Origin of the sequence: Paenibacillus barcinonensis (assembly GCF_003217495.1) — a bacterium.
Taxonomy (GTDB): Bacteria; Bacillota; Bacilli; order Paenibacillales; family Paenibacillaceae; genus Paenibacillus; species Paenibacillus barcinonensis.
This window is the reverse complement of record NZ_QJSW01000007.1, coordinates 234215-278652: the sequence shown is the minus strand read 5'-3', so window position 1 is coordinate 278652 and position 44438 is coordinate 234215. Positions and strand designations below refer to the sequence as shown.

The 44438-nt window shown below is 48.9% G+C and carries 41 protein-coding genes; 9 read left to right on the top strand and 32 right to left on the bottom strand.

Annotated features, from left to right (window positions below):
• Nucleotides 1-560: 560 nt before the first annotated feature.
• From DFQ00_RS13910 to DFQ00_RS13885, 6 genes are all read right to left on the bottom strand, one after another.
• Nucleotides 561-1658 carry a pectinesterase family protein gene (locus tag DFQ00_RS13910; RefSeq protein ID WP_110897077.1) on the bottom strand — a complete coding sequence of 366 codons (1098 nt, stop codon included), beginning with the start codon at nucleotides 1656-1658 and terminating at the stop codon, nucleotides 561-563.
• Nucleotides 1655-2767, bottom strand: coding sequence for a glycoside hydrolase family 88/105 protein (locus DFQ00_RS13905; protein ID WP_110897076.1), 1113 nt, complete (start codon nucleotides 2765-2767; stop codon nucleotides 1655-1657). Before DFQ00_RS13905 ends, DFQ00_RS13910 begins: the two co-directional genes overlap by 4 nt.
• Before the next feature lie 255 nt (nucleotides 2768-3022).
• Nucleotides 3023-3991 (bottom strand): LacI family DNA-binding transcriptional regulator, encoded by a 969-nt coding sequence (locus DFQ00_RS13900; RefSeq protein WP_167433714.1) that lies wholly within the window; start codon nucleotides 3989-3991, stop codon nucleotides 3023-3025.
• Between the two features lie 39 nt (nucleotides 3992-4030).
• Nucleotides 4031-5626: an extracellular solute-binding protein gene (locus DFQ00_RS13895; protein ID WP_110897074.1), complete on the bottom strand. Its 1596-nt coding sequence runs from the start codon at nucleotides 5624-5626 to the stop codon at nucleotides 4031-4033.
• Nucleotides 5627-5715: 89 nt separating this feature from the next.
• Entirely contained in the window at nucleotides 5716-6597 is an 882-nt protein-coding gene (locus tag DFQ00_RS13890; protein ID WP_110897073.1) for a carbohydrate ABC transporter permease, read from the bottom strand.
• 28 nt (nucleotides 6598-6625) lie between these two features.
• Nucleotides 6626-7531: an ABC transporter permease gene (locus DFQ00_RS13885; RefSeq protein WP_110897097.1), complete on the bottom strand. Its 906-nt coding sequence runs from the start codon at nucleotides 7529-7531 to the stop codon at nucleotides 6626-6628.
• 649 nt (nucleotides 7532-8180) lie between these two features.
• Here DFQ00_RS13885 and DFQ00_RS13880 point away from each other — a divergent pair.
• Nucleotides 8181-9017: an ABC transporter ATP-binding protein gene (locus DFQ00_RS13880; protein ID WP_110897072.1), complete on the top strand. Its 837-nt coding sequence runs from the start codon at nucleotides 8181-8183 to the stop codon at nucleotides 9015-9017.
• 318 nt (nucleotides 9018-9335) lie between these two features.
• Here the strand turns inward: DFQ00_RS13880 and DFQ00_RS13870 are convergent, their stop codons facing one another.
• From DFQ00_RS13870 to DFQ00_RS13850, 6 genes are all read right to left on the bottom strand, one after another.
• Nucleotides 9336-10070, bottom strand: a complete 735-nt coding sequence (locus DFQ00_RS13870) for a class I SAM-dependent DNA methyltransferase (RefSeq protein ID WP_110897070.1) — start codon at nucleotides 10068-10070, stop codon at nucleotides 9336-9338.
• Nucleotides 10071-10303: 233 nt separating this feature from the next.
• A complete protein-coding gene (locus DFQ00_RS13865) occupies nucleotides 10304-11599 on the bottom strand; it encodes a glycosyltransferase family 2 protein (RefSeq protein ID WP_110897069.1) in 1296 nt (431 codons plus the stop codon).
• Complete coding sequence (locus DFQ00_RS29185; RefSeq protein ID WP_167433713.1) at nucleotides 11592-11735, bottom strand: hypothetical protein; 144 nt, start codon at nucleotides 11733-11735, stop codon at nucleotides 11592-11594. The genes DFQ00_RS13865 and DFQ00_RS29185 overlap by 8 nt, the downstream gene beginning before the upstream one ends.
• 18 nt (nucleotides 11736-11753) lie before the next feature.
• Entirely contained in the window at nucleotides 11754-12629 is an 876-nt protein-coding gene (locus DFQ00_RS13860) for a diguanylate cyclase domain-containing protein (RefSeq protein WP_110897068.1), read from the bottom strand.
• Nucleotides 12630-12636: 7 nt separating this feature from the next.
• Nucleotides 12637-13749, bottom strand: a complete 1113-nt coding sequence (locus DFQ00_RS13855; RefSeq protein WP_244213835.1) for a glycosyl hydrolase family 8 — start codon at nucleotides 13747-13749, stop codon at nucleotides 12637-12639.
• An 82-nt stretch (nucleotides 13750-13831) separates the two neighbouring features.
• Nucleotides 13832-14272, bottom strand: a complete 441-nt coding sequence (locus DFQ00_RS13850) for a MarR family winged helix-turn-helix transcriptional regulator (RefSeq protein WP_244213840.1) — start codon at nucleotides 14270-14272, stop codon at nucleotides 13832-13834.
• A 187-nt stretch (nucleotides 14273-14459) separates the two neighbouring features.
• On the opposite strand from DFQ00_RS13850, the gene DFQ00_RS13845 reads away from it, so the two are divergent.
• Nucleotides 14460-14900: a GNAT family N-acetyltransferase gene (locus DFQ00_RS13845; protein ID WP_110897066.1), complete on the top strand. Its 441-nt coding sequence runs from the start codon at nucleotides 14460-14462 to the stop codon at nucleotides 14898-14900.
• A gap of 119 nt (nucleotides 14901-15019) precedes the next feature.
• Here the strand turns inward: DFQ00_RS13845 and rlmN are convergent, their stop codons facing one another.
• The 3 genes from rlmN to greA form a co-directional block, all read right to left on the bottom strand.
• Entirely contained in the window at nucleotides 15020-16141 is a 1122-nt protein-coding gene (rlmN, locus tag DFQ00_RS13840) for a dual-specificity RNA methyltransferase RlmN (protein WP_110897065.1), read from the bottom strand.
• 174 nt (nucleotides 16142-16315) lie between these two features.
• On the bottom strand, nucleotides 16316-17671 hold the full coding sequence (locus tag DFQ00_RS13835; RefSeq protein ID WP_110897064.1) for a sodium-dependent transporter: 1356 nt from the start codon (nucleotides 17669-17671) through the stop codon (nucleotides 16316-16318).
• 272 nt (nucleotides 17672-17943) lie between these two features.
• Nucleotides 17944-18420, bottom strand: a complete 477-nt coding sequence (greA, locus tag DFQ00_RS13830) for a transcription elongation factor GreA (RefSeq protein ID WP_110897063.1) — start codon at nucleotides 18418-18420, stop codon at nucleotides 17944-17946.
• A 252-nt stretch (nucleotides 18421-18672) separates the two neighbouring features.
• On the opposite strand from greA, the gene DFQ00_RS13825 reads away from it, so the two are divergent.
• Nucleotides 18673-19464 (top strand): 4'-phosphopantetheinyl transferase family protein, encoded by a 792-nt coding sequence (locus DFQ00_RS13825; RefSeq protein ID WP_110897062.1) that lies wholly within the window; start codon nucleotides 18673-18675, stop codon nucleotides 19462-19464.
• 299 nt (nucleotides 19465-19763) lie between these two features.
• On the opposite strand, the gene DFQ00_RS13820 is transcribed toward DFQ00_RS13825, so the two are convergent.
• Nucleotides 19764-20510 (bottom strand): Bax inhibitor-1/YccA family protein, encoded by a 747-nt coding sequence (locus tag DFQ00_RS13820; RefSeq protein WP_110897061.1) that lies wholly within the window; start codon nucleotides 20508-20510, stop codon nucleotides 19764-19766.
• 1190 nt (nucleotides 20511-21700) lie between these two features.
• On the opposite strand from DFQ00_RS13820, the gene pdxR reads away from it, so the two are divergent.
• The 3 genes from pdxR (at nucleotide 21701) to DFQ00_RS13805 (ending at nucleotide 24596) form a co-directional block, all read left to right on the top strand.
• Nucleotides 21701-23152 (top strand): MocR-like pyridoxine biosynthesis transcription factor PdxR, encoded by a 1452-nt coding sequence (pdxR, locus tag DFQ00_RS13815; RefSeq protein WP_110897060.1) that lies wholly within the window; start codon nucleotides 21701-21703, stop codon nucleotides 23150-23152.
• Between the two features lie 68 nt (nucleotides 23153-23220).
• A complete protein-coding gene (locus DFQ00_RS13810; protein ID WP_110897059.1) occupies nucleotides 23221-24141 on the top strand; it encodes a D-alanine--D-alanine ligase in 921 nt (306 codons plus the stop codon).
• Nucleotides 24138-24596, top strand: a complete 459-nt coding sequence (locus DFQ00_RS13805) for a GNAT family N-acetyltransferase (protein ID WP_110897058.1) — start codon at nucleotides 24138-24140, stop codon at nucleotides 24594-24596. The genes DFQ00_RS13810 and DFQ00_RS13805 overlap by 4 nt, the downstream gene beginning before the upstream one ends.
• A 199-nt stretch (nucleotides 24597-24795) precedes the next feature.
• Here the strand turns inward: DFQ00_RS13805 and DFQ00_RS13800 are convergent, their stop codons facing one another.
• The 4 genes from DFQ00_RS13800 to DFQ00_RS13790 form a co-directional block, all read right to left on the bottom strand.
• Nucleotides 24796-25017 carry a GNAT family N-acetyltransferase gene (locus tag DFQ00_RS13800; protein WP_110897057.1) on the bottom strand — a complete coding sequence of 74 codons (222 nt, stop codon included), beginning with the start codon at nucleotides 25015-25017 and terminating at the stop codon, nucleotides 24796-24798.
• A 259-nt stretch (nucleotides 25018-25276) separates the two neighbouring features.
• Nucleotides 25277-26761, bottom strand: a complete 1485-nt coding sequence (locus DFQ00_RS13795; RefSeq protein ID WP_146236168.1) for a stalk domain-containing protein — start codon at nucleotides 26759-26761, stop codon at nucleotides 25277-25279.
• A gap of 235 nt (nucleotides 26762-26996) precedes the next feature.
• Nucleotides 26997-27125 (bottom strand): hypothetical protein, encoded by a 129-nt coding sequence (locus tag DFQ00_RS30160; RefSeq protein ID WP_279630410.1) that lies wholly within the window; start codon nucleotides 27123-27125, stop codon nucleotides 26997-26999.
• Between the two features lie 304 nt (nucleotides 27126-27429).
• A complete protein-coding gene (locus tag DFQ00_RS13790) occupies nucleotides 27430-28242 on the bottom strand; it encodes an SDR family NAD(P)-dependent oxidoreductase (RefSeq protein WP_110897055.1) in 813 nt (270 codons plus the stop codon).
• Between the two features lie 190 nt (nucleotides 28243-28432).
• Between DFQ00_RS13790 and DFQ00_RS13785 the strand changes: the two genes are divergently transcribed.
• On the top strand, nucleotides 28433-29092 hold the full coding sequence (locus DFQ00_RS13785) for a TetR/AcrR family transcriptional regulator (protein ID WP_110897054.1): 660 nt from the start codon (nucleotides 28433-28435) through the stop codon (nucleotides 29090-29092).
• Nucleotides 29093-29252: 160 nt separating this feature from the next.
• Here the strand turns inward: DFQ00_RS13785 and DFQ00_RS13780 are convergent, their stop codons facing one another.
• The 4 genes from DFQ00_RS13780 to DFQ00_RS13770 form a co-directional block, all read right to left on the bottom strand.
• Complete coding sequence (locus DFQ00_RS13780; RefSeq protein ID WP_110897053.1) at nucleotides 29253-30305, bottom strand: LLM class flavin-dependent oxidoreductase; 1053 nt, start codon at nucleotides 30303-30305, stop codon at nucleotides 29253-29255.
• A gap of 195 nt (nucleotides 30306-30500) precedes the next feature.
• The gene (locus DFQ00_RS13775) at nucleotides 30501-31316 is read right to left on the bottom strand and encodes a class I SAM-dependent methyltransferase (protein ID WP_425271022.1); all 816 of its coding nucleotides are present in this window, start codon (nucleotides 31314-31316) and stop codon (nucleotides 30501-30503) included.
• Nucleotides 31317-31880: 564 nt separating this feature from the next.
• A complete protein-coding gene (locus tag DFQ00_RS29180; protein ID WP_167433712.1) occupies nucleotides 31881-32018 on the bottom strand; it encodes a hypothetical protein in 138 nt (45 codons plus the stop codon).
• Nucleotides 32019-32213: 195 nt separating this feature from the next.
• Entirely contained in the window at nucleotides 32214-32555 is a 342-nt protein-coding gene (locus tag DFQ00_RS13770; protein ID WP_110897051.1) for a zinc ribbon domain-containing protein YjdM, read from the bottom strand.
• A 311-nt stretch (nucleotides 32556-32866) separates the two neighbouring features.
• On the opposite strand from DFQ00_RS13770, the gene DFQ00_RS13765 reads away from it, so the two are divergent.
• Nucleotides 32867-34018, top strand: coding sequence for a VanZ family protein (locus DFQ00_RS13765; RefSeq protein ID WP_110897050.1), 1152 nt, complete (start codon nucleotides 32867-32869; stop codon nucleotides 34016-34018).
• A 152-nt stretch (nucleotides 34019-34170) separates the two neighbouring features.
• On the opposite strand, the gene DFQ00_RS13760 is transcribed toward DFQ00_RS13765, so the two are convergent.
• The 7 genes from DFQ00_RS13760 to DFQ00_RS13730 form a co-directional block, all read right to left on the bottom strand.
• Nucleotides 34171-35628, bottom strand: coding sequence for a carboxylesterase/lipase family protein (locus tag DFQ00_RS13760; RefSeq protein WP_110897049.1), 1458 nt, complete (start codon nucleotides 35626-35628; stop codon nucleotides 34171-34173).
• Between the two features lie 168 nt (nucleotides 35629-35796).
• Nucleotides 35797-36888 carry a metallophosphoesterase family protein gene (locus DFQ00_RS13755; protein ID WP_110897048.1) on the bottom strand — a complete coding sequence of 364 codons (1092 nt, stop codon included), beginning with the start codon at nucleotides 36886-36888 and terminating at the stop codon, nucleotides 35797-35799.
• Nucleotides 36888-37226, bottom strand: a complete 339-nt coding sequence (locus DFQ00_RS13750) for a DMT family transporter (RefSeq protein WP_110897047.1) — start codon at nucleotides 37224-37226, stop codon at nucleotides 36888-36890. Before DFQ00_RS13750 ends, DFQ00_RS13755 begins: the two co-directional genes overlap by 1 nt.
• Nucleotides 37223-37993 (bottom strand): HAD family hydrolase, encoded by a 771-nt coding sequence (locus tag DFQ00_RS13745; RefSeq protein ID WP_110897046.1) that lies wholly within the window; start codon nucleotides 37991-37993, stop codon nucleotides 37223-37225. The genes DFQ00_RS13750 and DFQ00_RS13745 overlap by 4 nt, the downstream gene beginning before the upstream one ends.
• Before the next feature lie 135 nt (nucleotides 37994-38128).
• Nucleotides 38129-39505, bottom strand: a complete 1377-nt coding sequence (locus tag DFQ00_RS13740; RefSeq protein ID WP_110897045.1) for an ABC transporter substrate-binding protein — start codon at nucleotides 39503-39505, stop codon at nucleotides 38129-38131.
• A 74-nt stretch (nucleotides 39506-39579) separates the two neighbouring features.
• Nucleotides 39580-40449 carry a carbohydrate ABC transporter permease gene (locus DFQ00_RS13735; RefSeq protein WP_110897095.1) on the bottom strand — a complete coding sequence of 290 codons (870 nt, stop codon included), beginning with the start codon at nucleotides 40447-40449 and terminating at the stop codon, nucleotides 39580-39582.
• A 35-nt stretch (nucleotides 40450-40484) separates the two neighbouring features.
• Nucleotides 40485-41360 carry a carbohydrate ABC transporter permease gene (locus DFQ00_RS13730; protein ID WP_110897044.1) on the bottom strand — a complete coding sequence of 292 codons (876 nt, stop codon included), beginning with the start codon at nucleotides 41358-41360 and terminating at the stop codon, nucleotides 40485-40487.
• Nucleotides 41361-41558: 198 nt separating this feature from the next.
• Here DFQ00_RS13730 and DFQ00_RS13725 point away from each other — a divergent pair, with 198 nt between their 5' ends.
• Complete coding sequence (locus tag DFQ00_RS13725) at nucleotides 41559-42128, top strand: GbsR/MarR family transcriptional regulator (protein WP_110897043.1); 570 nt, start codon at nucleotides 41559-41561, stop codon at nucleotides 42126-42128.
• Between the two features lie 86 nt (nucleotides 42129-42214).
• On the opposite strand, the gene DFQ00_RS29175 is transcribed toward DFQ00_RS13725, so the two are convergent.
• The coding region (locus DFQ00_RS29175) for an S-layer homology domain-containing protein (RefSeq protein ID WP_167433711.1) at nucleotides 42215-44438 on the bottom strand (2224 nt) is incomplete at its 5' end.

Below are 44438 nucleotides of genomic sequence, written 5' to 3'. Positions count from 1 at the left end.
CGAATTTTTTTCTTTGGACACATCTAAACCGATGAATTTTGTGGTAGACTGCATAGTGATAGCTCTCCTTTGCTGTGTAGCTCTGAAATGGTGGTCTTGACACTTTCCATTTTAACCTACGATGCTCAGCAATATGTGGGGGCTATCCTTGTTTACGTTCATCATAGCTAGAGAAATACAACGCCTTGTAGTGAGGCGTAATTTGTGATGTGTGATGCGCGACAACCTTATCAACATTGACATTAGCTACTATTGGATGTGATTCGCCGTATCGCTATTGACTGCTTCTCAGCCACCGCCGATATGACCCAATTAAGGCTCATGACCAGTGTTTGGAGCAAATATGACACACCATCCTGAATAACAAGCACTAAAAGACTGTGTCTAAATCCATTTTGGATTCCAGGCACAGTCTTTATTCGCTTTGTGAACAATACTCATTCAAGGAAATTGTTACTATAGATCACTCTGGCCTGCAAAGGAACCGCACTACTCTAGCTCCAGACTCAACTCCAGCTATTACCTCGTCTCCACTCTCTGGTTCCAGCTTCGACTCCAGCTCATTCAAACGGCCTCCAGCCATCCTCCCCGGACAGCACGCGGGATAACGCATACTCCGCTGCTTCTTCATCTGTCAGTATTTTTGACCATGGAGCACGCTCACCTATACGTCCGGCGCCGGGCCCAGCACTTTTGTACTCCGCATAGCGAACCGTAGCTTCAGCATCTGCCTTATCCCAGTTATGCCAGCCCTCCTGCTTCACATGCGCGCCCATCCAGCAGTTCAGGAAACAGACTTTGGCATCGTTCCGCCATGGCCTGCCCAGATACACCGATTGCGGAGGAGCATTGCTGGTCAGATCACAATCCACGAATACATAGCCGTAACGCACATCCTTCGGTGTAGACGCTGCCGTAATCCAGCCATTCACTTGCCCTTCAGCCACCTCCGCATCAGTCAAGCGACTTTTCGTATAAATCTCACAACCCTTAAACACCACCGTAGCCGAGCCAAAAATAAAGTCGATATCGCCTTCGATATAACAATTATCGAAGTACTGCCTTAACTTCCGCCGCTCCGCACCATCACGCGGCCCGCCAAAATAACTTCGGTCCAAGGGCTGCTCCGGCAGCGGACCGGTGAAGATCGTATCCTGATGGCCGATGAAATGACAGCTGCGAAACACTGCACGATCCCCGTCCACGTACACCGCCAGCGCCTGGCCTACATCCTTGCCCGGACCAGCCGAGTTCACAAATGACAGGCCTTCTGCCGTAAAATCATCCGCACCAATAAACGCTGTATAGGAATGGAATGTGTGATACTGCGAGCCGTCCGGGAATCTCTTGAGCGCATGATCATCATACGTGATGATGGTCTGCTCCGCTCCTTCACCGATGAGATGAATACCCGGCTTCTCCAGATGCAGCTTCTCATAATATACGCCTGCCTTCACCCGAATCGGAAGAATGTCATTGCTACTGCTGGCGCTGCCAACACCATCCGTGCCGTTGTCCGGCAGCGCGTCGATTGCGGCCTGAATGCTCGAATAATCTCCTGACCCATCGGAAGCAACGGTGATATAAGCGTCCGAGGCCGATGAACCCCATGCAAAACCCGCCGCCACACCTTCTTCCGCCAATCGCTGGTCCGTCATGGCAATCGCTCCATTTCCAGTGCAGCCAGCAGCAGCGGAGCAACCCCCATAAAGGAATCGCTTACAACCGCTTCGCTCACATAATAACCGTAGGAGCCATCCCGGTCCAGACTCAGCCCTGCCCCGTGGCATATGCCGTTTAACCTTACACCGTCAGCCGTTTCCTCTATTAATCTGGTGGTCAGACCTTGCCAGCCTTTCTCGGCCGCTCCGCGGAAATGTGGCTCCAGATAGCGTAAGCGAACTCCCTTCGCAAGTGCATATACAAACATGCTTGAGCCCGAAGCTTCGAGATAGTTCCCTTTGCGGAAGCCCTGATCCAGCACCTGGAACCATAATCCGCTATCCTGCTCCTGTACTCGAACTAACGCATTACACATGCGCTCGAAGATGCCAATGATTGTGCCGCGCTTCGGATGATTCAGTGGAAAATGCTCCACACTGTCTACAATCGCCATCGCATACCACCCCATCGCCCGGCTCCAGAAATGCGGCGAACATCCGGTCAGAGAATCCGCCCAGATCTGCTCCTTCGATTCATCCCAGCCATGATACAGCAGCCCGGTACGCGGATCACGCGTCTTTTGTTCGACCAGCAAAATCTGATGTGCCACTTCATCCCATAACTCTGGATGCCGGAACGTCTTCGCATATTGAGCAAGGAAGGGTGACGACATATACAGCCCATCCAGCCACATCTGGAATGGATAGATTTTTTTATGCCAGAATCCGCCTTGAGACGTGCGTGGCTGGCCTGCAAGCTGTGCGGCAAGCAGGTGGGCTGCCTCGGCATAGCGCTCATCCTCCGCACCATCCAGTAGTGCAAACAGATTTTTGCCCTGATTAATCTGGTCCAGATTATATTCTTCCAGAGAGTACGTACTGATGGAGCCATTCGGCTGCACATACAGGTCCATATGTCTTTTCATAAAATCAAAATATTCCGGCTTCTTATAGCATTCTCCCGTGCGTGCCATCGCCATCAATGTCATGCCTTCCACATAAGCCCATCGTCCCGAAGGGAACGCATGGAAGCCGTCATCGTCACACTGCTGCATGATCGTAGCTGCAATTCGCTCCGACCAGGATAACTGTGTCTGCACCTGCATCACGGCACCTCCTGTCATCATATTCCGCTTGTAGAATTCACTTACTCAACCGTCTTGTTTGCGTTGACCTGATAAGCCCGCCTTATACCGAATACTGTTGACCAAACACACTGCGACCTGCTCCTTGCCACCTGCAACCAGACAGATGGATCAAACGTTGCCAACTTTTTGCCTTACAGCGACACGCCGAGTCTCATAAGCCACCCTATGCCTTGCTTGCATAACCTGTCCCTAAAATGGTTGAGGTACCACTATTTAATGTCGGCACACCGCCGTTGAATTGCGAAGATTCAGCCTCGGCTGAATGACAACTGGAACCTCGACCTGCTCATCACGGATCAGGGATACGATCAGCTCTGCCGCCTGGACAGCCAGTTCATCCAGCGGCGGGCCGATTGTGGTCAGAGCAACCTCTGCATATTGCATATCGGGCAGATCGTCATAACCGATAATCGAGATATCACGCGGTACGCTATACCCCGCTTCAAGCAACGCCCGGAGAGCCCCCCGCGTCACCAGGTTGTTCAGGCCAATAAACGCGGTAGGAGAATCCGGGCCAAATGTATAATTTCGGATGGCAAAATAACCGTCTTCCCAAGAGGAATGTGCTGGCAGCACATGGTCTTCATTAAAAGCAAGACCCGTGCGCTGCAGAGCTTCCCTGTATCCCTCCAGCTTGACATGTTGCGAATTGCCGATGAATCCAATCCGGCTGTGCCCGAGAGACTTCAGATGCTCCACCGCTTTGAAAAGTCCCTCCTTACGATCAATCTTGATGTAAGGAGAGTTCGGCGCTTCATCTGTACCGAGCACAAAGCACGGCATGTTGAGGGTCGCAAACTTTTTCCAAAACACGTCCCGATTGTCCAGTGCATAATCCCAAAGAATACAACCGTCCACACGCAGCTGGCTGAACACATCCACTCCGTCATCGGCCACTACCAGGATCATCTGATATCCCCGCTTCTTCAGCTCGGTATGCAGACTGCCGGATATGTTGGAGAAGAGCGGGTTACTGAGTTCATCGAGCACAAATCCAATGATGTTGCTTCTGCCGGTGGAGAGCTGCCGGGCCAGCATGTTTTTCCGGTATTGATGTTTCTCCGCTACCGCGAGCACCTTCTGTTTGGTCGCCGGTTTAATCCGGGGATCATCATTCAGCGCCTTGGATACCGTGCTGTAGCTCACCCCCGCCAGTTTGGCTATATCTTTAATGGTAATCAAAATCAATCAACACCTCTCATATGCCTGACAAGCCAATGCCTATTTCTGTGCAGACTTGTAACGATCATACTGTGCCTGTCTGCCAGCAATGACCTGTTCTACATTCATCTTCTTGAGTGTTTCGATATAACTGTCGAACTGATCCAGACTTGCGTCACCGCTAATAAATTTGAAGTTCATCTCTTCCACATATGTGGTGATGTCCGGCATGGACATGCTCTCTACACTTGCCTCATCGGGCAGTGCATACACAAACGGAAACGGTTCACGTACATATTTCTCCAGTTCTTTGTCCAGCTTCGCATGCCAAGGGGCTACGATGGAGTCCGCCGAATCAGTGGACTGGATGTTAGGCAGATTCACCGGGCCGATCCCGAGCTTCTGAATGTACTCGTTGTCCTTGCCTTTATCCGTGAATTTCTTCACGCCATTCTCTTCCGTATACGTGTCATCCTTGATGCCCCATGTGTAATACGTCTGCGCCTCTTCACTAACGGCATAATCGAGGAAGCGGAAGGCAAGCTCCGGATTTTTGCTGTCCTTCGTAATGCCGAAGATGCCGCTGACCGGCGTACGTCCGATGTAAAACTGGTCGCCATGCGGCCCTTTCAATGGCAATATGCCTTTGATGATCGGCTCTTCCGGCTTGTAATCCTTGAACAGCGGGCTGTAGACCATCGACATGTACCAGCTGAAATTAAATGTGGCTCCAGTTACATCCTGCGAAATCCGCGAGGTCACCTGATCACTCGTGGTGCTGGCATAATCAACTCCAAGCAGCCCTTCCTTATACAGTCCGTTCAGATACGTCAGATATTCCTTGTAGGCAGGCTCATAATAGCTGAAATGCACTTTGCCCTGATCATCGGCATAGAACTGGTTGGACAGATCAAGCCCAAAGGCCGGGCCAAACGCCATCGGCACGAATTTGGACTCCATCGACAGCGGAATTTCATCGGCTTTGCCGTTACCGTTCGGGTCCTCCGTTTTGAACTTGCGCAGCATCGCCGTAAATTCATCGAGCGTAGTCGGCTCGTTTAAGCCAAGCTTCTTTAGCCAGCGTTCATTGACCATAAATACAGGCATATAGTTCCGCGTCAGCGTCTGCTGCGGGATATAATACATTTTACCATCTGGTGTCGTTAAACTGGCTTTCACGGAAGGCGACTTTTCATATATTTTTTTCAGATTCACGCCATATTTGTCCACCAGATCATTAATGGGAATGAACAGGCCACTGTTAATGTATTTCATCAACTGATCCTGATCCGGCAGGTATACGATATCCGGCAAGCCTGTGCCCGCAGCAAGTCTCGGGTTCACCGCATCGGCGTAGTTCTGCGGCGGGATCAGATCCCAGTCTACCGTAACACCTGCATTGCTTTCGATTTTCTTCACAATCGCTGCGGTGGACAAGTCCACGTTAGTCGTCCATGCATTGGTTCCGAGAATAGACAGCTTCGCATCCGGCTGATCCGTTACAGGCCCTGCCCCCGTATAATTGAATGCCGGCTCTGCGCTTGCAGGTGTATTCCCCGCATCCGTTCCTGCCCCTGTTCCACTGCTGCATCCCGCCAAGCTCAGTGCAAGTATTGCCGCTATTACCGTTTGTCTTCCTGCCCCTTTGAATCTCATTCTTCATTCCTCCTTGGTATGGACCATTTTGAACTCCCTGAAAAAACTTGCTCCCTCTCTGCCTGACGATGCTGCCTGGGTAACACAATCTATCCTTTCACGGCTCCGAGGGTAATCCCCTTAACGAAGTACCGTTGGATAAACGGGTAAATCATCACAATCGGCAGAATGCTGACTACGATGGATACATAACGAACCTGCAATGTGGATACCGCCAGTGCACCGGAAGTCATCGTACCGCCCATCTTCTGCATAACCTCTGGCGAGGCCATGATCAGCACCCTTCGCAGGAACATCTGGAGGGGCTGCATATCCTGTTTGCCCAGATATAGCAGAGCCGAGAAGAAGTTGTTCCAGTGAAATACAGCGTAGTACAGCGTCAGCACAGCAAGCGTAGGCTTGATGATCGGAACAGCAAGGCGATACAGCATCGTTAACTCATTCGCCCCATCTATGCTAGCGCTTTCAAATATTTCATTCGGGATACCTTCAAAAGCCGAGCGGCAGATCATCACGTTAAACGTAATCACCAGCACGGGCAGCACCATCACCCAGCGGGTATTATACAGTCCGAGCGACGTAATCATCATGTACACCGGGATCAGTCCACCCGAGAAATACATCGTAAAGGCGATAAAAAAGTTCAGCTTGCGCCGCAGGAAAAACTGCTGTCTCGACAACGGAAACGCCGCCAGGCAGGTTGCCACAATGTTCAGCATCGTGCCTACAACGGTGTACCAGACGGTGTTATAGAACGACACCCACAGCTCCTTGTATTGCAGCACCATCTGATATCCTGAAAGTGTGAAGCCAACGGGCCAGAGCACGACTTTTTGCTTGTCGATTGCGTCCACCGAGCTGAAGGAAATGCTGACCACATACAGGAACGGATACAGGGTGACAACAACAGCCAGAATCGTCAGCAGGTAGACAAATACGTAGAACAATCGGTCACTTCTCGATTTTTGCATACAGGCTCTCCTTTAATTCAGTGTGGTTTTACCAGAGTGACATTTTGGTCAGGCGGCGGGTCATGGAATTGGCTGCAAAGACTAGTACAAACGTGATGATGGAGTTGAACAGGCCGACCGCTGTAGCGAAGCCATAGTTCTGACCCTCGATCCCCATGCGGTATACGTAGGTGGACAGCACATCCGCTGTTTCATACGTGGCTCCGTTATAGAGCAGATATACCTTCTCGAAGCCTACACTCATAATGCCGCCAAGCGACAGCAGCAGCAGAATGACAATGGTTGGTTTAATGCTAGGAAGCGTCAGATGCCACAGCTCCTGAAATTTGTTCACACCGTCGATTTTGCCAGAGTCGTACATCTCGGGATCAATACCCATAATGGCTGCGATGTAGATGATGGAGCTAAAGCCGAAGCTCTGCCAGATATCGGAACTGGTGAAGATGGTACGGAACCAGCCGGCGTCCATCATGAAGTTGATTTTGTCCATGCCGAGACTTGCGATGAGGGTGTTCACAATACCGTCTGTTGGTGACAGGAAGTTGATAATCATGCCGGCTACCACGACGGTGGAGATAAAGTGGGGAAGATAAGTTACAGTCTGGGCGAAGCGTTTGAACGTCCGGTTCTTGATCTCTACGATGCAGACTGCGAATATAATGGGGATGGAGAAGCCGAACAGCAGCGGCAGAAAGGCCAGCAAAAAGGTGTTGCGCAGCAGCCGCCAGAAGTAAATCGAGTTCACGAACTGCTCAAACCAGCGCAAGCCCACCCAATCTCCGCTAAACATTCCCTGGCCCGGCATGAAATTGCGAAATGCCAGCAGTACACCAGGCATCGGCAGATACATAAAGATGACGTAATACAGAAAAATGGGCGAGAACATCAGCAGCAAATACTTATCGCGCCGAATCAGACTGAACAGCGTGGACATGCGTTTTTTCAACGTAAACACTCCCCTTCGCTTCGTAATTACAACGTTTGAATTTTTGTTTAAAAATAAAATCCTATCTCTCTTTTTAGAATAAATCTGCTGAGAAAATAGAATTAAAAATCAAGTTATACTTTGTTATTCAAGCATACAATATGTATGTGGATTTATTAGCTCTCAACACACACTATAATTACAACGTTGTAATTTTTACCTAAATGTATACGCTTTCATAAACTTTTTTTCCCATCTTAGCAAAGTCTTCATCGTTTGGCAACAACAAAAATCAGTGATGACCCTCAAAATAATTTTGCAATCCCGGCGCTAAGGGAATGCTCTGAAGACAGATGTAGCTTTGGCAAACACAAAAAAAGGCAAGAACATTCCCTCTGTTCTGCCTGGTATTCCTCCTTCTCCACAAGCGATTGGGCACAGTTGTGTCGCCTCGGTTCACTGATTGATGTGACCCGTATTTCATTCGTCATCCGGCTGTGTTCTTTTTTACCATTAATCGGCGTGTGTGCTGTTTTCTTGCGCAGTGATCAATCTGATAAGGCATAGCGAACCATTGAAACGTCTACAGGATGTTGAATACAATAAGATCAAGACAATGACGAGAGATATCTATCTAATAGGGGGAAAGAATAAGCCAATGATGATTGATGTACAACATGTCACTTGGAAAAGAGGGCCTCTCACGCTGCTGCACGATGTCAGCTGGCGTGTAAACAAAGGCGAACACTGGGCGCTGCTTGGCCTGAACGGCTCCGGCAAAACAACGCTCCTCAACATGATCACCGGCTACCTGTGGCCTACCGAAGGCAGCATCTCGGTGCTCGGCCATGAATACGGCAGTGTAGACCTGAGAGAACTTCGGAAGTCGATTGGCTGGGTAAGCTCCTCCCTGCAGGAGAAGCTGCATGCGGCTGACCGCACGCAATATGTGGTCATCAGCGGCAAACACGCCACGATTGGTCTATATGACAAGCTGGCAGACGAGGACCTGGAACAGGCCATGCATTGGATGCAAACGCTGGGCTGTCAGCATCTGTGGGACCGCGAGTACCGTACTTGTTCTCAAGGAGAGAAGCAGAAGCTTCTCATTGCCCGCGCCCTGATGGCGAATCCGCAGCTGCTTATTCTGGACGAGCCCTGTAATGGACTTGATCTATTCTCCCGAGAACGTCTGCTGCACAGCATCCGAGAACTGACAGAGCGTGCGGATACGCCTTCGCTGATCTATGTCACGCACCATACCGAGGAGATACTGCCTGTATTCCGGCATAGTCTTCTGCTCAGGCGGGGAGAAGTCTTCGGGAGCGGTCTCACTGACGATCTGATGACTCCCAGTGTATTAAGTGATTTCTTCGAAGCACCTGTAGTGGTGGATCGGCATGATGAGCGGGTCTATGTCCGGGCGGCAGCGTCCCAGGACCAGTGCTCATCATCAGGTGGATCTCAGCTGAATAGCGTCTTTGGGAATCGTTAGAATATTTCAAAGACCAAATATGCCGAAATAAGGCTTCTCCTGATCGTTAGCGCTCGTAGTGGCAAACTTCCCCTTGGAGAGGAGCGAAATTTTGCTAATGCGTCTGAATTGATGAGCACAGAAAAGCCTGACAAAGCAGACTATGGGGATAAAAAAATAAACAAAGCCCAAAATCTTATCCACATGTGGATAGTTTTTGGGCTTTTCACTCCTATATGTTGTGTTATCCACGGTTTTCTGTGCAGAACTTCGCCTTAACTGAGTATAACTTACATCTTGCGCTCCACACATCCGCCCTTCCCGGTCTTTCGTATTACTTTAATCCGGTTTACGCGCCGCCAGGAACAGGAATAGCGGGATGTGTTTTCTTCGCTCATAGTTCTCTTCATCACTGAAGTTGGCACGCTGCGGCGCAGATTCACGTAGCTGCTCCACACGGAATCCAGCCTGCTGCAGCGCCATGTAGTAGGATTCAATAGAACGGTGCATTTTCTTCACAGAACCCCCAAGCCACTGCTGCTCCCGATACCCCTCAATGAAATATTGATCCACAACCCAGTTCGTTTCCATGCCAGAGGGCTGAAGCGTTGAAGTAATGACTGGATGTTCTACCGAGAAGACAAACAGGCCGTTCTTTTTCAGCGTACTATATACACTGCGGAACAGGCTGTTCACATCCTCAATGTAATGTATAGCCAATCTTGAAATAACAAGATCATATGTATCCGTCGGATAGCTCCATTCCTCCAGGTAAGAGTGCTCGATTCGGGCATTTAATCCCTTAACCGACTCGCGGGCCGATGTGACCATATTAGTCGAACCCTCCACACCTGTATATGCCAAGCCGTTGTGCCTTACTCCCAACAGCTCTGTGGCAAATCTTGCATCACCGCAGCCGAGGTCTAGCATATTCTTGCCTGCAGCATCCCCGATCAACTCCAGGATAACCGGCTTCTCCAGCGTATCATTGGCATTGTCCTGTCCTTGTCGAAGTTCCATATACGTCTGAAATACAGCATCATTATCATAAAAATCCGAGCCTTTTTCACTCATATTGTACAAACCTCCGTTCGTGCATGAGTTGCCCAATACCATATTATTTTGCTGCCTATTATCTGTAAAAGTATACCAAATATAGCATGCTCCCGCCATAACAAAAAGACCGCTCACGGAATTCGTCCGTAAACAGCCTCTCATCACCTATACTTTTTTATTTATGACTATCTGTTATCGGAGTGCACGATGTAAAGTGTTGAGTTCCGCTCCCTTTTATCCCGTCTTAACGTCTATCCAAAGCGCTCCGTTTTGTACCATTTGCTCTCGCGTTTGCGTATTTTGTCCAACATCAGATTGTAGAATGCGCGAATGGAGATTAGAATGAAGAGCTGCGCATAGGTGAAATACGATACACACGCATAGATAAAATTGCGGGTGTTGCTCTGCCCGATATCCGCTGCCAGCGCAAGGTTAATTTGCAGCACATAGATAAAATACATCAATGCCCATCCAATAACCAGATAGATGTAGGCATCGCCGGCAAACTGGAATGGCGAACGAACCTCCGGTTTGAATATCGCAATGATCATGTACACAAGATTCACTACAAAGATGATATCGGAAACAATGATCGCCAGCATAAACCAAAAGTAACTAACCGCATAGTACAGCACCAGCAATTTATTGCGCCAGCTCGAACGATTAAACAGGTTATGAATGTTATCCAGTACAACCTGATAGTTTCCCTTCGCCCAGCGCTCACGCTGCTTCATGTATACACGCAGCTGCTCCGGCTCCTGCTGGTACGCTTCCGCTTGCGGGGCCAGAGCAACCAGCTGGCCGCGGTTCATAATCTCGAACGAAAGGGCCGTATCCTCGGTAATGGCCGTCACATCCCAGCCGCCAATCTCACGGATGAGCTTGCTTTTGATAATGTAATTCGTGCCTGGGATCGTTCCGAGCTTGAACAGCTCCCACAGACCTGTATGGTAGACACGCTGGGACGTTATAATCTCCAGATTAATGCATTTGGAGAGAAAGTTTTGCCCCCGGTTACGTGCCTTGTTCCTGCCGAATACGACACCGTAGCGTTCAGGGTCTTCCAATGATTTTTGCGCGAGAAACATCAGTGAATTTCGCTCGGGTGCGGCATCTGCATCAAATATGCAGATCCATTCCCCCGTCGCCAGCCCCAGCCCATCATTCAGCGCGCCGGATTTGCCGCCAGTGCCTTTGCGCTCAAGAACAGTAACATTGCGATGCATATAGCTCGTTTGACCAAGAAAGGAATGCAACCGCATCGCCGTATCATCCGTGCAGTTATCCGCAATGACGATAATCTGTACCTTGTCTTCAGGATAATTCAGACGCAGGATGTGCTCCACGGTTGCCACAATGACGATTCCCTCGTTATGAGCCGGTACCATCACCGTGACGGTTGGATAATGATCCATATTTGCCGGGATCTGAATCCCTCTCTTCTCCTGCTTGCGAATAAAACGAATAGCTCCACCCATAATTACGATAGATTCAAATACGGCGATCCAGATACTGAATATCGACAAGATCAGAATGATATCAGCCACTCGTTTTCCTCCGATCATACCTGCGAATCACTCTGGAGCGAAAACGAAGCGTCGCGATGGTTAACATGATGGTAAATACCGCAAAGGTGCAACTGACAGCAATACAGATCGGGATAAACCACGTCATATAATCCATTCGCCGCGCTCCTTCCTGTTAGATATATTCTCCAATCAGATCCGTCTCTGTGTTTCGTTCCAGTGCCGCAAGCACAGCGTCAATATTGTCATACTTGTCGAACTGCTCCTTCTGGAACACAAGCGCCCCGGATTTGATAACCGTTTGCAGTTCGTTCCCCCGCTTGTCGAGCACTTCCAGGTCCATTATATTTTTTTTGATCCGGCGCGTTAGCATCGGTAAATAATCCACATTCACCATCGGGCACAGAATGACAAACCGCCCGCGGTCTACGAAAAATTTGTAGTCCTCATAGCGAATCTGCTTCTGAATGGTCTGAGAAATTTCCAGCAGAAATCGGGCATACCGCGCTGAACCGAGCGACTCCAGCACAAGCGGCAGAAACTCGATCTTAAACATCGCCACGCAAAATCCGTAACAATCCGAATAACGGCGCGCAAGATTGCTCTGCTTGATTAATATGTCTCCAAGGGCTTGCTTATTGCCCAGTGTTGTATCCAGATCAATCTCCGGATTTCGATCCTTCATCTGCTCCAGACGTTCAATGACACGCGCGCTGCGTACCAGCCTTCTCTTAATGACAGCCGCAACAGCCAGATTGGCCGGAATAAGCAGCCACCACGAAAACACAAGGACATTGGCATCTGCAAAGGTTACCAGCCACACAAAATAGATGACCAGATACACAAAGCCAAGCACAACCGACACGCCTACAGGTAGTAACAGCCCCAAAGCGAGTGCTGCAAGTGATGCGGTGCTCAAACCGATATGAAGCAAGGTATAGCTCTGATTCAGATACAGATGCACATACACCAGAAGCTGCTGTACGATGGCAAGGCCAATTAAAATGGCATAGCCCCAGGCAAGACGATAGGTATTGGCTTTATTGTCCATAGGTCTCCTACTTTTTCAGCAAATTATACAATGCCGTTTCTCCTAGAAGTGGAAACAGATTATCGAACAGATGTGTGTTTCCATCAAACACATAACCACCCGGATAACGAGAATCCTGCCCCCGCAACGTAACCATATGCTTGTACAGCTGTTTAGCCCAGGCGTCATCACCTGAACGAACAGCAAGCAGCATCGTGAGGCCATACACCGAGGACGATTCATAGTCCACAGCTGGTGTACGGGTTGTGCGCTCATACTGACCGGGAAGGTGGCCCCGGGTGTCGAACTCTTTTTTCAGAAAAGCAATGAGCTTGTCAGGTCTGCTCCCCGACTCCAGCATATGATTCGCCACAATGAGCTGATCAATCAGATTCACCTTGGCATCGTAGGTATACATCTCGTTTACGACATCAAAGCTCTTCGGATAGAATAGGCCATCATCAGGCATTTTATGCAGTACGCTAACATAGCGCTCATAAGCATTCGCCTCCAGCAGCTGATGATCTTTCATGGCCTTCAGTGCAAGCAGGTCAATATAAACAAGGCTTAACGTATTGGTGGAGTGTCTGCCTGCAAAATCATAAAAATCGACCATGTACCCCCGCTGCTCGGTTCGCTGTGTCAAGGTCCTTGCAAGAGCCGACGCCGTTGCCAGCTTATCTGCTCTGCCTTGCTCCCAGCGGTCAGCCGCTTGCAGCAGCGCTCCCATAATTCGCAGATCGTCGCCAAGTGCATTCGTCGCTACATGAGCTTTGCCCTGTGTATCCAGCTTCCAGGCAATATAGAGATCGGGCCGGATCACATAATACGTCTGGAGCTGGGTGTATGCCTTCTGGAATAAAGGCTCATTATTCATCGCCAAAGCATATTGCATCCACAGCCCAAGCGATTCTGACAGCGCCTCTCTTCCAGCCACGATATCCGCTCTTTCAGACACCGCATCTTTCAGGTAGGTAGCCAGTGTACCATTGGGATTTGTCATGTGCTCTTCAATAAAAACAGCTGTAGGCGAGCTCTTTTCCATCACAAACCGCTCCCTCCAAAGCAATACAATAGCCACAGATAAAGCGGCTAGAAGCAGTATGTACCATGCGCGTTTATTCCGGATAATAAACTTCACACCATTCCTCCTGACAGGGATATACGACAGAGCAGCAGAACCTCTTCTGACGAAAGAAGCAGGTCTTATCCACAGTGTGCGCTTATTCATGAATATCCATGTATGAGCGACGACCGCCCTTTTTGACAAATTTCCAGTCCACCTCGATGTTATGCCTCATTCTGCGCAAAAGCTGTATCGCTGTCTGCATCTCTTCCTCTGTCAATCCGTTCAGTGTCACCTGATCCGAGTGCACCCCTTCTCTGCGAATGAAATCCCATGCCTCAAGCCCTGCCGCTGTTGGATACAGCACCTTATTCTTTTTATTTCCCAATGCTGGCTGTTTGACAATAAAGCCGTCTGACTCCAGCTTGCTGATCGCCCGGGCTGCGGTAGTACGATCCACTTTGATCAGCTCTGCCAATTGGTTTGGAATGATGCCAGGGTTCTCGCAGATCCGGTACAAATACAAATACTGCCCTCTGGACAGATCCAAATGCTGAAATTCAACGTTACTGATGGAATCCAGACAACGCGCAATCATCCCAATCTCGCGCAACACCTCTCTCGGTTCATCAAATGCATGTAATCCAGTCGATTCATTCACAGAGCTCACACTCCTATAAAATTGTTGCATTCGCAACATATTTGATGATATAACTACACTAGTTTATCACGTTAGCATTCATTGCGATATTACGATATTACGATCATGCGAAGGAGAATTATTGATGAATATAACGATTGTCGAGGCAAATAGCCAGAAGCTGCTTGATGCATGTTTTGCCATTCGGACTGCGATCTTTGTAGAAGAACAAGGTGTACCTGCAGCGGACGAATTTGATGCATATGATGCGCTAGGTACGGAAGCACGTCATATCCTGCTCTATGTGGATGGGGTGCCGGCAGCCTCCTCCAGACTGCGCATCGTTGAGCACGTCGCCAAGCTGGAGCGCATCTGTGTCATGCTGGATTACCGCAAGCATGGCCTGGGTCGTGTGTTGATCAACAAGCTGGAGGAAATGGCGCTTGCGGACGGGCTGAAGAAGGCCAAGCTGCACGCTCAAGTGCAGGCTTCCGGCTTCTATGCACGTCTGGGCTACGCTCCGGCTTCCGATGTATTCATGGAGGATGGTATCCCCCATCTGCTGATGACCAAGCAGTTGAATTAGGTTGAATCTTCACAACTCACACTCGTAAATTAGCCTGTAACTTGAACAAACGCCTTGATCCTCACTTCATCAGTGATTGGATCAAGGCGTTTGTTGTATTCATTAAACCAAGCCTTGCGTTAACCCATAGCCAGACGGCCTGCATCTGTTTTCACATCAGACTTGCCGTTTGCCTTGGCTTCCGCATTATTCTTCATCTGCTTGCTGCGCAGTTGTCCGCAGGCAGCATCAATATCTGTGCCGTGCTCCATACGCACAGTCGAATTAATGTTGTTCTTCTTCAGCGTATCATAGAAGCCGAGGATGGATTCCTCGGTGCTCCGCTGATACTGGCTATGCTCATCCACCGGATTGTATGGGATCAGATTCACGCTAACCATGCTCTTGCGACTGGACAGCAGTTCAGCCAGCTCGGATGCATGCTCACGCTGATCGTTCACATCCCGAAGCAGAATATATTCAAACATGATGCGTTTGTTGGTTTTCTCCAGATAATAATCGACTGCATCCATCAATTGTTCAATCGGGAACGCCCGGTTAATCTTCATGATATGTGTACGCAATTCATTATTCGGGGCATGCAGGGATATCGCCAGATTGACTTGCAGACTGCTGTCTGCAAATTCCTTGATTTTGTCCGGCAGACCGCTTGTAGATACGGTAATCCGCTTCGCAGCCAGCGCAAGACCCTTGCGATCCTTGATCACTTCGATGAAGTTGCTCATATGCTCGAAGTTGTCAAACGGTTCGCCAATACCCATCACCACTACGTTGGTGACAAGTTCACCCTGCCCTGCCGCATCCAGATGCCGCTGTACATGCATGATCTGCTCCACAATCTCTCCCGCCGAGAGATCACGACTTTTCTTGATCAGCCCGCTCGCGCAGAAGCTGCAGCCAATGTTGCATCCGACCTGTGTCGTTACACAGACGGTCAGACCGTATTTTTGCCGCATCAGTACAGTTTCAATCAGGTTGCCGTCTTGTAAACGAAGCAGAAATTTCACCGTACCATCCGATGACTCCTGCTTCACATGCTCACTGAGTGAGTTCATTGTAAAATGCTCGGAAAGAACGTCCAGACATTCCTGCCGCACATCGGACATGCCGGTAAAATCATGCACCCGCTCCTGGTACAACCACTCCCAGATGCGGGAAGCACGGGATTTCTTCTGCCCATGCTCGGGCAGCCAGTTACGTAATTGCTCTAATGTTAATCCATATAAGGATGATTTAATCATGGTATAAACCTCTTTTCGCAAAAAAGCATATGGCTCATCGGTCGTATTACCCCAAAAAACCTCTACTCTGTATTGTCCCAAAATTAACAGGCGAACACAAGGGCTTTTGCATTTCTTCCAAGAGGTTTTATGCCTGGTAAATCTGCGTAACCGCCGGATCACCTCTCCACAACTTTAGAAATGAATGATACCCGACGTGTGCAGCAGCACCAGCAGAACGAGAATCGGCGCGATATAACGCAGCATGAACAGCCAGATGCGGAACCAGCGAGAGCTTAGACCTGAAGCCTCGGCAGCCGTTTTCCAGAAGTAACCCGCAAAGATCGTAACCAGTAACCCGCCGACAGGCAGCAGAATGTTAGACGCCATGAAGTCCAGCCAGTCGAACACATTTTTCGAGCCGATCTTCCACTCCGGGAACAAGCCAAGCGACAATACGGAAGGAAGACCAACGATGAATACCGCCAGAGCAATGCTCCACACCGCACGATTACGGCTCCATGCAAATCGCTCCATGAAATATTTCACGGGAACCTCAAGCAGCGAAACTGCCGATGTTAACGCCGCAATTGCCAGCAAAATAAAGAACAGGCCGGCAAAGAAAGAACCAAGCGGCATCGCAGAGAACGCTGCAGGCAGTGCGATGAAGATCAGGGATGGCCCCTGGTCAGGTGCAATGCCAAACGAGAACGTGGTCGGGAAGATAATCAGCCCTGCGATAAAGGCATACAACAGGTCACCAGCACCGACGGCAACCGTTGCCGCACCAAGAGATTGATTTTTGTCCACATACGAGCCATACGTTACGAGAATCCCCATACCCAGCGACAGCGAGAAGAAGGCATGTCCCAGTGCAACGAGTGCAGACTCTGTAGTAAGCTGTGAAAAGTCTGGATTCAGGAAAAAGGAAACCCCGGCCCCTGCGCCCGGCAGTGTAACTGCACGAATCATCAGAATAATGAGCAAAACCAGCATGGCTGGGATCAAAATCTTGTTAAACCTCTCAATGCCGTTGGAGATACCTTTGGCTACGATCCAGGCTGTAATCAGCACAGAAACGAATTGCCATACAATCGGCATATACCCGCCTACGAAACTGTTGAATTGTGAGCCATAATCAGGATTATTGAACAGTGTGCCACTAAATGACGTTACAGCATATTGCAGCGTCCAGCCTGCAATGATGACATAGAAGGACAGAATGATAAAGGGCGTTAATACTTGCAGCAGACCTGCCGCAAGCCAGCCTTTATGCCCCCCTGCTTTGATAAAGGCGGTAGCTGCACTGCCACGTCCACTGCGGCCAATCGCAAGCTCGGCAAGCAATACAGGCAGACCGATCAGCAGCAGGCAGACGATAAAGAGCAGGAAAAACGCCGCGCCTCCATTTTCACCTGTAATATATGGGAATTTCCACATGTTACCGAGACCGACCGAGCTACCGATGGCCGCCAGAATGAAACCGGCACGCGAGAAGCGCTCTCCTTTGCCAGCTTGGTTCGATTCCAGGTTCGACTTACTCAAATTCATTGTATCTACTCCATCACTTTAAAGTTTTCCCGTAATTATATACTACTCCGTGTGTCAGGTCATGCAAAAATCACAATTTGTCGAAAATTTACCATATTGGCTTCAATCCATTTTGCAACAATTGTATATAGCTTAACCACGAGCGCCCTTGGGGAAACACAAGGAACATACAAAAAAAGACGTTCCAGACCGCCATCCGTAAGGAAAAGGGCTGAAACATCTCCACTTTTTATAGAGTCAGGTGTATAAGAAGCATAGCTATGCTACGCAGTTTATACCTTAATCTCCAGTAGTTCGTATTTAATAACACCCATCGGTGCATTGACATGGATCACACTGCCGACCTCTTTGCCCATTAGCTCTTTACCGAGTGGACTCTCATACGAGATTTTATTGTCGGATACATCTGCTTCCGCAGGACCGACCAATTGATATTCTATCTTCTCCGCAAATTCCAGATCGTTCAGCAGCACGGTTGAACCGATGCTTACCTTGGTGGAGTCGATATTATCCGAACTAATGACTCTGGCCTTGGTCAGCATTTTCTCCAGAATCAGAATGCGGGTCTCCATAAATGCCTGATCATCTTTGGCTGAATGATACTCACTGTTTTCCTTCAGGTCCCCATAACTGATCGCAAGCTTCAGACGTGCTGCAAGCTCCTTGCGCTTCACCGTTTTCAGTTCCTTCAGTTCTTCCTCCAGCTTTTCCAAGCCTTCCTGTGTCAAAATTACTTCATCATTAGCCATGTTTTCCATCTCCTAATCCTGCTATCTATCTCTATTCTAACCTATATCCACTCCAAACGGTTAACATACCCCTGAAAAGAATTTAAGTCGCTGGACCATTTGTTCCCTGCTGTGCTATCGCAGCGCTCGCTCAATCTGGCAGCATGCCGTTGAAGGGAGCTGGATTCGTCGTGACAATGTTACAGATCACGCGGTAGAAATGACAAGGATAATGTCTGGTTCACGCCGAATATGTTCATCAGGTGATCAAGGATGATAACAATTCAAGCGCTACAACTACCCGCAGTCCTGCCTGATGCCTTCTGGCATTCATTCCTGACCTTTGTCTCGGAAGAGCGCCGTGCTCAGGCTGCACGCTTCGTACATCAAGCAGATGCGTATCGCTCTGTGCTGGGTGAGGTGTTGACTAGGATTACTCTAAGTGAATTAACGGGAGTGCCAGCGAAGGAGCTTTCTTTTTCACGTAATGCCTACGGCAAGCCCTGCCTTGTTCATAATCCCCACGTACCATTCAACGTCTCCCACTCCGGGGATTGGATCGCATTAATCGCTGGCGGAACAGCTGAAGTGGGTGTGGATGTGGAAAAAATAGCCCCGATCGACTTGCAGATTGCAGAGCGTTTCTTCTCGCCACAGGAGAATGCGTATCTGGCAGCAATGCCTGCCGACCAGCAGAATCACACCTTCTATCGCCTGTGGACGCTGAAGGAAAGTTATATTAAAGCTATAGGCACAGGTCTATCGCTGCCGCTGGACTCTTTTGCTATTCTCCCGAAAGGGCTGGGACAAGGTCCCGCTGACGAGCTATGCTGGCAATGTACACAAACCGGGCATGCAGAGCTGACAGGTCAGAATCAGAGTAATTCGCAGAGTGTGCACCAAGCAGAAGGTCGGAACGACCGCGTCATGCAGCATCGTTTCTACAGCCAGCCTCTGGATGCACAGCATATGCTGGCAGCCTGCGCTTCTGATGGAGAACTGCCTATGAACCCAGAGATCGTGACACTCGATCAGATCTATACCAGATTCGTTGAAGGTCGCTAACACTGGCGATGATGTCCTGATGTCTCTTCACATGAGGTTCAGGGAAATGCAGGTAGTGTGATCCGACAATCTTTCCGTCTGCTGGCATTGAGTTCACCAGATATGGCATTTCGCGTCTGGTGAGCTCAGTCTGCTGGTGGGAGAGAACGCTTCGTTTCACCCATTCAACAAAGAAGGACAGCTACTAATGACCGGATAACCTGATAACACAAAAAGCCAACACGCAGGTTACACGCATTGGCTATGCTTACATCAACAAAATACTACTATATCGTTAGTCTCACTGCTGCGTCGTGCGTCTAGTCCCGGCTCCGCAGTTTGCTGAGCAAACGAATAATCTCAATATACAACCATACCAGGGTTACCATCAGCCCGAATGCACCGTACCACTCCATATATTTGGGTGCACCTTGCTCGGCACCGCCTTCGATGAAATCAAAATCCAGCACCAGATTGAGCGCAGCAATAATAACGATAACTACGGAAATTCCGATACCGATCAGGCTGTTCTCATGCAAATACGGGATTGTAATGCCAAAGAAACTGAGCACAAAGCTGAGCAGATACATAATCATAATACCGCCGGTTGCTGCGACAACACCCAGCTTGAAGTTTTCTGTCGCCTTGATTAATCTTGTTTTGTACGCTATCAGAAGTGCAATAAATACTGCAATAGTTAACAACGCCGCCTGTAGTGTAATACCATTGTACAGGGACTCATACCTTGCCGAGAGTGCCCCCAGGAACATCCCCTCTGCAACAGCGTAGATAGGCACAAGATAAGGAGCAGCCACCGGTTTGAATGAGATCACCAGCGCCAGAATGAAACCGACAATCAACCCGCCATACGCAAGGGGCAACACTTCTCGTCCGTTAAAGAACATCATCCACGTTGCAAATGCGCTGCCCAGCAGAATGACTAGCGTAATGAACGCTTTGTTCACCGTGCCGTTAATCGTCATATACTCCTGATACCGATCCTCCCCATATCCTCTGTTCTCAAACGTGCTGTCTTTAAGTGTAGGGTTACCGCTACGACCGATCAACACAATCACCTCTTCATATGTATTTGGTAAATCTATGAAACCTGATGTAAGTGCCACTACCTGTTAATTACTGACCTACCTGCTCACATAATGCCTAATGCATTTGAATTTCTAATCCACTTATTTACGTATCCTATTACGTATCTACGCAAAATCTCCACTTCTCACTTACTTCCGCACATCTTCACATGAAAAATTACGTAAATGCGCATTTTCCTACCTTTGTGCTTCACACAGCCTCACTTGCTTGCTCATTCCTTCATTTACCTGCTTGCTTACTCATACAACACCTTGTGCCCATTATACTTTACTCATAACATATTGATAATATAGTTTGAGTATTTTATTTTCAATCCTGTCTCCACCCGATGTAAGAACATGAAGCAAGCACTTTCGCGTTTTCCCGACAAATATCAACTCGCACGCAGCATATAGAACAGACCTTTCTCGCCCTAAAAACAAGCCAATGTCTTATTTATCACGTTCTATATACCTTTGCAGGGACACCTATTAAAGATTATCATTCGACACCATTTCGCTCTATATGAAGGACAATTCACGGAATTTTCGCTATTACGACAAATATTTCAAAAAAAAACTTAACTTCCCTGATTCAAAGTGGTACTATAGGGGTAGAGGAAGAATTTGGGCACTAAGACACATGTCTTTATATCCACGTATGTCAGATCTGCTCCAAATTTTTGATCTTTCTCTACTGAATTCGGTGACGTGCACACGAGAAGAGTACAGTTAGAAAGAAAAAACTACAGTAGCTTTAATGAAGCAGGTTTATAGAAAGTAGATTCACCATCTATACGACCCTTATTGAACAATTAGCACTGGATAAACAGCTGCTACCAAGATTTCTTGTATCGACTGCATTCAGCTGATCATGCGGGAATCGAAGCAATCATATGTTCATAGTAGCCTGACCCTAGCAATTAGACACATCATATAAATAAAAAGTTATTTCCTCAGAGACTAGTCAGAATACGAAACTGTAGCAGGTAGGCAAGCGTAGCATCACAACCTTAGAATTGAACAAGTTCTACCTCCAGCCCGGCATTTGAGCCAGGGCTTTTTCCCGTTTGGGCATGTGACTCAGGCCACCTGAACCGCGAAACAGAGGTATCGTGGTTCTTTCAGCCGGGTTTATAATATGGGAAGATACCAGAAGAGGGAGTGATGGGATGTATTCCGATCTGCAATTGACGGAGGACCGCCCTGTATATATACAAGTCAAAGACTATTTGAAGCGATTGATGTTAAAAGGCGGACTGCAGCCCAACCAGAAGCTGCCTTCAACCCGTGAGCTGAGTACACTCATGAAGGTCAGCCGCAGTACGATTTTACTCGCCTACGCGGAACTTGAGGATGAGGGGCTGATCTATGCCTTAAAGGGCAAAGGCAATTATGTCAGCGAGCTATTGGAAACGCCGAAGGCCGAAGCGCACTGGCAGCTGGACTGGAGTGCAGAGGTAAGCGAGTATGCCATTCAAGCAGAGCAGTATGATCTGATGAAGCACGGCTCGGGAGCGGAGCGCGGGGAAATTTCGTTTACCAGCATTGCGCCGGATGAGAAGCTGTTTGATCTGCACAATGTGAAGCGCGCCTTCCTGGACCGAATGTCTCTTGAAGGAGAGGTTCTGCTTAATTACGGATACGCGCAAGGCTACAAGCCGCTCATGAACTACCTGCTTCGTTATATGGAGAATAAAGGGGTCGACCTCACGGGCAAGGATATCCTGATTACGAATGGCTTCACAGAGGGCTTCGACCTGGTGCTTGGAGCCTTGCGCAAAAAAACAGGTAAAGCGCTCTGTGAGAATCCGACACACCACACGGCGATTAAAAACCTCAAGCTGCATCAGTTCCAGCTAACCGGCATTCGAATGGAGTCTGATGGGCTCGACTTGAAGCAGCTTGAACAGGAATTGGAGGACAGTGCTTACGATCTGGCATATCTTGTCCCCTCTTACCACAATCCGACCGGAATCGTGACTTCCCCTGCCAAGCGCGCGGAAATCATACGATTAATGAATGAGTATCAGGTCCCGATTATCGAGGATGGCTTCAATGAAGAGCTTCGTTATTCCGGCTCTCATGTCTCTCCCCTGATTGCCAGCACGGGTAGCGGCAACAGTCTGGTGTATCTGGGCAGCTTCTCCAAAGTTCTGTTCCCCGGACTGCGTGTGGGCTGGATCATTGCCGATGCAGCATTGATTGATTATCTGGAGAGCATGAAGCGTGCACGCAGCATTCATACGTCCACATTGGATCAATCGCTGCTCTATCAATACCTGAGCAACGGTAATTTCGAGAAATACCTGAAACGGGCTCGAATGGAATATAAACGAAAATACGAGCTTGTGGTGCATTGCTTGAAGCGGTATTTGCCAATGTGCCAGATTTCCGGGTCAGGCGGCCTGCATCTGTTCGTGCAGTTCCCTCCAGAGATTCAAACCAGAGAACTGCTGATTGCTTGCAAGGCGAAGGGGGTAACCTTCACACCTGGAGACACCTTTTACCTGGAACCTGGTCAGGGACTTCACACGATGCGGCTCGGCTTCTCCAGAGTCAGTGACGAGAATATACGCAAAGGCATCCGCACAATTGGAGAGACTGTATCAAACATGATGTAAGTCAAATTATGAAGAGCACGATAGATGATGAAACGGTTTATTTACACAGAAACGGGGAGGATTATCACATGAAAGTTGGCGTTATTATGGGCGGCACATCTTCTGAGCGGGACATATCCCTGCTCACCGGACAAGAGATGATCGCCAATCTGGACAGAAGCAAATACGAGGTGGTTCCCATTGAGCTGAATTCCAAGCGAGATCTGATCGACAAGTCTGCAGGAATTGATATAGCTTTACTTGCTCTGCACGGTAAATACGGGGAAGATGGTACGGTGCAGGGCACCCTTGAATCCCTTGGTATTCCCTACACAGGATGCGGCGTGCTTGCCAGCAGCGTATGTATGGATAAAGACATGTCCAAGCAGCTTATGCGACAGGCGGGAGTGATCACAGGCGATTGGCTTCAGGTCAAACGGTTGGAAGACTTGTCCTCGGTAGCTGTCCAGCATTTAACGTACCCTGTCGTGGTCAAACCTAATTCAGGCGGCTCCAGCATCGGAACGCAGATTGTGCATGAACCTTCTGCCTTGTCCGCAGCGGTGGAGGCTGCTCTGGTGTGGGATGACAGTGTGATGATCGAGCAATACATTGAGGGTGACGAGATTACCTGCGCTATTGTGGATGGCAACATGCTGCCTGTAATCTCCATCCATGCAAATGCTGCTTTTTTCGACTACGCCGCCAAATATGAAGATAACGGTGCAGATGAGCAGGTTATACAGCTGCCTTCCGATCTGCATCAGCGTGTCGAAGCCGCAGCGTTAACCTGTTATAACGTGCTTAAATGCAGCGTTTACGCCAGAGTGGATATGCTCATTCGGGATGGTGTACCTTATGTGCTTGAAGTGAACACCTTGCCGGGGCTGACCCGAAACAGTCTGCTGCCCAAAAGTGCAGCCGCAGCCGGTATTTCTTTTACCGCACTGTTAGATACCATTATTGATCTGTCCCTGAAGGAACGGTCTGTGGAGGTGTCCCGGGTATGAGTCTAGACATCCACATTCGGCACAGCACGGACCAGGATCTGCAGGATATGGTCATCCTTATGGATCAGCTTGGATATCGCACAACCTACGCTGAGATGCAGGATCGTTATGCTCACATCGCTGCTGATGCGAACTATACAACGCTGGTGGCCGAAATCCGCGGGCGTGTGGTCGGGCTGATCGGCACGCAAACATCGTATCTCTACGAGAAGAACGGCAGACACTGCCGGATTATGGTTCTGGTGGTCCATGAGCATTACCGCGGCCGGGGGATCGGCCGTCAGCTTCTACTGGCCGCCGAGCAGTGGGCAGCCGCGCATCAGGTAGATTCCATATCGTTAAACAGCAGCAATCGTGCCGAACGTGAGGCTGCACATGCATTTTATAAAGAAATGGGTTACACCGCGGGCAGCACTGGCTTTAGCAAGCAGTCGCAGCTGCTACAGCACATCTGAGTGATCTGATTGATGCAATATTATGCATAAGCAGATCCATGTTACAACAGCATAGCGGATTCCGTTCAGCATTCTGCTTGAATAAAAAAACAGCAAAAATATGCCCTTCCAAACGGGGTTACCGCCGGGAAGGACATACATATCTGTGTCTAACGTTTGTGTGCTTATCTGCACGTAGTATTGGGTAGATTGCACGCCATCAATCCGCCAGCATGATTCGTACATCCTGTGGGTCAAACCGCTCATAACTACTGACGATGAACTGTAAAAACTCGTTTAATTGCTTCTCGGTCATCTTCCAATCCGGTAACATGTCCGTAATTTCAGGCTGACGGCTCAAGGCAGCTAGTGCAGACTTGTCTTCAAGGGTAAAGGGACCTAGTGTAACTGTACCTGCATAAATTGTGAAGCTGTTATTCATATATAACACCTCTGGGGATTTTTTGTTGATGACACGACAAAAAAAGGAGCACCTACAATAGAGGCACTCCTGTATCGCTCATCCGTTCAGATGCAACGCCGAAGCTCCTCGTAACGGTTCAAAAAGGACAGACGTATCCCGTGTTGGTCTAACGGAAATGTTACGCCTTGTTCTTTTCTACATCATTACGAGAAATCTGGCATGCTCTGAAATCCCCTTCCATGTAACCGATCATCGACTTGCTAATTTGCACATTATATTATGGACGATCAATGAAGATCCAGCCTGTATCCTGCTCCTTCTCCACTGTAGCCCCAAGTGATTCCGCCATGAAGCGAAGCGGCACATAAGTCTTGCCGTTTTTGCCAACATAGGCCGACTCTACCATCATGACTTCTTGCCCCGCGATCGTTGCCTTCGGAGAGCCTACCGTCAATACAATCTCGTCTCCAGTGATGTCGTCGATTACAACAATCTGCTTGGAGCCCTTCGTCCATTTCACTTCTGCATCCAATTGCTCGGACAGGTAGCGAAGTGGTACAAACGTTGTATTTTTAATTGTAACTGCTCCATACGTATCATCATCAGGGTAGAGGAACACACTCTTGTTTGTAATTTTCATTTCATTCTTCAGCAATTGATAAACGACAGAGTTGGAATCAAAATTGCGGAGCACCTGACCAGGGGTAACCTCCCCTTCCACCATCTCCAGCACGCCATGTGATGCATTCACCGCATCGACTGTAACTGCTCCACCAACATTCCACAGCTCGCTGTCTGCGCTAATCGTTACGGCACGTACTGGCAGATCCTCCGAAGCTGGCACAGCCACTTTCAACGACATGTTTTGTTTGCGAATATCCAGCTTGTTATCAAGGAAGAAGTCCATTTTCAATTTCGTTTCCGGACCGAATACCGTCTTGAGCTCCGGAGTATCGGTAAGCAGGGTGTTCAATTCCTGATCGTAGTCGACCAGAATACTGTCCAGTCCTTCTTTGATCATGCTGTACATTTCTGTGACTGCCTCTTCCTTCGTGGAAGGTACAGCATCGGCCAGTTGATCGTCTTCGATGCTTTCCATTCCGCTAAACGTTTCATATACAGGATACAGCACATCATACAAATCACTAATCAGTTGCTTGAGACCCTGCTCATCCTTGGAGATGCTCGTCAGGAATGGCTTGACCATCGCTAACAGCTCTTCACCGCTAATCTCTATGTGCAGCTTGCTCAGGGAAAGTGTTTCACCGTTAACAGCTTCCTGCACAGGAGTAACGGATATGTTCTTCGGATTGGACAGATGTTTCATGGCAAAAGACAGCACCTTTGGAGACAACTCCTGAAGCTTCTGCTCCATCTCCCCTCTATTGATCGGAAGAAGTGTCTCGGCTTCGCCAAGCTCATCCAGAGATATGTACAACGGTTTCTGAGCTCCATCCACATCAATAATCATGCCCGATTTGTCCATGGACAGGTGGAAAGGTAATTTTGTGCCTTCAATGCTCAGCGATCCTTTGATTGATGCCGTTTTGTTGTCTTTCATCTTGGCATGATCAATATTGAGCGAAATCGAGTTGATTCGTTTGATCATCTCAAGGGCTTCACTCGTGGCCAATTGCGTGTCCGGCTCTATGTTAATATGCATGGATTGTTTGGATTCACCGGATTTCATGCTGGTGCTGTTCGCCATAGCCTTGTCAATATCAACTCCGCCTACGGCCTGACATCCTGTTAGAACAACCATAAAGAGGACAAGCGGCACCGCTATCCATTGGTATAATTTTGGTTTCTTAATCGGGATCTCCCCCTTAGCAAAATATGGTTCATATCTTATTATGAGGGCATATAAAATTGTTGTAAACGGATACGTAGAAAAATAGGCCAAATAGGCTGGAACTCGTCCAGCCTCATGGTTCTTACATCCTTCTTATGTCATAACATGCACGTGGAAACATGCTGTTTCATGTAACTTTTTCAGACTATTCCTGCTCCTGCTCTTCTGCGAGCTCTTCATCCTCCGCTTCATCAGCCTTCGTCACAGGTGTCTCGAATTGATCCGGCTCATCGTCCTGAATGGCTTTGTTCTCTTCGTTCTGGTTCTGTGTCATCGTTATCCCTCTCTTCGGCGGAATTTGATCAAGGCACTGCCTTGTGTGTACCTATAACCCAATGACGTATAAATCAAACATTGTACCGCCGTATTCCACCTGTTTAGAAAACATTTAACCATGCATGTAACATCAGAACCGGGGTGACAAGGATAAGCATCCTATCCTGAGGATGAAGCAGCATCGTGAGCAATATAATTCTGAGATGGCGGATTGATCAGGCCTCAATATGAAGATAAATGGAGTTGATTGCTAATGATATTCATTGGAACAGCGAGCCTCCGGTTGGCTGGAGCGCATATCATTAAGCTCCGGCTTGCACTTTGCTGCTCTGCTGGCGAGGTCGCAGCATACCTCCAACTACACGGAGAATTAGCCTGCGTGGCAGAAAGCGTGCTAATTGAGCTGTCCAGTAGTTGGAAGCTCCGGGTACCGCATAACACTTGCCGGATTGCAGAGCCTTCATCGCAACTTCAACCACATGCTCAGGTGTATCCCGCTTGCCTACTGAAGCCTCTTCCGCATTAACCACATCGAAGAAGGAGGTCTCTGTAGCACCGGGACAGATGGCCAGAAACCGCACCCCACGCCCTCGGTTCTCCTCATACAGTGACTCTGTAAAAGAAAGCACATACGATTTCGTAGCTCCATACACAGCCATGTAAGGATCAGGCTGGAAGGCTGCTGTGGAGGAAACGTTGATTACCGCTCCATTTCGGCCCTCAAGCATGCCCGGCAAGAACAGGTGTGTCATATTCGTCACCGCAACCACGTTGAGCATAATTTCCTCCTGCTGTCGCAAGCCGTCTACTTGCTCGAACCATCCATGTGTGGCGAAACCTGCATTATTAATTAACACACTCACACAAATGTCTCGCTTCTTGCATTCGTCATAGATATATTGGGGCCCCAGTACCTCGGACAGATCAGCTGCAATAACCTCTGCTTTGACCGAATACATGCGCTCGATTCGTTGTGCCAGCTGAATCAGCTTCGCTTCCGACCTTGCTACCAACACAACATGATACCCCTGTGAAGCCATCTCCAGTGCAAACGTCTCCCCAATTCCAGACGATGCCCCCGTAATTAATGCCCACTGATGCTGTATGTTTTTCATGTTATAACCGTCCTTTCTCACTTGTTTTTTATTAGAAACACTGTTTCTTAATGAAAACATAGTATCCCTATTCTTAAATGTTGTCAATCTTCATTTCCCAAATTGACTGGCTCCAATTCAAAACAGTAAAATAAGTCTAAGAAACATCGTTTCCAAAAGAAAACAAATATGACGACTAAGGATGACATAGATGAAAAAATCAACAATTTCACAGACGGAGCCGCTACACCCGGTGACGACCTTTCAAGAGACAAGAATGCAGCATTCGGAGAATCTGCGCCAAAATATTGTACACGCCGCAGCAGCCCTGCTTCAGGAGCACGGACCCGAAGCGGTTACTGTTAGGCGAGTGGCCGAGCGCATGGAGTGCTCTACCAAAATCATATATAACCTTTTTGGCAAGAAGGAGGGGCTCGCTAAATATTTGTATCTTGAAGGCTGCATGATGTTATCCCGATCCTTCGAAGCCGTACCACAGCAGCCCTCCATTCAGCAGCAGCTTCGTGCACTCGCTCATGCCTACTGGGACTTTGCCCTCACACAGTCCAGCTTCTATCAAGTGATGTTCGGCGGTTCATTCGCCGAGTTTAAACCGGATGCGGATAGCCTTGAGGGAACGGCAACCGCAATGAAACAACTCACGCAACTTGTAGAAGCAGCTCAGGCGCAGCAATTCATTCGAGAGAGAGATACGATTGCCGCCGTACAGATGATCTGGGCCCCGCTTCATGGTGTCATTCATCTCTATTTGGGAGGACATCTGGAGAGTGAGGGCGCAGCCCAAGCCCTGTATGATCACACCTTGTCAATGATCGTGAACGCTCTGTTTACTTCTGACTCGAAGGAGTAGGAACGCTCCGTCACGAAAAAAAGCAGGGGTTCAGCCCATGTAGGATGGCTGAACCCCTGCTCCTGTTAACTCATTGAGCAAAGTCCATGATATGACAGTGCTAAAGCTTTATTTTCACATATCGAAGATGCCTGAATATAGACTACCCGAAGCAGTATGTTTAAGCATTCTCCGCTTCCCAGCGGGCAATCTCCTTGCGTACGATCGGTGCAACTTCCTTGCCAAGCAATTCAATGGCGTGCATAACCTCATCATGCGGCTGTGTACCAAGCGGTGTGTGCAGCATGAAACGGGTGATGCCCACTTCTTTGCGCAGATAGATGATTTTCTCGGCAACCGTCTGCACATCCCCTACGTACAGTGCGCCTTCCAGGCTGCGAGCAGCATCGAAGGTCTCCCGTCCGTAATGGCCCCATCCGCGTTCGCGTCCCAGCTGATTCATGACAGCTTGTGCAGGGCGGAAGAACTTCTCTACAGCCTCATCTGTTGTATCGGCAATGAAGCCGTGGGAGTGAGAAGCTACGGTCAGCTTGGAAGCATCGTGACCTGCGTGCGCAGCGGCTTTCTTGTACAGCTCCACCAGCGGTGCGAATTGCTTCGGACGACCACCGATAATCGCAAGCACAAGCGGCAATCCAAGCAGGCCTGCGCGCACAACCGATTCCTGATTACCGCCGCTACCAATCCAGACTGGAAGCTTCTCCTGCACCGGACGCGGATAGATGCCCAGGTTGTTGAAGGAAGGGCGGTGTTTCCCCGACCAGGTGACCTTTTCCGATTCGGTCAGCTTCAGGAGCAGATCCAGCTTCTCATCGAACAACTCGTCATAATCACTGAGCTCATAACCAAATAACGGGAAGGATTCAATAAATGATCCGCGTCCTGCCATAATCTCTGCACGTCCATTTGAAATCCCGTCCAGTGTCGCAAAATCCTGAAACACACGTACCGGATCATCCGAGGACAATACCGTTACGGCACTGGTCAGCCGAATATTTTTAGTTTGGGAAGCCGCTGCTGCCAGAATCACAGCCGGGGATGAAGCGGCATAGTCAGAACGATGATGCTCGCCTACACCGTACACATCCAGCCCTACCTGATCTGCCAACACAATCTCTTCTACAACATCGCGAATACGCTGTGCGTGACTGATTAATTCTCCCGTATTTACATCCGGGTTTGTTTCCACAAATGTACTGATTCCGATTTCCATTGTATGTTCCTCCCTGTAAATGAAGCGATCCGTCGTTCATCTAACCTATTGTAAGTAGATCACCTTTTGTTATTTATCTTCATATTGAACTATTTTGAGGAAAAATACAAGTACCCTCTGTTTCCAGAGGGCACTTTTCATTATTTTGTCTGCGCTCAGGGGAAGCTATACTTTTATTCCACCATCTTGTGCTAGCTACAGCTTCCTTCCGATGTACAGCAAATGAGAAGAAATTCCCAATATCGAAGGGTCTTTGGCGGCTTCAATCAGGTAATGAAGCAGTTCTTGCTCCTCGCCGCGCTCCTTCCAATACTGCTCCTGCTCATCTGTAAGCATCGCTTTCAGGCTGGAGGAACCGATTAGCCGGACTGTCTCGAACCCATGCTGCTCCATAAAAGGTACAACCTCCTGCACCTGAAAATAGTATGCCCCTGTAAAACGGCCCTGAGCCTGATGGTCAAACGTCCCCTTTTGGACAAAAGAACGGATTGCAGCCATGCTGTCGTTGGGCTTCCAATGCTGCGGGGCTTGCAGTGAATTGATGCTCATTCGCATCCGGCTCTGGAACGCGGCGAACACAACACCTCCCGGCTTGGTTACACGATGTAATTCTCTTACGGCGGCCTGTCGCTCCTCCTCCAGCTGCAGATGATACAGCGGCCCCAGCATAAGCACTGCATCATAGATCTCATCGGCAATCCCGTTCAGACGGGTCGCATCCAGCACATGAAACCCGTTAAACTGTTGACTCAGGTCCATCTCTTGAGCCTTCTGTCTCGCCAGATCCACAGAGGCAGGAGTCAGGTCCGAGAGGGTAACATGATATCCTGATCGGGCAAGCTCCATCGCATATTTGCCCGGCCCGGCCCCGTTGTCCAGCACAAGACCTGTAGCGGGAAGCGACTCCCTGATATAATGCATGTTGATCATGAATTCAAGCGGCTCCCGGTCCAGCCTTCCCCACTCGTCAAATTGAGAGTAATAGTCCACCACACGTGATCTTACCATCATGCCACACCTGCCCTTTTCTCAACATTAAGGCCTGTTACATAAAACAAAAAAACCTGCCGCCTCAGCTAAGAGGCGACAGGTCTGACCTTCGCGGTACCACTCTTGTTGAATCATGAACAGGATGAATATATCCGAGCCTATCCTGCCATAACATCTCAGAACCTGATGACGGAGGTTACCCGTCAGAGTCTACATGAATTCAGTTCTGTATATCCTCTAATCCTTTCAGCTTCTCGTTCACTGAACCCGTGAAGATATACGCATAACTGCTCTTCAACCCTGCTCCTCACAGGTGAGTTGGGGTTAGGCTGGACTGTCTTGCACCCGATCGACAGCTCTCTGAACCAAACCATATACCTTAATACTCCTGATCATTGCGTTTTACTGTTAAATTTTAACTAGTATATTACTCCTAATTATTTCCTGTCAACTCATATTTGCCTATAAGTCACAGAAGGCTTTCATGCTATAATCCTCCCCATCTTCCACAAGCTAGCTTAGTAGCCGAAGCACGGCATATCAGTTTAAACGTACTTGTAAACCTAGGCGGCGGTCTCGATCGAATCAGATGGAGGTTATTCGGACTTGATTCGCATGTTCACTTCTCTTCCAGCAGTGGTACAGCCGTACCGATGCGTACTTCTCATACCGATCAATGCCTTGGTTGTTCCCGTCTCCGGCAAATTGTGTCTTGGCTGGCATACCGTAGCTCCGTTCACCCTTCTCAAGCATGTACGTCTAATTATGATGGGCATGAAAAGTTATAGGTGTAGGTTCATGCTTCCTGTCTCTGCACAACGTAAAAAGAACGTTCACTTCCACAATACTGCAGAAATGAACGCTCTTCTTGGATGTAACAGACCTAGCCAATCACAAGCAGCGCGCTTGAATAGGCATTTAGATTTTTTTCACAAATTCGGACTTCAGCTTCATCGCACCCAGACTATCAATTTTGCAATCAATGTCATGATCCCCGTCAATCAGGCGAATATTCTTTACCTTGGTGCCTTGTTTCACGACGAGCGAGCTGCCTTTCACCTTGAGGTCTTTAATGACCGTAACCGTGTCCCCATCATTCAGTACGTTCCCGTTGGCATCGCGCACCACTTTGGCACTCTCCGCATCCTGATCCTCCGCTTCCAAAGACCATTCATGCGCACATTCCGGGCAAATGAACAGCAGGCCATCCTCATACGTGTACTCTGAATTACATTTCGGACAATTAGGCAAATTAGACATATGTATTAAACTCTCCATTCTGATTTTAAGCTATCTTCTCAAGTATACGTGATTTCGCCGAGTTGTTCCATACGATGTATCACTGCATCCTCCATAAGTGTAGATCGAAGGATATATTCAGGTACATATTTAAACCAGATTTAAAGGAAGATGACCTTGACTTTAAGGTAACTCCCTTATGATTAAAAACATACAACCTTAATCATATGAGAACAAGCTTCTACATCACCCTTAACACATGATCCTATCGCTAAAATAAAATGTTTTTTGGGATACACCGTTACTCCCATCTCAAAAAGGAGCTTCCGCTTATGTCATCTTATGTATTCCCCATTCAGACTGCGTTTATTATTTTTGCCATTGCATCCATGTTCCTGCTGGTGCCGTGGTTAGTCTACGGTTATCGCAAAGACGGCTTCTTCAGCTGGTCACGGTTTGCCGTCAGCTTTTCATTTGTATTCTACCTGCTGGCCGCCTATTGTTTGATCATTCTGCCGCTTCCGACAACACGAAACACCTGTGCTCAGCAAGCCGCCGATACGGTCTATTACAACCTGACACCCTTTATGTTCGTCAAAGACATTATGCGGGAAACCCCTATGGTATGGTCCCAGCCGTCAACCTGGATCAACATGATTAAGGGGCGCGCCTTCCTGCAAGTGCTGTTTAATGTACTGCTGCTCCTGCCGCTGGGGGTATATATCCGGTATTTCTGGCAAAAGAGAGCTCTTTGGAAGCACGCCCTTGTAGCCGGATTCGGGCTTTCCTTATTTTTTGAAGTCACTCAACTGACTGGCCTGTATGGATTCTATAGCTGTCCTTATCGCCTCTTCGACGTGGATGACCTGATGATGAATACCTCTGGTGCAGTCCTTGGATTCTTCGCAGCACCGCTGCTGCTGGCCTTGTTCCCGTCGAGAGCAAGTATTCAGGCCAAGAGCGAACAGATTGTAGAGCAGAACCGTGTGTACCCCGTACCCCAGCTGCTTGCACTGCTCATTGACAGTATGGTTGTGGTTGTTATCGCCAATTTCCTGTCGATCTTCACCTTAACCAATGAGATACAGACTGTTTTAAACACATCTACCGCAATGGTCATTGTATTGTTCTTCATCCCTTGGGTCCGTAGCGGATATACACCGGGATCAGCTATTCTGCGCTTCCGTTATGTAGATCGTCAGAGCAGTACACCGACGCTTCGAGCGCTGTTGAAACGATTTATTGCCATCTATGCACCGTGGCTGCTGTTAACTATCATTCAACTAATAAGCAAGTATGCCCACCCAAACTATCGGGGTGATGTAATTCAACCCTACCTCGTCTGGATTTCCCTGGGCATCAACACCCTGTACTTGCTTGTGTACCTCATTCTGTTTATCCATATGCTCGTTGTTTTATTCTCTGGCGGCAAACGCTCCTTCTACTTCGACGAAGTCTCTAATATACGAGCCTCACGCAAGTAACACAAGTCTGTAGCGTTATGCAATGATTGTTTCGACCAAAAAGGCGACTTTTCATTAATAACAATGAAAGTCGCCTTTTGCTTTGGAATTTGGAAGTAGTACCTTGTGGCATACCGATTCTTATTTTCTGTGGCTTATTTGCTCATAAACCTCTACACACCTAACAATTCGCGTTTGGATGACTCAGGGTCGTGCACAACCTCTATCTCATGGTTGAAGATGAGTGTCGCCCGATCCTTAGAGTATTCAGGCCATTTGATTCCGGCAACTGAAGGCTTGCCGTCCTTCGCAAAAGCAATCCAGGCATCCTGCACCTTGAGGGCAAGGGCCTTGGCAGCTTCATCCGGCTCAGCCTTCATGAATTTCAAGGCATCCAGCGTGTTAAACACAAAGAACATCTCGATGCTGTGAATGGCTCTTTTCAGAAGTGGATGCTCGGGCATCACCCAGTCGAAGCGGTACATCCACACCGGGGCATGCTGCTGCTGTGCAGCCGCATATTGCAGGGCTGACCGCCAGAAGAACATATCGGTCATAACCTGGGCCTGTCCATCCGCGGTTTTCGGATAGCTGTCCGCGATGGCAACCCGATTCTCCAGATCAGGAGTCATGAAATTCACGCCCTGCACCATATCAATGTCCTTCGAATATGGCACATGCGGTTGAATAAACAGCGCTCCCTCATGCAACGTTGTACCGATGAGGATCGAAACATCCTTAGCCGAGCCTTCGCTCACAGCCTGAAGCGGCACTTGCGGCAGTGTCTCACCATCCAGCACAGGCTGGAACAGCAATGCCATACCTGCTCCGCTCTGCTGCTTCACCACTTCTGCCGCTGCCATGATCTGCTCCACCGGAATACTGTTCAGCTTCTCCAGGTTGTCGCGGTCTACACCGAGCACTTTCAGCATGCCCTCTCGAAGAGCAGAAGCCTGCTCTGCTGGCATGAACTGTGAAGCACCACTCTCCATAATGGCTCGCTGGAACAGCCCTTTGGCAGCTGGCATCGCCATCAATGCAGCAATGCTCATACTGCCAGCGGATTCACCAAATACTGTAACCTGATTCGGATCACCGCCAAAGGCAGTGATATTATCCTTCACCCACTGCAATGCAGCTACCTGATCCAGCAGACCTGCATTAGATACATAGCCCTCGCCCAGTGGAGCCATATGAAGGAATCCAAGCGGCCCAAGACGATAGTTAATGGTGACCACGATGACATCACCGCGAACGGCTAGCTGTGTGCCATCATATACAGGCAAACTGCCCGAGCCGGTTACGAATGATCCCCCGTGAATCCATACCATGACGGGAAGGGGGTGACTGCTTTCTTTTTCAGGGGCCCAGATGTTCAGATACAGACTGTCCTCCGACTCCGGGGGTTTCTGCCCACCCATCCACTCTGAATCGTGACGCGGCTGTATGTTCTCAGGCCCGAATTCGGTTGCCTGTCTGATTCCATCCCATGACTCGGGCTGTGTCGGAGCTTGGAAACGCAGCTCGCCGACTGGAGGCTTCGCATACGGAATGCCTTTCCATACGCTTGCACCTTGTAAAAGCTCGCCTTGAACCTTACCGTATTTCGTTTGAACCTGAAGTTCTCGCATGCGTCTTCTACATCCTCTCCGTAAATAAGTAAATGGATCTATTCCATTGCTGGACTAACGATGTTGTATCTAGATGTGTATCTATTTGAGTATAAATCGCAGCCACACCCATTTACAAATTTTGCTCATCAAGACGCAATTGCGTGATTTTTCACGTGGAACAATAATTTAATTGGGGGGATAGCGAACCGTATACTCAGCACCTTCAATCCATTCCCCCGCAGCGAAGTCTCGTCCCTTCACAACAACCCGATCCTTGTAGATGTCTACATGCAGCCCTTCGCTGCCCTCCAGATGCTCATCTGCATCCGTCCAGAGATACGCAACAGAAGACGCATTAAACATGGTCGGCATCTGACCTGCACCATCGTACATCGTATGCGGTGCTTGCAGGTGCCAATGCGTGTGCCCGGAGAATACAATTGCCTGCGGATACTTCGCAAGCACCGCCTTCAATTCAGCATCCTGATTCACACCATACCAGCCTTGTTCCTGAAGTGATCCGGCAACAGTGTCCATTAGCGGCTGATGTAAAAAAAGAAAAATCGGACGATTCGGTACAGCCTGCTCGGCAAGCTTCAGCTCCAGCCACTGTAGCTGTTCGGCTGACATCTCACAATCCTTCGGGTGCGGCTGCTCTGTGCCAAGGAAAATATAATGATATCCATCGATCCAATGATCGTGGTACACCCCCTTCATGCCCGTTGCCGCTTCAAAATCCATGAAGCGACGTTGCCACAGTCTCGCGACGGTAATCGTTTCGGCTATGGCAGGCGTACTTTCCGCTTCTGCTTCGTGACCAACATGATCAGGCATTACGTATTGACTGCCAGACAACCTCTTTATCAGCGCTGCGGACTCTTCTACCGTTTGGTTAACCGCATGCTCCAGCTCTACCGGCTGCTCCAGCATCTCGGCTACCTGACTCTCACTCAGTTCCAGCAGGACCTGAGGCGGCTTCTGCCAGATGACTGCACCAATATCATGGTTGCCCACCGTAAGGTATATATCAGCCAGCTGATCTTCATACTTCCCCCGGATACGCTGCCATTCACGATATTCACCCGGCAATCCCCGATCCGTCAGGTCCCCCACATGCATAATACCGCTGCTTCCACGGCTAAAAGAAGCGATATCTGCCAGCGCCTGCTCCAGATGCCGGTTATGAATATGATTTACCTCGTCCCGTACATGCGTGTCCGTAATCACCTGAAAGGAGGCCAAAGGCCGCTCAGGCAAACCGCTAGGTTCATGTCTCATTAAGAATCACTCCATTTCAGCCCAATAATGCCAATCAGAATAAAACCAATCCAGACCATTGACGTTAACCGCAGACGTTCTCCAAAAAAATAATGCCCCACCACGCCAATCAGCGTAATCCCAACACCCGACCAGATCGCATAGGCCACAGCCAGCGGCATATATTTTACGGCAAAATTCAGAAAGGTAAAGCTCGCCGCATAACAAACAAACATCATGACCGAAGGCCACAGCCTGGAAAAACCATCCGATACCTTTAGCAGGATAGTCGCACTCAGCTCCAGACCAATGGCAAGGGCCAGCAAGATCCAGCCTAGATAAGCTTGACTATTGGTCATCGGCCTAACCCGCCAGGAAGTAATTCGTGGAATCCTTCGATGGTCCGGTCTGCCAGATGAATGCTGCCAGGCGCTCCGATCCCTATCCTGTACCCTGCTCCAGCTGCTCTTGCCATCTCCATATCTCCATCCGTATCACCTATTACCACAACCTGCTGTGTCTGCACACCCAATCGCTCACAGGCAAGCAGCACCATATCGGGAAAAGGTTTGCCGCGGTCCACCAGATCGGTGCCAATCACTACGTCAAAGTACGCGTTTAGGCCCATCCATTGCAGATGCTTCACGGCATTTGCCGTCTCATCAGCAGTTACCACGCCCATCTTCAGGCCCTTACGCCGGGATTGCTCCAGGTACTCCCGCACACCGGGCAGCGGAAGCGCCGGACGATGCACCTCCATTGCTTCCTCCGCTTGTGCAAGACACGCTCGAACGATCATTTTGGCTTCAGCCCAGCTAAGTCCCGCTCGATATCCATGCCAGGTCAGCACGGCATACACTTCCTCCATCGTGCCCATAGCGAGCGGCCCGCGGATATCATACCCATTCATCCGTCCCTGTTCATCATGAAACGTGCCCCAAATCTGCGACAGCTCATCCTCATCAAGACTCAGCCCTCGAGTGCTGAGCTGTTCTCTGAAATCATGCAGTACACAATCCGTCCAGAAGCCCCACATGTGTGTAAAATCAAGCAGCGTGCCGTCCTTGTCAAACAAAATGGCCTGCACGGAGGGCAACCCTCCATGCCTTACTCTGTTCTCTTGCATAGACTTGACTCCTTGTCTCTCATTCTTCTCTTCATCTGGAATGGAAAGGACGGTACGCTGTGTACCGTCCTTTCTGTTTAACACTCGATCTTCAATGACGCTTAGCTACCTTATCCATACATCCTATTCGAGTCCTTATTTCGCAATGCGATCCAATTCCTTCTGCGCCTTTTCTTTGGCTTCCTTCAACGCCTGCTCTGCCGGAACATTGTTGATCTGCACCTTGTCCGCAGCTTCCTTCAACGCATCGTTGATTTTACCGCCTGTTGGATCACGGAAAGGTGCGGAAGCATGTGCTGCCTGCTGCAGTGGCACTGTAATCTGCGGATGCTCTTCACTGAACTTCTTGAAATCCGGGTCTTGCTGTGCAGACTGACGTACAGCAATATACCCTGTGTTCATGGACCATGAAGCTGTGTTTTCGGTTTTGGAGAAATACGTCAGCCATTTATACGCTGCTTGCTGCTGCTCTGGACTAGCTGCTGCCGGAATACCTGCGAGAATGGCGCTGGCTACCGGCTTGCCTTCGCCCTTGCCTTCCCAGCCGGGCTGCTGCATAGCTGCTACGATTTTGAAGTCAAGATCGCCTTGGTCACCGCTTGAGCCGGTGTATCCGGCCGCTCTATTTTTCATCACATCATCAATCGTCTTGTACCAATACTCCCAGCCTTGACCGCCATATTGAATACCCATAATTTTGTCCTCGTTGATCCATTTGCGGAACAGCTCCCACGTCTCGATCCATTCAGGGGAGTCAATCATCACGGTTTTACCATCATCACTCAGAATTTTGCCGCCTTTACCCATAACAGCATCAATCATATTGTCTCTGCCCCACATCGGCTCCCAGCCGAAGAAGGTTGTTTTGCCATTTTCCTTCTTGGTCATCTTCGCGGCAGCCTCGGCGAATTTCTCCCATGTGGTCAGGCTTGCCGGGTCAATGCCGTTTGCTTTGAACGTGTCCATGCGATAGTACATAATTTGAGTCGTGCCATACATCGGCAAAAAGAACTGCTTTCCATCCACATTTCCTTGTTCCAGAAAGGTTTGCACGAAATCCTCTTTGTTGAAATTCGGATCGGCGGCGATCATCTCATCCATGGAGGCGTAATACCCTTTGCGCGCCCAGTCAATGTTGGCACTCAGCACAGCAGCAGGTACCTTCTTGGCCGCAATCGCTGCCTGGAGCTTCTGCTCTGTCTCGGTGTAGTCAGCCTGCACGATACCTTTGACAACAACCTCGTTCTGCGAAGCGTTGAAGGCATCAATTTTCTTTTTCATATTGTCGCCCAGGTTGCCGCCCAGACCATACCAGAACTCAATCTCCACCGGCGCTTTGGCCTGCGTTTCCGTGCCGCCGCTCGCAGCAGCGGTTGAACTCGATTCTGCGGGTGCTTGTGTTCCGCAAGCGGTCATTAATGCAAAGCTTGCTGCAAGCACCAGTGACATGCCGCCCTTCCAGCTCAGCCTCATTTTATTTCTCAAAGTCATACCCGGCTTACTCCAATTCATTGTTGTTCCTCCTGTTTTTAGGTGAAATGGTTGTGCGCATGCTGCATCAGAGCGATACAGACAAGCGAGGTGTATCAGTTCTTATTTACGCCAGCCGTCATGTTAACACTCTGCATGATCGTTTTCTGGGTGAACACGAAAAGAAGTAACAAAGGTGCAATGGTGAACGCACTCGCAGCCATAATCTGCGGCCAAGCCAGTCCATAGGCTCCGCCCTCCACGAAGAAGCTTCGCAGTCCAGCGGATACAAGCTGCAGGTCTGGATTTTTGGTGATCAGCATCGGCCAGAAATAGTTGTTGTACTGTTCAATGAACGTGATCAGCACCATCACGGCGAAGCTGGAGCGAACGAGCGGTGTAATAATTGTCCAAAGAATGCGGAAGTGTGAGGCTCCGTCAAGCTGCCCCGCTTCCACCAATTCATGTGACACCTGCATAAAGGCCTGGCGAATCAGGAAGATGGAGAACACACTGACACAGTTGGAAACGATCAGCCCCGTGTAGGAATCCAGCAGCCCAAGCTCGCTTAACACCAGATATCCAGGCAAGTATACGGCTGTACTCGGTATCATGTAGCCCACCAGTATGATAGCCGTTAACGCGCCTTTGAGACGAAACTGCATATGTGTAAGGGCATACGCCATCATACTGGAGTTCACAATCTGAAGCAGACAGATCGCCAGGGCAACCCCGGTGCTGTTCAACATGTATCGTGCAAAAGGTGCAGCATTCCAGGCATCCACGTAATTGTTCCACAGAAACGTCTCCGGCCAGAAGGTTGGCGGGAACTGCCAGATTTCATCATTGGTTTTGAAGCCGCTGATCACCATCCAATAGAATGGAAATGCGGTCGCAAGTGCAATCAGAGCGAGAAGCAGATAACGAAGGATTGCGCTGATTTTTATTTTGCTGCGGGACACTTGCCGGATCTCCTTCGGTTTCATTCGTTTGGTCTTTGATTTCGGTAATATCATGGTCATTAGTAGTGCACCAGGCGTCTGCCCAGCAGGAAGGAAACTCCCGACAACAGCACGCAGATCAGAATAATAACTACAGCGATGGATGAAGCTTCTCCCACATTGAAGGATTCAAAGGCGGACTGATAATACATGTACAGCAGTGTCCGGGTTGATCCGGCTGGACCGCCTTGTGTCATGACGTTAATCTGGTCATAGGCTTGCAAGGATTGAATCGTCAGTATGATGGAGAGGAAAAAGGTGGTTGGCGAGATCAGCGGCAAGGTAATGCTTCTGAACTTGTCCCACGCTCCAGCCCCGTCGATGGATGCTGCTTCAAGCAGATCCGACGGCAGATTGCGCAGTGCTACCAGGTAGAACACCATGGCCCAGCCAATGGACTTCCACAGTGTCACAATCAGCACAGCCACGAGTGCCCAGTCTACATCTCGCAGCCAGCCGATGGGTGATATGCCCGCCCAGCCCAGCATCAGATTGGCAAGCCCCACCTGCGGTTCAAAAATCCATGACCACGCGATGGATACCGCAACCGTTGGTGTAACCCATGGCGAGAACAGCAGGGTACGGAAAATACCGGAGGATCTCATTTTGCTATTCATCAGCAACGCTAGAGCGAGCCCGCCTACAATGGTGGGAATGACACTCCCGAGTCCGAATAACAGCGTGACTTTCAGGGAGCGATAGAATTCAGAGTTCGTTAACAGGTAGCTGTAATTGTCCAGCCCCACGAACAGCTTATCCGGGCTCATGAAGTCCCAGTCGGTAAAACTGAGATATACGATATATCCCAGCGGCCCCAGCCAGAAGATCATCAGCGGGATGAGCGCAGGCAGCGTGAAGAGAACCGCTTCGGATTCCCTCCATAATTTCATGCGCAATGCTTTCACTCCTTTTGTTCAAATTTTCTTTAATGATTGGCAATTTATAGATAGTAGATGCGTTTTTTCTGTTCTGTACAAAAATTATTGTACATTCGTTTTGAAAAATCTATTTCCGGGTTGTGTTAAAAATCCATGGATTCATGTAAAATATGAATATGTTCATGGAAACGTTTATCCTATCGCCGAGGTGACATTGTGGGAAAAGAAATCGCTGGGAAACCGAATCATTCTTCGTTGCCTGATCGGTCTGAGCTAAGGGAAAAAGTGATTGAGTCCATCGCCAATACGATGGATCTGTACGGGGTTAATCATACGTTTGGTAAATTGTACGGGGTCATGTATTTTGAGGATCGTGCGATGACCCTTGAAGAGATGAAAACCTCAATGAATATGAGCAAAAGCAACATGAGCTATGCCGTACGTTCATTAACAGAGTCTCAGATGATCTACAAGCTGGAGGAGAAAAAGGAGCGGCAGGATCAATATGTGGCGGAGACGGATTTCTACCGTACGTTTCAAAATTTCTTCGGCATCAAGCTGCAACGGGAAGTCGATGTTATGCTGGAAAGCATCCGTGATGTTATCCCTGACCTGACAGCCATCATTCTATCGGAGCACACACATGCACAAGAACGTGAAGAAGCGTTGCGAGATTTACATAAGCTCCAGCATGCAGAGCAATATTATATCTGGCTGCAGGGATTTGTAGATCGACTGCGAGAGGGTAAGCTGTATGAAGAAGCCTCATCCTTATTAGAGGAGTAAAACATCCAAGCAGGATCGTATACAAAAGGCCACCCCTTCACGAGGTGGCCTTCTTTGGTCATATCACTTTTCTGAATGTGAAAATATTACTTCTGCGCCGCGGCTTCAATATCGGCATATGCCCAGTGTGTAGCTGGTACATCACTAAAGGATGGTGCTCCAGCTCCTGTCAGCGGTGTACGCTTGAACAATACGTTCAGCACTTTAACCGCTTCGGCGCGAGTCAGCCTGCCTTCCGGCTTGAACGTGCCATCCTGATAACCTGTCATCAGCCCCGCAGATTGCACGTATGCAATCGCGTCTGCGGCCCACAGATCAGCAGGCACATCATTAAAGGAGGCTGCGGCTGTTGCATTTGTAGCAGGGCCAGTTGCAGTCGTTGTGCTCGTAGCATCAACATTCGATGCAGTTCCAGTAGTTACCTCTGCATTCGCCTGTTGTTGCATCCAGCGATACGCAATCGTTGCCATCTGCGCACGAGTGATCGACCCTTCCGGTGCAAACACTGTGCTGTTCAGACCATTCATGATCCCCGCCGCCCGTGCTTGCTCAATCTCGTTCGCTGCCCAGTGTGTTGCAGCCACATCCGCAAAGCTTACCGCTGTTGTAGACGCCATTGCGGCCTCACCCGATAGATTGCGAGCAAGCATCGCTGCCATCTGTGCACGTGTTACGAATGCATCTGGACGGAAATCTGTGCCAAAGCCTTGAATGTACGGAGGGTTTGCTTGTTGAGTAGCCTTCAGTCCGTCTACAGATACCAAGGTAAACGTACTGAACTTGGTTACGGTGAACTCGATCCCTTCACTGCCATCGGTCAGCTTCACCAGCTTGCCTCGTACCAGTTCTTTCGTACCGTCACTATGTTCGATGTATACAGCAAGCTTGTTCAGCGCTTGCTGACGAGCCGTAGCTTCGGTTGGCAGACTGTTCCCCAGCGGCAGAGTCAGTGTTATTTCACGGCTCTGCATATTGGTTTCAATCTCCACTGGACGAGCCAGTACACGTACATTACTGTTCGGTGCTGCCTTCTGAATCACTTGCTCTTTTTTCGCGCGTTCTTCGACTTCATTACGCTCCGAATCCTTCTTGAGTGGAACGATGCGGAAGTACAGATCCTGATCGAATCCGGCGATAGATTTCGTTGGTACAGAAATAACTGCATTCGCTGTTGAAATCTCCAGCTTGAGTGAGCCGTCGCTCAGCTCTTTAACAGCAGTTTTCGGAACTTCAATACGTGTCTCGGACACGGCATCCTTCGTATCTGGAATAACGATGCGTGCCGTATCGGTGCCCAGCTGTTTTGCTTTTTCAACCGATTGCTTGGCAATGGTGTCCGTCATCTTCACCAGATCTTTAACGACACCATTTGTTTCGGTTGTGCGTGTAATTGGCGTTTTGGTCAGGTTTGTACCGTTCACCCCGTTCACATCCACGACAATCTGCTCTTGCTTGGTTGTTGCCACAGGGGTGGATGACCCGCCCCCACCGCTACCACTTCCTGTAGAAGAACCAGGGGTAGTCGGGTCACTCGGCGGTGCGAAGAAAGCGTTAAATGCCTTCTGAATTTCTTCATAGCTGGTATATCCACCGACTGGTTTCTTGGCTATCATCCATTGAGCAAGCTGCTCCTGCTTGGTTTCATTGCTTGTAATCGTAGCAAGCTTGCCAAAATCCAGAGGAAACTTCTTGTCCGGCGTATTGGCCTCTGATGAGTGCTGATATACGTAAATGCTGTTCAGTGCCGCCAGCATCTCACCCGTGGTTGCAGGTTCATTGATCGACGAATACTGCATAAGCAACAGAAGGAAAATCGTATACTTATCATTCATCGACAGACTCTCATCTTTAGATATACGCTGAGCAATATACGAGACTAATTGCTTGTCCACAAGGGATAGCTTGGAATACTTCTGACCTACGAATTGTAAAAGATCAGCTCCCGGGTATGACATATGCTCAGATGTTTGACTAATAAGACTATAGAAACTATTTAAATGCTGTTGAAATAACAGCGGGTCTGTTTGCAGCATCGCCATAAGCCCTTCATATCCCACTTCTATCGCAAATTGCACTTCTTCCTTGGATTTATAGTCATAATCCGAAGATGCAAATGACATTACGATATATGCAACGACTTCCTGCTCTTCCGGCTGAAGGCTCTCGAATCCTTCTGGAAGGTCCAGCCATTCTGGCAGCTTGATCAATTGCAACACATTCTTCACATTTTCTTCACTCTTTGCTGTGTTCAGCTCTTTGAGTGGATCTTTTACCGGATTAAAAAAGGCATCAAATGTTTCTTGTATCGCC

Excerpts from the sequence above, each read along its gene's own strand:
- DFQ00_RS13835 (WP_110897064.1), bottom strand. The coding sequence starts at position 17,671 with ATGAATTTGAGTAAGTCGAACCTGGAATCGAACCAAGCTGGCAAAGGA.
- DFQ00_RS13845 (WP_110897066.1), top strand. The coding sequence starts at position 14,460 with ATGAATATAACGATTGTCGAGGCAAATAGCCAGAAGCTGCTTGATGCA.
- DFQ00_RS13810 (WP_110897059.1), top strand. The coding sequence starts at position 23,221 with ATGAAAGTTGGCGTTATTATGGGCGGCACATCTTCTGAGCGGGACATA.
- DFQ00_RS13740 (WP_110897045.1), bottom strand. The coding sequence starts at position 39,505 with ATGAATTGGAGTAAGCCGGGTATGACTTTGAGAAATAAAATGAGGCTG.
- DFQ00_RS29185 (WP_167433713.1), bottom strand. The coding sequence starts at position 11,735 with ATGGATTATATGACGTGGTTTATCCCGATCTGTATTGCTGTCAGTTGC.
- DFQ00_RS13790 (WP_110897055.1), bottom strand. The coding sequence starts at position 28,242 with ATGAAAAACATACAGCATCAGTGGGCATTAATTACGGGGGCATCGTCT.
- DFQ00_RS13755 (WP_110897048.1), bottom strand. The coding sequence starts at position 36,888 with ATGAGACATGAACCTAGCGGTTTGCCTGAGCGGCCTTTGGCCTCCTTT.
- DFQ00_RS13905 (WP_110897076.1), bottom strand. The coding sequence starts at position 2,767 with ATGCAGGTGCAGACACAGTTATCCTGGTCGGAGCGAATTGCAGCTACG.
- DFQ00_RS13750 (WP_110897047.1), bottom strand. The coding sequence starts at position 37,226 with ATGACCAATAGTCAAGCTTATCTAGGCTGGATCTTGCTGGCCCTTGCC.
- DFQ00_RS13745 (WP_110897046.1), bottom strand. The coding sequence starts at position 37,993 with ATGCAAGAGAACAGAGTAAGGCATGGAGGGTTGCCCTCCGTGCAGGCC.
- DFQ00_RS13910 (WP_110897077.1), bottom strand. The coding sequence starts at position 1,658 with ATGACGGACCAGCGATTGGCGGAAGAAGGTGTGGCGGCGGGTTTTGCA.
- DFQ00_RS30160 (WP_279630410.1), bottom strand. The coding sequence starts at position 27,125 with ATGACACAGAACCAGAACGAAGAGAACAAAGCCATTCAGGACGATGAG.
- DFQ00_RS13760 (WP_110897049.1), bottom strand. The coding sequence starts at position 35,628 with ATGCGAGAACTTCAGGTTCAAACGAAATACGGTAAGGTTCAAGGCGAG.
- DFQ00_RS13795 (WP_146236168.1), bottom strand. The coding sequence starts at position 26,761 with ATGGTTGTTCTAACAGGATGTCAGGCCGTAGGCGGAGTTGATATTGAC.
- DFQ00_RS13880 (WP_110897072.1), top strand. The coding sequence starts at position 8,181 with ATGATGATTGATGTACAACATGTCACTTGGAAAAGAGGGCCTCTCACG.
- DFQ00_RS13860 (WP_110897068.1), bottom strand. The coding sequence starts at position 12,629 with ATGGACAATAAAGCCAATACCTATCGTCTTGCCTGGGGCTATGCCATT.
- greA (WP_110897063.1), bottom strand. The coding sequence starts at position 18,420 with ATGGCTAATGATGAAGTAATTTTGACACAGGAAGGCTTGGAAAAGCTG.
- DFQ00_RS13785 (WP_110897054.1), top strand. The coding sequence starts at position 28,433 with ATGAAAAAATCAACAATTTCACAGACGGAGCCGCTACACCCGGTGACG.
- DFQ00_RS13800 (WP_110897057.1), bottom strand. The coding sequence starts at position 25,017 with ATGAATAACAGCTTCACAATTTATGCAGGTACAGTTACACTAGGTCCC.
- rlmN (WP_110897065.1), bottom strand. The coding sequence starts at position 16,141 with ATGATTAAATCATCCTTATATGGATTAACATTAGAGCAATTACGTAAC.
- DFQ00_RS13805 (WP_110897058.1), top strand. The coding sequence starts at position 24,138 with ATGAGTCTAGACATCCACATTCGGCACAGCACGGACCAGGATCTGCAG.
- DFQ00_RS13735 (WP_110897095.1), bottom strand. The coding sequence starts at position 40,449 with ATGAAACCGAAGGAGATCCGGCAAGTGTCCCGCAGCAAAATAAAAATC.
- DFQ00_RS29180 (WP_167433712.1), bottom strand. The coding sequence starts at position 32,018 with ATGCCAGCCAAGACACAATTTGCCGGAGACGGGAACAACCAAGGCATT.
- DFQ00_RS13770 (WP_110897051.1), bottom strand. The coding sequence starts at position 32,555 with ATGTCTAATTTGCCTAATTGTCCGAAATGTAATTCAGAGTACACGTAT.
- DFQ00_RS13895 (WP_110897074.1), bottom strand. The coding sequence starts at position 5,626 with ATGAGATTCAAAGGGGCAGGAAGACAAACGGTAATAGCGGCAATACTT.
- DFQ00_RS13870 (WP_110897070.1), bottom strand. The coding sequence starts at position 10,070 with ATGAGTGAAAAAGGCTCGGATTTTTATGATAATGATGCTGTATTTCAG.
- DFQ00_RS13765 (WP_110897050.1), top strand. The coding sequence starts at position 32,867 with ATGTCATCTTATGTATTCCCCATTCAGACTGCGTTTATTATTTTTGCC.
- pdxR (WP_110897060.1), top strand. The coding sequence starts at position 21,701 with ATGTATTCCGATCTGCAATTGACGGAGGACCGCCCTGTATATATACAA.
- DFQ00_RS13890 (WP_110897073.1), bottom strand. The coding sequence starts at position 6,597 with ATGCAAAAATCGAGAAGTGACCGATTGTTCTACGTATTTGTCTACCTG.
- DFQ00_RS13780 (WP_110897053.1), bottom strand. The coding sequence starts at position 30,305 with ATGGAAATCGGAATCAGTACATTTGTGGAAACAAACCCGGATGTAAAT.
- DFQ00_RS13850 (WP_244213840.1), bottom strand. The coding sequence starts at position 14,272 with ATGATTGCGCGTTGTCTGGATTCCATCAGTAACGTTGAATTTCAGCAT.
- DFQ00_RS13825 (WP_110897062.1), top strand. The coding sequence starts at position 18,673 with ATGATAACAATTCAAGCGCTACAACTACCCGCAGTCCTGCCTGATGCC.
- DFQ00_RS13775 (WP_425271022.1), bottom strand. The coding sequence starts at position 31,316 with ATGATGGTAAGATCACGTGTGGTGGACTATTACTCTCAATTTGACGAG.
- DFQ00_RS13885 (WP_110897097.1), bottom strand. The coding sequence starts at position 7,531 with ATGTCCACGCTGTTCAGTCTGATTCGGCGCGATAAGTATTTGCTGCTG.